Origin of the sequence: Isoptericola sp. NPDC056134, assembly GCF_042264825.1 — a bacterium.
Lineage (GTDB): Bacteria > Actinomycetota > Actinomycetes > Actinomycetales > Cellulomonadaceae > Isoptericola > Isoptericola nanjingensis.
The window spans coordinates 106,313-163,983 of the sequence record NZ_JBHJVM010000010.1; the positions used below are offsets into that span (position 1 = coordinate 106,313).

Below are 57,671 nucleotides of genomic sequence, written 5' to 3' on the forward strand. Positions count from 1 at the left end.
GGTAGTAGTGGTCTGGTGGGGGAGTGCCGGCTCCCGTCTAGTTGTCGAGCTTAGTTGAGGGGGTATGCGCACGTTTTGTGTATTCTGGACGGGACGGGTGTCCCGACAGGCCCGACCAGCGCGGGGGTCAGTGACTGGTCAGAGGGTCACTGGATGACGGAGGCGGCCTCCTCGAGCGCCCCCTCCCAGCTCTTCTCCGGGTCGTCACCGTTGAGGTCCACACGGTTCAGAGCGTTCTGCACCGACTGGTGGATCCCGAAGTAGTTCTTGCCCTTGAACGGCGCGCTCGTGATCGCCTCGGCGCGGGCCGAGAAGACCTGACCGACCGGGGCGTCGTTGAAGAACGGGTTCGTGAACGACTGCACCTGCTCGGAGGACTGTGCGTCCACCTGCGAGGGGAACGTTCCCGCGTTCTCGAACGCGGTCGTCTGCTGCGCGGGGTCGGTCAGCCACGCCGCGAGCTCCTTGGCCGCCGCGGCGTTGTCGCCGGACGCCGGGACGGTGAGGAACGAGCCGCCCCAGTTGCCGCCGCCGCCGGGGAAGACGTCGGCGACGTCCCAGCCCTCGACGCCGCCGGAGCGCTCCTCGATCGGACCGGTCATCCAGGCCGGGCAGAGCATGGTGGCGAAGGCGTCCTTCTGGAAGCCTGCGTCCCAGTCGGGCTGCCACTGCTCCAGGCCGGCCGAGAGCTTGTCGTCGATCGAGGCGGTGAGCACCTGGTCGTACAGGTCCTTGACCGCGGTGTTGGTCTTGAGGTCCTTCGGCTCGCCCGTGGAGGGGTCCTCGTAGGCGTCCTCGAGCTGGTTGACCATGCCCTGGTAGGTGGGGACGGCCCCGTCGAACCAGGCGGCGTCCGACTTGGCGACGAACTGCTTGCCGACCTCGAAGTACTTGTCCCACGTCGCGTCGGCGCCGCCGAGCAGCTCGGCGACCTTCTCGCGGTCGGTCGGCAGGCCGGCCTTCTCGAAGAGGTCGGCGCGGTAGCAGATGGCCTCCGGGCCGATGTCGGTGCCGTAGCCGATGACCTTGCCGTCGGTCGTGGTGGCCTGCTGCACCTTCCAGTCCAGCCAGCGGCCGTCGAGCGCCGGGTCGGCCAGGTCCTCGAAGAGGTCGGGGTACTGCATGAGCTCGGGCAGCCAGTCGACCTCGATGGCCTCGATGTCGGCCAGGCCCTCGCCGCCGGCAGCGAGCTTCGTGGTGAGGTTGTTGCGTGCGTCCTCGGACTTCGCGGCCTTGACCTGCTTGACCGTGACGTTCGGGTGCGCCTCGGTGTAGCTGGCGAGGAGCTCGTCGCTGTAGCCGAAGTCGTTGAAGGTGGCGACCGTCAGCGTGATCTTCTCGTTGCTGTCGGCGGAGCCCTCGTCTGAGGGGTCGGAGCCGCCACCGCACGCGGTGAGGGCGAGGGCGAGGGTCGCGACGCCGGCGGACGCCGCGACGACGCGGCGGGTCCGGCGGGTGGGTCGAGTGCTGTTGAGCACGGTGACTCCCTTGTCTGGGTCGGGCCTACGAGTTGGAGGGTTGGTAGCGCTCCCACCTCCATGGTGGTAGCGCTCCCACAGCCAGGTCATGATGCTCGCCGTCGGTGGTGACGAAAGTCAAGCCCGTCGAGGGCGTCGATGCCGTTCTGTGACGGAAGCGGCCACGTCAGCGCAGGTCAGAAGCCTGCGCCGCGAGCGCGTGTCCGGATCGTTACCGGTCTTCACCCGGTGCGGCCTGCGCCGCGAGCCACTCCTGGCCGGCCGCGCCCTCGGCCTCGAGGGTCGAGCGGACCGCCCGGGCGGCGGCCTCGGCCACCGCGGCGCCGAACAGGGGCACCGTCGCGCGGACCTCGCCGTCGTACACCTGGCGCGTGCCGCCGTCCGTCGTCGGCTCGAGGCGGACCGTGCCGGTCACCCGCACGGGTGCCCCGGCGATCTCGACGGCGATGGTCCCGGTGCGCAGCCCTCCGGAGGGCGCCTCCCACACCTCCGCCTGGCGCACCTCCAGGTGGTCGCCGACGAACGGTCGCACCTGCGCGGGGATGAGGTCCGTGGGCAGGGTGCGTCGCACCGCGATGGTGAAGCCTTCGGCCGGGCTGCCGGTCACGTCCGTCTGCTCGACGCGGCCGCCCGGGCCGCGCAGGGCCCGCCAGCGGATGAACGCCTCGTCGGCGAGCATCGCGACGACGGCGTCCGCGTCCGCCGCGTAGGTCAGCTCCACGGTCAGGTGCACGAGGTCACCCTACCGAGGCGGGAGCGGAGCGGTAGCGCCCGTAGGCTGGTGGGCGTGTCCGCCATGAGTGACCTCATCGCCCAGAACGCCGACCTCTCCGAGGGAGACGCCGAGTGGCTGCACCTCCTCGTGGGCGACTGGCAGCTCGTGTCCGACCTCGCCTTCGCCGACCTGGTGCTGTGGCTCCCTACGTCCGACGGCGGCTTCGTCGCCCTCGCCCAGTGCCGCCCGTCCACCGGGGCGACGGTGCACTACGACGACATCGTGGGGTCGTTCGCCCCCGACGGGCAGCGCCCGCAGCTCGCGGCCGCCATGACGGAGGTGCGCGCGCAACGCTCTCGCGAGCCGCGCTGGTTCGGCGCCTACGCCGTCCGCGAGGAGGCGGTCCCGGTGGTGCACGAAGGGCGGCCGATCGCCGTCGTCGCCCGGCAGACCAACCTCGGGTCCGGGCGCACGCCCAGCCGGCTCGAGCTCAACTACGTGGAGTCGGCCGACGACATCCTCGCGATGATCGCGCGCGGCGAGTACCCGGCGACCAACGCCGCCACCGGCCCCCGCCGCGGCGCACCGCGCGTCGGCGACGGGCTGATCCGGCTCAACTCCGAGGGCGAGGTGCTCTACGCCAGCCCGAACGCGCTCTCGTGCTTCCACCGGCTCGGGGTCATCGGGCCGCTCGTCGGGCAGTCGCTGGTCGAGGTGACCGCCGACATCGTCCAGTACCAGGACACGGTGGACGAGTCGCTGCCGCTGGTCGTCATGGGCCGCGCGCCGTGGCGCACCGACATCGAGGCCAAGGGTGTCGCCCTGTCGCTGCGCGCCCTGCCGCTCACGGACCACGGGCAGCGCATCGGCGCTGTCCTGCTGTGCCGCGACGTGTCCGAGCTGCGCCGTCGTGAGCGCGAGCTCATGACCAAGGACGCGACCATCCGCGAGATCCACCACCGCGTGAAGAACAACCTCGCCACCGTGGCCGCGCTGCTGCGGCTGCAGGCCCGCCGGATGGACGTGCCCGAGGCCCGGGCAGCGCTGGAGGAGGCGATGCGCCGGGTCGCGACCATCTCGATGGTGCACGAGTCGCTCTCGCAGACCCTCGACGAGCACGTGGAGCTCGACGACATGCTGAGCCGCGCGCTGCGGCTGGCCGCCGACGTGGCGTCGACGCGCACGCAGGTGCGCACCCAGCAGACCGGGTCGTTCGGCATGGTCCCGGCGCAGGACGCCACGCCCCTCGCGCTGGTGCTCACCGAGCTGGTGACGAACGCTGTCGAGCACGGCTTCCCCGGGCGTGAGTCCGGCAACGTCGAGATCGACGTGCAGCGGGACGGGGCCTCGATGCGGGTGGTCGTCGCCGACGACGGCGTGGGGATGCCGGAGGGCATCGCGACGATGGGGCGCGCGTCGCGCAGCGGGCTGGGGTCCCAGATCGTGCAGACGCTCGTGACGAACGAGCTGGGCGGCACCATCGACTGGGAGGCGCGCGACGGCGGCGGCACACAGGTGGTGCTGGAGCTGGAGCTGCGCGACGGTCAGTCGGCAGCGCGCTCCGGGTACTGACGGGCGTCGCGCCCGGACACCGATACCGACACGGCCACACACGGGCACAGACGAAGGGACGGACCGCGTCGCGGTCCGCCCCTTGCTCGTCGTGCGGGGGTGCGTCAGCCGGCGCGGCGGGCGCGCGCGGTGCGGCGCTTGAGCGCGCGGCGCTCGTCCTCGCTCATGCCGCCCCAGACGCCGGCGTCCTGGCCGGACTCGATGGCCCACTTCAGGCACGTGTCGACGACGTCGCAGCGACGGCACACGGCCTTGGCCTCCTCGATCTGCAGGAGGGCGGGGCCGGTGTTGCCGATGGGGAAGAAGAGCTCAGGGTCCTCGTCGAGGCAGGCGGCCTTGTGGCGCCAGTCCATGTCATCTCCTCGGTGCAGGGGGACCTGGTCCGTCAGAGGGGCGCGCGTGCGGGCGCGCCAAACCGGGTCCGATGGGTGGGGGTTGATCTGCCGTCCAGCGTCACACCTCGTGAAGCGCCGCACAAGGGGTTACGTGAAAGTTTCTCCCGCATGAAGCGTGAGTGCTTCATCACACTGTCGTGAAACTGCAGGTCGCACGTATTCTGACGTGTCATGCGCGCTCCTGTCACCCCCTCGTCCGATGCCGACGGTGCTCCGGAGGGGCCCCGCCCGCCGGGCCTGAGGGTCGTCGCCGCGGGGGTCGGGATCGAGGCCGTCCTGCTCGTCGGGGCTGCCGTGATGATCGGGATCGAGGTCGTCCGCGGCGCCTCCAACAGCGTAGCCGTGAGCGTCTTCCTCGTGCTCTTCTTCCTCGGCCTCGCGTGGCTGCTCGTCGGGTCCTGCCGTGCCTTGTGGGCGGGGCGTCGCGGGGGCCGGGCGCCGATCGTCGTGTGGCAGATCATGCAGGGCCTCGTCGGTGTCAGCCTGCTGACCGCCGGGGCGGCCTGGGCGGTGCTCGCGGGCCTGGGCCTGCTGCTCGTCGCCGCGGCGGTGCTCGTCGCGGTGATGACGCGCCGGGTCGTCGAGGCGACGTCCGGCTGAGTCTGCGGCTGCCGGGTCCACGTCGTCCGGCCGGGCCACCTGCACGACCTGCACCCGCCCCGCCTGCACGAGCGCCCCGCGCCCCGCGCGCGCCGGTCCGGGGTCGACGGCGTCCGCGAGCGGTACGCCCAGCAGCTCGTCCGCCCCTCGCTCGCCCGGGTGCAGCACCACGCCCGTGCGGCGCGCGCGGAGCTCGGCGAGGGCGCCCCGGTGCGCCAGCGCCGTCGCCGTGGAGCTCGCCGCCGCCACGAGCACGAGGCCGGTCCCGTCGGTCAGCGCGGAGATCCGTTCCGCCTCCAGCGGGTGCTGCTGGGCGAGGACGTCGAGGTCGTCCACCACGAGCACGCCGGGACCCTGGCCCGTGACGGCGGGGAGGGCCGCGGGCCCGTCGCCCGGTGGTCCCGCCGTGCCGTCCGGTGGCCCGTCCGGCAGCCCGGCGAGCAGCCCGGCCAGGGCTGCCGGCGACGGTGCCACGGCCGGGACGTCGCCGGCGTCCTGACGCAGCGCGGCATCCCGCGAGACCACGCCGGCCAGTCGTCCTGCCGCCGCCAGCCGCCGGACGACGAGCCGCAGGACGGTGGTGCGGCCGCTGGCACGCGGTCCGGTGACGAGGGCGCCCCGGCCGACGTCGAGCGCGACCGGGCCGGCCGCGTCGCCCCCGACCCCGACGGGGACGAGCAGCGTGCCGACGTCGCGCGGGTCGGCGGCACGGTGCCGGGGACCGCGCCCCGGCGCCGTGGCCAGGTCGGTCTCCACGACCGTCGGGGGCAGCGGCCGGACCTTCACCGGCGCAGCGGCCCCCCGCCCGGCCGCGCGGCCGCCGGGACCGGCGTCGGGGACGCGCGGTTCGCCCGGCAGCAGGACCTGGCACAGGACCTGCTCGCGCGCGAGCCACGCGCCGCGACCTGCGGGCCCGCCACGACCGGCGAGCCCGGAAGGCGCGCCGAGGAGCACGTCGGCGTGTGCCTCGGGGCCGAGCAGCACCAACCGCGGCCCGGCCCGCGCGGCGAGCCCGCCGAGCGTCGCGCCGTCGGACGCGAGCGCGAACGCGACGCCGGGCGAGGCCAGCGCCCGCACGAGCGGGTCCCACGGGTCCGGTCCGGCGAGCGCGACGCGCAGCTCGTCGACGCCGTCGACCACGACGAGCGTCCGCGCCCGTGCCGGCCCCTCCGCGTCCGCCGCCAGCAGGCGCAGCAGCCGTGCCGCCCGCCGCGGCGCCGCGGGGCCGGCGAGGGTACCGAGGCCCGGGTGCCGCGCGAGGCGAGCGAACCGGGGGAGCGCGGTCGCAGGTGCCAGCACGTGCACGTGCCAGCCCGCGTCCAGCGCCGCCACCGCCGTCGTCAGGAGTGCCGTCGTCCTGCCGGAGCGTGCGCGGCCCACGACGCCGAGGTGCCCCGTGCCCGGGTCCCAGCGCACGACGGTCCGGCGCTGGCTGTCGGGATCGTCGCCCAGCGCGAGGGGGAGGCCCGCGGAGTCGTCGTCGGCCTCGGGGACGTCCCGGACCTGGACGCGCTCCGGCAGCGGGGGCAGCCACGGCGCGGCGCCGGGGCGGAGGCCTCGCGCGGCGGCAGCGTCGACGAGCGAGTCGACGAGCGAGTTCACGGGGCACGAGGCCGCGTCGGCTCCCGCGGAGCGCTGGCACGGTTCGGGCACCGACGGCGCCGCCATCGGCGGCGAACCCCAGGCCGGAGCGCGGCGCACCTGGTCCTCGGCCGTCGTGGGGAGCCCCGAGGCATGAGCGCACTGGAGCGCCACCGGTGGCTCGGACCCGCGGCGCAGGACGGCGCGCCCCGGCGTCCCCGGCACGATCCGGGCGGCCGCGGGCGTCTCGACCACGTCGAGCGAGTCCGCGGCGTCCACGACCCGGAGCGCGAGCCGCGCCGAGACGTTGGCCCGCACGTCGGCGCTCACTGCCCCCGCGGGACGCTGCGTCGCGAGCACCAGGTGCACGCCCAAAGAGCGCCCCTGCGCGGCCACGCGCAGCAGACCGGGCAGGAAGTCCGGCAGGTCGTCGGCGAGGGCCCGGAACTCGTCCACCACGACGACCAGCCGCGGCGGCTCGTCGGGCACCCCCGGCGGCAGGGCGGTGAGGTCCGCCGCCCCGTGCCGGGCGAGGACGTGCTCGCGCCGGCGCAGCTCCGCGCGGAGGCCGGACAGGGCGCGGCCCGCCAGCCCGGGGTCGAGGTCGGTCACCTGGCCGACGACGTGCGGCAGCCGGCCGCACGCGCCGAACGACGCGCCGCCCTTGAAGTCGACGAGCGCGAGCTCGAGGTCACGCGGGGACCGCCGCGCCGCGAGCCCCAGCACGAGCGACTGCAGCAGCTCGGACTTCCCCGCCCCCGTGGTGCCGGCCACCAGCAGGTGGGGCCCGTCCGCCACCAGGTCGAAGGTCACGGGCCGACCGCGGGCGTCCCGGCCGAGCGGCACCGCCCAGCCGGTGGTGGTGTCCCAGGCGGCGCCGGGGTCGGGTGCGTCGTCGAGCAGGTCGACCAGCGGGACGGCGGCGGGGAGCCGCGGGTCGGTCGGGTCGCCGTCGTCGCCGGGCCCGCCCGCCTCGTCGTGGCCGGTCGCCCGGTCCAGCGTGGTCAGCGACCGTCGCAGCCCCGCCAGGCCCGCGACGAGTCGCGCGACCCGCTCCGCCCAGGCCGTGTCGACGCCCACGAGCGGCCCGGTGGTGGCGGAGCCGTCCGGCGCCGCCCGCCGGACCCGGCCCGCGCGCACCCGCCACGTCGTGCGGCACCACGACGGCACGGGCGCGCCGTCGGGCAGGCACAGCAGCACGGCTCCGCCGCGCGCGAGCACGTCGTCGGGCCGAGCGGTGGCCGCGGCACGGTCTGTCGCGGCGGGCGTGTCGACGACGAGCAGCGGCGGGCCGGCGGTCGGCAGCCAGCGGCACCACGACCAGGCGTCGCGCGCGCCGACGACCTCCACGGACGCGCCGGCCGCGGCGAGCTCGGCGACCACCGACCGTGCGGCCGCGAGCACGTCCGCACGCGGTCCGACCACGGCGATCGCGCCGTCGGGCACCAGCTCGGCGACCGCACCCACCACCACCGCACCACCTCCCTGACCGGTTGCCCCGGGGGGCGCGGCCCGGGGCGACACTTCGGCGTGGTGACCGCCGGCGCGGGCCCGCGCCGCGGCCCGCGCGCACGCGGCGCCCCACGCTCCGTCGGACGCCTGGTGGGCCGCGACCAACCGGGCGAGCAGCGGGCCGGGTGCCTCGCCCACGACGCGGGGCGGGGCGTCCCCGGGCTCCGTCCCGTGGCCGGTCGCCGGGGCTCCGGCGGTGGGCGACGGGCCGGACCCGCCGCGCCGCCGCCGTCGTGCGGCGAGGAGCTGGGGTACCAGGGTCGCGACACCGAGCAGGGAGAACAGCGCGTACGCCGGCTGCCGCAGCACCGCGGCGAGGACCAGCGACCCCACGACGGGCAGCGCGGCGGTGGCGAGCATCCCCGCGCCGGGCCCGGACGGCGCCGCCGCGTCGGCGGCCTCCCCACGGCCGGGGGCGGCATCGAGCCAGGCCGCCACGGTCCCCGAGCGGTGCAGCGTCCACGAGCGCACGCCGCGCGGGCCCGTCACCTCGAGCACGCTGCCGGCGCGCCAGCGGCGCGGCAGGCGACTCACCACCCACGCACGCCGTCGAGCGGTGCCCGTCCCGCGGACGAGCCGCGCCGTCGGGCGTGGCGCCCGGGTGCTCGAGGACGCCCGGGTGCCTGTGCCGCGGCGCGAGAGCCGCACGGTGACACGGTCTGGCCGCCGCGGGTCCACGCGTACCACGAGGCCGCCCCGTGATGGCGGGCCCGTGTCGTGGTGCAGCGCCGTCGACCCGCCGGGCGCGAGGGCGACGGTCACCCCGGCGGCGGGGCCGTCGGCGCGGGCGGCGAGCCACGGCCCGTCGAGGACGGCCGGCGCCGGGCGGAAGGTGCCCGAGGCTGCGTGCGCGTTCCCGGCCCCGTCGTCGTGCACGGCGACGGCGGCCCCGGGCAGGAGCGGGCGGTGCCCGACGACGTCGTCGTCGGACACGAGGACGCCGTCGGCGCGCAGCGGGACGTGCCGCAGCTCGGGTCGGCGCAGGAGGTCGGCGAGCCCCGCCCGGCACGCGCCGAACGGCAGCCCCGCCGGCAGGAGCACGTCCTCCCCCGGACGCACGGTGACCCGGACGTCGCCCGTCCGCCCCCGGGCGGGGCCGGGCGCGGGGACGACGAGGGCGGGCACCGAGGAGGTCGACATGACCCCCAGGGTGCCCGCCCGGGACGGCCGTCGAGGACGGCCTGTGGACAACTCCCGCTACTCGCTCGCCAGCGCCTCCACGGGGGAGGTCTTCACAGCGGTGCGGGCGGGGGCGACGGACGCCACCAGCCCGGCCACGGCGGCGACGAGCAGCATCACGAGGACGTCGCGCCACGGGACCACGATGACCGGGGTGCCGGCCCAGCCGAGCGCCGCGGCGGCGCCGGCCCAGCCGTAGACGAGCCCGAGCAGCACGCCCAGGACGGCGCCCACCAGCGCGATGAGCAGGCCCTCCACCGCGAGCATCCCGCGCAGCTGGCCTTTCGACAGCCCGATCGCCCGCAGGGTGGCGGACTCCCGGCGCCGCTCGATGACCGACAGCGACAGCGTGTTCGCCACGCCGATCAGGGCGATCACGACCGCCGCCGCCAGCAGACCGATGACGATCCCCAGCGCGGTGTCGATCACCTGCTGGAAGCCGGCGCGCTCCACCGCCGCGCCCATGACGTCGGCGGGGGCCTCGGTGTCGGCGACCGCGTCCTGGATCGACGGCACCACGGAGGTGGCGTCGGACGGGTCGTCGAGCCCCACCCACAGGCTGGTCACCGGGGCGTCGGGGTCGAGGGAGGACAGGTCGTCCGGCACCACGATCATCCCGGTGTCCGCGAGGTCGGTGACCGCGGCCGTCACGTCGAGGGTGCCGTCCGGGCCGGTCAGGGTGAGTGCCTGGCCGTCGGTGATGTCCCAGTTCTCGGAGACCTCCTCCGGCACGACGACGGTGCCCGGCGCGAGCGGCTCGACCATCTCGGTGCTGCGCAGCACCGACGCCGCGGCGTCCGGGGACACGCCCCGGACGGTGACGGCGAGGCCCTCGTCCACGCCGTCGCCGGTGACCGTGGCGGCCGTGGCACGCGCCTCGACGACGCGGGAGACACCCGAGACGTCGCTGACGGTGCCGGCGAGCGCGGACGGGACGGGCGCCACGACGGCGTCCCCGGCGGCGACGCTCGTCGGGTCGCTCGACAGGTCGGTCGAGACGGTGACGTCCACCGGGTAGCGGGAGTCCAGCTCGGAGTCCATGGTCACCCGGGCGCTCGCGGCACCGGTCGACATCATGCCGACGAGCGTGACGCCGATGAGCAGCGCGGTGGACGTGGCGGCGGTGCGGCGCGGGTTGCGCAGGGTGTTCGCCGCCGCGAGGCGCGCCGTCGGGCCGGACATCCCCACCAGGCGCCCGGCGAGCGCCACCACGCGGGGCAGCCAGAACACCGAGCCGACCAGGACGCCGACGAACGACAGGGCCCCGCCCGCGACGGCGAGCAGGAGGCCCGTCGTGGGCTCCTGGCCGACGGTGCTCAGCGCGACGCCGCCGCCCAGCAGGGCGAAGCCGATCACGGAGACGAGGATCGAGAGCACCAGCCGGACGCGACCGGCACCACGGGCCGCGGACGGCGCGTCGGCGGGGCGCAGGGCCTCGAGCGGCGCGACGCGCGTCGCGGCCCGGGCGGGGGAGAGCGCCGCGACCAGCGTCACGAGGGTGCCCACCGCCAGCGGGATGAGGACGACGGCGGGGGTGATCGTGACCGTCGCCGGCAGCGGGACCCCCAGGTCCATGCCGCGCCCGATCGTGAGCGCGGCCTGCCCCAGCCCGACGCCGGCCACCAGGCCGACCGCGGAGGACAGCAGGCCCAGCACGGCCGCCTCGAACAGCACCGACCGGCGCAGCTGGCCCTTGTCCGCCCCGACGCAGCGCAGCAGGGCGAGCGTGCGGGTGCGCTGGGCGACCAGCACCTGGAAGGTGTTCGCGATGACGAGCGCGGCGACGAGCAGCGCGACGGCAGCGAAGACCAGCACGAACAGCGTGAACATGACGTTCTCGCCGCCGGTCATCTCGCTGGCGACGGCCTCGGCGTGCTCCTCGGGCGTCACGACCTTGAGGTCGGCGGTGTCGGCGCCCGACGCCGCGGCCCCGTTGGTGAGCGCGCCGGTGATCGCCGTGCGGGCCTGCTCGACGCCGGCGGGGTCGTCGAGGGTGACGAGCATGGTCGTGGGGGCGACCGGCTCCTCGCCGGGGGCCGCCAGGTCGTCCTCCCAGCCGGCGACGTCCGCCGCCGGGGCGACGGCCGCGCCGCCCTGCATCGAGTACGCGCCGTACGGGTCGGTGAGCGTGCCCGACACGGTGAGCTGCTCGCGGACCTCGGTCCAGGCGTCCTCCTCGGAGCTCTGGTCGCCCTCGAGGACGTTGCGCACGAGGGTGATCGTGTCGCCCGGGGCGGCGTCGAGGCGCTCCGCGACGTCGGTCGGCAGCGCGATCTCGCCCGACGCCTCGGGGAGGGAGCCGTCGGCGACCTCGAGCGGCAGCACGCTCGTGTCCGTGGGTTCGGCCAGCACGCCCTGGTAGATGGTGCGGCCGCCGGCCTCGAGCTGCTGGTACGTCATGAGCTGCGGGTCGGCCGTGGCCACGCCGTCGGTGCCGCGCACCGCGTCGAGGGCGGCGTCGTCGGCGGGGACGCCGCGGACCACGAGGTCGGCGCCCGTGAACTGTGCGGCGATCGAGTCGTAGGTGGTGCGGGTGATGACGTTGCCCGCGAGGAGGGTGATCGCGACGAACGCGGTGCCGATGACGATCGCCAGGCCGGCGGCGGCGAGCCGGCCGGCGCTGCGCCGCATCTGCGACAGGGTGAGGCGGATCATCGCGAGGCCACCGTCCGCAGCGCGTCGAGGCCGGCGAGGGCGGACTCCGGCGTCGGGTCGGTGATGTCGCCGGCGATCTTGCCGTCGGCGATGAGGACGACGCGGTCCGCGTAGGCGGCGGCCGCCGGGTCGTGGGTGACCATGATGATCGTGCGGCCGAGCTCGCGCACCGAGCGGCGCAGGAAGCTCAGCACCTCCGCGCCGGAGCGGGAGTCGAGGTTGCCGGTGGGCTCGTCCGCGAACACGACGTCGGGCTGGGCGATGAGGGCGCGCGCGATGGCGACGCGCTGCTGCTGGCCGCCGGACAGCTCGCTCGGGCGGTGCGTGAGGCGCTTGCTCAGGCCGAGGGTGTCGACGAGGGTGCCGAGCCACTGCTGGTCGACCGTGCCGCCCGCCAGCTCGACCGGCAGGGTGATGTTCTGCTCCGCCGTGAACATCGGCAGCAGGTTGAACTGCTGGAACACGAAGCCCACGCGGGTGCGGCGCAGCGCGGTGAGCGCCTTGTCGTTCAGGCCGGTCACCTCGGTGGAGCCGATGAAGGACTGTCCGCTCGTGGCCGAGTCCAGGCCGGCGAGGAGGTGCATGAGGGTCGACTTGCCGGAGCCCGACGGGCCCATGATCGCGGTGAAGCGGCCGGCCGTGAAGTCGACGTCGACGCCGTCCAGCGCGCGCACCTGCGCCTCGCCGCGGCCGTACGTCTTGGTCAGGGCGCGGGCCCGCACGGCCGGGGTGACGGTCGGTCGGGCGGCGGTGCCCTCGTCGGGGATCGGGACGTACACGGTCGTGTCCACGGAAGCTCTCCGGTGTCTCGGGATGGTGGCCCGGGAGCTCCGCAGAGCCTCGGACCAGGACATCACCGACGCTACGGAGCGCCCGCGCCGCCGACATCGGTCCGAGGGTGGGTCCTGGCGTGCTCCCAGGTCATCCCCCGGTATGACACCGACCCTGACCCGCACCCTGAACCGCCCCTGACCTGCACCCTCGCCGAGTTGTCGGATCCGCGCCGGGATACGCACCGACCTGGCTCCGACAGGTCGGGGTCAGGAGCCGGGGCGGACCAGGCCGGTCTCGTAGGCGGTCACGACGGCCTGGACGCGGTCGCGGGCGTCGAGCTTGGCGAGGATGCGCCCGACGTGGGTCTTCACGGTGGCCTCGGCGACGAACAGGTCGGCCGCGATCTCGGTGTTGGACCGGCCGCGGGCCATGAGCACCAGCACCTCGCGCTCCCGGTCGGTGAGGCCGGCGAGCGCGTCGCGCTGGGGTGCCGCCTGGTCCGCGGGCAGCGCGGTGACCAGGTGCTCCAGCAGGCGGCGGGTGGACGACGGCGCGATGACGGCGTCCCCGGCGTGCACGGTGCGGATGGCGGCGAGCATCTCCTCGGGCGGCGCGTCCTTGAGCAGGAACCCCGAGGCCCCGGACCGGATGGCCTCGAGGACGTACTCGTCCAGGTCGAACGTGGTGAGCACGATGACGCGCGGCGCGTCGGGCGCGGCGGTGAGGCGCGCGGTGGCGGTGAGCCCGTCCAGGTGCGGCATGCGCACGTCCATGAGCACGACGTCGACGCGGTGGTCGGCGAGCAGCCGCAGCGCCTGCGCGCCGTCCCCGGCCTCGAGCGCCACCTCCAGGTCCGGCTGGGAGTCGATCACCATGCGGAAGCCCGCGCGCACGAGCTGCTGGTCGTCGATGAGCGCGACGCGCACGACGCCGCTCCCGGCGGGTCCGGGGGCGGGCGGCGCGACGTCGTCGGCGGGCGGGGTCATGCGTCCTCCTGGGCGGTGGTCGCCGACGGGGTCGTCGGCGCGGGCGGGGCGGTCACGGGCGCTCCGGGCAGCGGCAGCTCGAGGTGCACGCGGAACCCGCCGGCTCGGCGGGGACCGGTCTCGAGCGTGCCGCCGTACAGGTTGGCCCGCTCGCGCATCCCGCGCAGCCCGAACCCGGGGTCGTCCGCGGCGGCGGCGGCGCCCCGGCCGTCGTCGAGCACCTCGAGCTCGACGGTCGACGGCGTCCAGCGCACCGCGACGGTCACGGCCGGGTCGGGGCCGGCGTGCTTGCGCACGTTGGTCAGCGACTCCTGGCACACGCGGTACAGCGTGAGGCCCATGCCGGCGGGCAGGGTGCGGGGCTCGCCGACGCGCACCAGCGACACGCGCTGGCCCCCGTCCCGCGCCTGCGCGACGAGGTCCTCGATCTCCTCGACGCCGGGCTGCGGCGCGGGGCGCGCCTGGCGGGGCTCGTCGGCGACGCCGGTCGCCGGTCGCGGGGCGCCGCCCGGCCCGGCGGCGAGCGCGGGCGGCGACGTCGAGCGGGGCGCCGCCTCGACGCGAACCGCGTCCTCGTCGTCCTGCGAGCGCAGCACGCCGAGCAGGCGCCGCATGTCGGTGAGCGCGGTGCGCCCGGTCTCGCTGATGGTGCCCAGCGCGCGCACGGCGGCCTCGGGGTCGGACGCCGCGGCGTACCGGCCGCCGTCGGCCTGCGCGACGACGATGGACAGGGAGTGCGCCACGATGTCGTGCATCTCGCGGGCGATGCGGGCGCGCTCGGCGGCGGCGCTGATCCGGGCCTGCTGGTCGCGCTCGATCTCGAGGCGGTGCGCGCGGTCGCGCAGGGCGTCCATGGTGACGCGGCGGGACCGTCGCACGAGGGCGAAGGCCCAGACGGCGAGGCCGGCGACCAGGCAGAAGATCCCGACCGGGAGCATCTCGGCGACGCCGGAGGCGCTGAGCCCGCCCAGCGTGAAGACGGAGACCGCGAGGGGCAGGACGACGACGCTTCCCACGGCCGTGGAGCAGATCGCCGTGACGTGCGCCCAGGTCGGGCCGTAGACGGTCACCGAGAAGAGCGAGACGAGCACGAGCAGGTCCCCCGGCATGATCATGGGGTAGCCCGCGAGCATGTGGGAGAGCGCGATCGCGAAGACCGCCACGGCGGAGGGCACGGGCCGGGTGCGACGCCACGGGAGCGGCGCCAGGAGGGCCACGGTCCACACGGTGGACTCCGTGCGGGACAGGTTCGGGTCGGACGCGTACAGGTCGGTGGCCGAGGTCAGCATGAGCGCGGCGAGCAGCACGGTCGTCGTCAGGTCGACGCCGAAGCGGTGCGCCTCGAACCAGCGCCCCATCCTCTCGATCCAGCTCATGTCCGCCAGGGTAGGTGGGAGGGGGGAGCCGGTGCGTCCGCCCGGGGGCGGACGGCCGGAGCGAGGCATCGTCCCGCAGGGGGACAGGACCGACCGCACGACGACGACCCCGGCGGCTGCCGTCGTCGCGGACGGTGACCTGCCGGCGCGTCATCTCCATGTCACACCGGACTGGCGCCGACGCGGCGTGGGGAGGGGTCCAGGACCAGCGACGTTGCCGCTAGCATGAGGGAATGACCCACGTACTGCTGGCCGAGGACGACCCGGCTATTGCCGAGCCTTTGGCGCGGGCTCTCACGCGTGAGGGTTACGACGTCATCGTGCAAGGAACTGGTCAAGGAGCCGTCGACAACGCTGGGAGCGCGGACATCGTCGTCCTCGACCTGGGCCTTCCTGACATGGACGGCCTGGACGTGGCACGGGAGATCCGCGGCTCCGGGCTGACCGTGCCGGTGCTGGTGCTCACGGCGCGCGCGGACGAGGTGGACCTGGTCGTCGGGCTCGACGCGGGCGCCGACGACTACGTGACGAAGCCGTTCCGCCTCGCGGAGCTGCTCGCCCGCGTCCGGGCGCTGCTGCGCCGCACGCACGGCGAGACGGGGGAGGACGAGGAGCTGCGCGCGCAGGACGTGCGCGTCGACGTCTCCGCGCACCGTGCGTTCCAGGGCGACCGCGAGCTGCACCTGACCACCAAGGAGTTCGACCTGCTCAAGGTGCTGGTCGCGAACGCCGGGTCGGTCGTGGTGCGCGACACCCTCATGCGCGACGTCTGGGGCTCCGACCCGGTCGGCTCCACCAAGACGCTCGACATGCACGTGTCGTGGCTGCGCCGCAAGCTCGGCGACGACGCCAACGCCCCGCGCTACGTCTCCACCGTGCGAGGGCTCGGGTTCCGCTTCGAGCTCGGCGCGAGCTGACGCCGACGGGACAGGGCTGACCTCGTGCGTCGCCGCGTCCTGCTGGCGACCATCTCCGCGGTCGCCGTCGCCGTGCTCCTGCTCGGCGTCCCGCTCGGCATCTTCGGTGCCCGGTACGTCCTGGCCACCGAGGAGCAGCGCGTCACCAACCGGGTGGACACGCTCGCGCGCAGCGTGGACAACAGCCTCGACCGGGACGACGTCGTCGAGGAGTCGACGGTGCAGCGTGCGGCCGAGGGCAGCGAGGGCGACCTGCCGGCGTACGTCGTCGTCACGCTGCCGGACGGCACCCAGCTGACGGCGGGCGAGCCGGTCTCCCCGCCGACGATCGACAAGGCGAAGCTCACCGACAAGAACGTCGGCGTGTCGATGACGGTGTCGGCCATCGGCGCCTACGTGAAGTCCGCGCAGACGGTGGTGCTGGTCATCATCGCGGGCATCGTCGCGATCGCGGCAGGCATCGCCGTGGCGGTGTGGCAGGCGAACCGGCTGTCCGCGCCCCTGGTCTACCTCGCGGCGTCCGCGGAGCAGCTGGGGTCGGGCCAGGTGCGCCCGCGCCTCGAGCCGTCGGGCGTCGAGGAGATCGACCTCGTCGCGGCGGAGCTGGCGCGGTCCGCCGACCGGCTCGCCGGACGCCTCGCGGCGGAACGGCAGTTCACCCAGGACGCGTCGCACCAGCTGCGCACGCCGCTGACGGCGCTGACGATGCGGCTCGAGGAGATCACGCTCGCCTCCGACGACCCCGAGGTCGTCGAGGAGGCCCGCATCTCGCTCGAGCAGGTGGAGCGGCTGGTGACCGTCGTGGACGACCTGCTCGCGGCGTCGCGGCGGTCGCAGGGCGGCACGACGGAGGCCGTGGTGCTGGCGGACGTCGTGCACCAGCAGGAGGAGGAGTGGGCGCCGACGTTCGAGCGGGCCGGTCGCCGGCTCGTCATCGAGGTCCCCGACGGCATGCAGGTGCTCGCGACGCCGGGAGCCCTGGCGCAGATCATCGCGACCCTGCTGGAGAACTCGCTCAAGTACGGCGACGGGACGACGACGGTGCGGTCTCGCCCGTCGGGCACGACCGGCGCGGTCGCGATCGAGGTCGCCGACGAGGGGGAGGGCGTGGCCGACGACGTCGCGACCCGCATCTTCGAGCGCGGCACGACGACGGGCGGCAGCACGGGCCTCGGCCTCGCCCTGGCGCGCGACCTGGCCGCCGCCGACGGCGGGCGGCTCGACCTGGTGCAGCGCCGGCCCCCGGTCTTCGCGCTCTTCCTCGCGGGCGTGCCGCGCACGCTCGACCCGCACCTGGTGCTGCCGCCGGGCACGACGATCTCGTCGCGCGGCCGCCGGCGGGGCTGGCTGCACCACCAGGGCGGCTGACCCCCCGGCGGGGCCGGTATCCTCGATGCCCGTGACCGGACCCACTGCCTCCGCCCCTGTCGTCGCCGTCGTCGGAGGAGGTCAGCTCGCCCGCATGATGGCCCCCGCAGCCGCCGAGCTGGGCGTGGGCCTGCGGGTGCTGGTCGAGGACCCGGCGTCGTCGGCCGCGCAGGTCGTCACCGACGCTCCGGTCGGCGTGGCGAGCGACGACGCCGCGATCCGTGCGCTCATCACCCCCGACGACGGTCGCGCCCCGGCCGCGGTGCTCACGTTCGAGCACGAGCACGTGCCCAACGCGCTGCTGCAGGACCTCATCGACCACGGCACGCCCGTGCGCCCCGGCCCGGACGCGCTGGTGCAGGCGCAGGACAAGATCGTCATGCGGCGTCGCCTCACCGAGCTGGGCCTGCCGTGCCCGCGCTGGGCCGCGCTGCCGACCGACCCGGCCGCCGCGCGCGACGCGCTCGCCGCGTTCCTCGCCGAGGAGGCCGGGCACGAGGCCGTGGTGAAGACGTCCCGCGGCGGCTACGACGGCAAGGGCGTGCGCGTCGTGTCGTCGCCGGACGACGTCGCGGACTGGCTGCAGGCCGCGGCCGACGGTGCCCCGCCCCTGCTGGTGGAGCGGAAGGTGCCGTTCGTGCGCGAGCTCGCGGCGCTGGTCGCCCGGCGTCCGTCCGGCGAGGTGCGGACCTGGCCCGTCGTCGAGTCGATCCAGCGCGACGGCGTCTGCGCGGAGGTCGTCGCGCCCGCGCCCGACCTCGACCCGGCCGTGGACGCCGAGGCGCGCCGGATCGCCGTCGCGGTGGCGGAGGGGCTCGGCGTCACGGGCGTGCTCGCCGTCGAGCTGTTCGAGACCCGGGAGGCCGACGGCACCGCCACGGTGTGGGTCAACGAGCTCGCGATGCGCCCCCACAACTCCGGCCACTGGACCATCGACGGCGCGGTGACGAGCCAGTTCGAGCAGCACCTGCGCGCGGTGCTCGACCTGCCGCTCGGCGACACCGCCGCCCGCGCGCCCTGGACGGTGATGGCCAACGTGCTCGGGTCGAGCCTCGACGCCCTCACCGACGCGCTGCCCGACGTGCTCGCACAGTTCCCCGAGGCCCGCGTCAACCTGTACGGCAAGGGCATCCGCCCGGGCCGCAAGCTCGGGCACGTCAACGTCAGCGGCACCGACCTCGACGAGGTCCGCCGTCGCGCCCTCGACGCCGCCGCGCTGCTGCGCGGCGAGACCGTCACCGCCGCCGTCCCGAGCACCCCCACCACCAAGGAGCACGCATGAGCACGCCCGCCGTCGGCATCGTCATGGGGTCGGACTCGGACTGGCCGGTCATGGAGGCCGCCGCCGACGCGCTGGCCGAGCTGGGCGTCGAGGTCGAGGTCGACGTCGTCTCGGCGCACCGCATGCCGACCGAGATGATCGACTACGGCCGCACGGCGTCCGAGCGGGGGCTGCGCGCGATCGTCGCGGGCGCCGGCGGCGCCGCGCACCTGCCGGGCATGCTCGCCTCGGTGACGCCGCTCCCGGTGATCGGGGTGCCCGTGCCGCTGCGGTATCTCGACGGCATGGACTCGCTGCTGTCGATCGTCCAGATGCCCGCCGGCGTGCCGGTCGCGACCGTCTCGATCGGCGGCGCGCGCAACGCGGGCCTGCTCGCCGCGCGCATCCTCGCCGCAGGGACCGACGCCGGGTCGCTCGCGCTGCGCGAGCGGATGGTCGCGTTCCAGGCCGAGCTCGCCGACGTCGCCCGGGCCAAGGGGGACTCGCTGCGGGCCGCCCGCGAGGGCGCGCGCCGCACGGGCTTCTCGGCCTGACGGCGCGGGTCGGCCGGGGAGCGGTCCTCAGCCCTCCACGCGCTCGCCCACCGTGTGCACGACGGTGACGGTCGGGTCCCACGGCACGAGGTCGTCGACGGCGGACTGCAGCTCTGCGACGTCGGGCACGTCGCCCGGCCCGCGGACCTCGACCACCAGGTCGGTCCCCTGCCAGGAGACGTCCTCGACGTCGGCGTCCGGGGTGTCCGCGAGCCAGGCCTCGGCAGCGGCACGGACCTGCCCGGCCCAGACCTCGGCCAGCACCGACTGGGCGGTGTTGGCGATCATCGGCACCGCCACCACGAGCACCGCGACGGCGCCCACCAGGACGGCGCGGCGCGGGCGACGCCGGCCGCCGGCGTCCTGCCGCACCTGTGCGGCGTCCGCGGCGTAGCCGGCGCCGGAGAACACGACCGTGGACGCCACGACGAGCGCGACCACGTTGGACCCGAAGAGCAGGAGCGCGCCCGCGGCGAGGGCCGGCTCGCCGGCGCCGAGGCACACCCCGACCACGCCGAGCGGCGGCACCAGCGAGATGGCGATCGCGATGCCGGGCAGCACGTCGCCGAGGTCGCGACGCGCGAGGGCGATGGCCCCCGCGAAACCGGTGGCGAACGCCGCGACGAGGTCGCCCACGCCGGGAGACGTGCGCCCCGTGACCTGCGAGTTGGTGACGACGTCCGACGTCTGCGGCAGCACGAGCGCCACCAGCCAGCCGAGGGCGACGACGAGCACCACGCCCCCGACGACGTACAGCGCGGAACGGCCTACGAGCCCGCCCCGCCCGGTGACGATCCCGAGCCCGACGCCGAGGATCGGCGTGGACAGCGGCGCGATGATCATCGCCCCGATGACGGTGGCGGTGGAGTCGGTGACGACGCCGGAGATCGCGATGATCCCGGACAGCACGAGCATCGCCCAGAACGCGGACCGTTTGGCCCGCACGTCCCCCGACGACAGGTCGAGGCGGTCGGACAGCTCGCCCAGGTCGCGGCGCTGCGCGGGGGGCACCACGACGCCGAGGAACCGCGCGCGGGACGTCTCCCGCGCGGCGGACGTCGCCGGAGCGGTGTCAGGGGTCGGGGTCGCGGACATGGCGCCTCCGGGCTGGCTCGTGCCCGGCGCGCGGCCGGGCAGCCCGGGCACGGTGCACCGCGGCGAGGAAAGTATGCCCCGCGCCGCGGCCTCCGGGAGGGCGCGCGAGAACGACCTCGGCGAACTCGGGGACTACCTCGGCGAGCTCGGGACTACCGCGGGATCAGCCGGGCATGCCCCCGACGGTGCTGCCGGCCTCCAGCTCGCCGTCGCGGACGTCGGCCCAGAACTGGTCGACCTTGTCCTCGTCGAGCAGCACGGTCGAGCCGACGCCGGTGCCCGGGTCGTACCCCGGGTTGGCGATCGGCGGGGTGCCGGTGACGCCCTCGGGGCCGGTGGCGGCCTTGAAGGCCAGGCCGAGGCGGCCGAGGTCGACGATGCCCGTCTTCTCGTCCACGGTGAGGGCGTCGGTGCCGGCGTTGACGAGCTGCACCTGGTTGACCGGGTTGAGCAGCACGCTGGGCTTGACGACCTTCGCGGCGACGGCGGCGATGACCTGCTGCTGCCGCTCGGCCCGGCCGATGTCGCCCTTCGGGTCGGAGTAGCGCATGCGCGAGAACGCGAGCGCGGTCTCGCCGTCGGCCATGTGGCAGCCGGCCTCCCACGTCAGCTCGCTCTTCGGGTCGTCGACGTCGTGGTCGTAGCAGAGCTCGACGCCGCCGACGGCGTCGACGATCTCCTCGACGCTGCCGAACCCGACCTCGACGTAGTGGTCGATCGTCAGGCCCGTGAGCCCCTCGACCGTCTCGACGAGCAGCGGGGCGCCGCCGAAGGAGTACGCCGCGTTGATCTTGTTCGGGTCGTGGCCCGGGATCTCCGTGTACGTGTCGCGGGGGATCGAGATGAGGGAGGCCGGCCCGCTCCGCGGCTTCTGCAGCACCATGATCGTGTCGGTGCGGGCACCCTCGGTGCCGTCGTCGGCGACGCTGCCCGTGCCGCGCGCGTCGGAGCCGGCGAGCAGGTACGTGGTGCCGGGCGTGCCCTTGGCGTCGGACAGGGCGTCGACGTGCTGGATCTTGCCGTTCGCCCAGACGACCAGGCCGATCGGCCACGCCAGGAGCAGCACCAGGAGCAGCACGAGGACGAGGCCCGCGACGCGGCCCTTGCGCACGCGGAACCCGCCGCCCCCGGCGGTCGCCGCCGCGGCGCCCCCGCCGCTGCCGGGCGGGGGAGTGCGCCGCGCCTGGCCCTGGGCAGACGCGGGCATCACGCGCGTGCCCGAGCCCTCCCGGGCCTGCGGAGCGCGCGACTGGGGCGCACGGGAGGCCGGGGCCGACGCCGAGGAGCCGCGCGGCGCGTACGACCGGGGCTTCTGCTGGGCGCTGCCACGACGCTCGGGCGGTGTCGTCGGGATCTCGCGCGACGACTGGCGCCGCACGCGCGGCTCGACCGGGGCGGCGTCGTCGCGCCGGCCCACGCGGCCGCCCGTCGGCGGTGCGGACGGGCGGTTCCCGCCGCCCACGGGGATGGCGTCGCCGGAGCCGCTGGGCCGGTCGGACCGGCCGCCGGACGGCGTGAAGCTCGGCGGGATGCGCTGGTCGTCGTTGCTCATGGTTCCCCCGCGCTCATCCGCACACCGACGTCACGTCGGCGCCCGTGAACGCCTCCTCGCCGGCGTCGCGGGTCCGCTTCGGCTCGGGGTCCTTCTCGCCCTTGCCGGAGCCGTCCTCGGCGTCCCCCGTCGTACCCGGGTCGTCGTCCGCCACCGGGGTGGCGTCGACGTCGTCGGTGCCCTCGGCGGCCTGCGTGCCCGTGCCGCCGTCGTCCTTCGCGCCGTCCTTCGTCGCGCCGTCCTTCGTCGCGCCGTCCTTGTCGCCGTCCTTGGCGTCGTCGGACTCGGTCTCGATCGCGTCGCTCAGCGGGCGGTCGTGCTTGAGGTTGTCCCAGACCTCGTCCGCCTCGTCGGTGAGCAGGACGTTCGCCGCGTTGTTCGGGTCGTACATGTACGGCGCGGTCATGAACGCGATGGTGTCAGGGCGGACGTTGCGCGCGCTGTACGCGAGCCCGGCGAGTCCCTGGATGGACGCGAAGTTGCTGCTCATCGTCATGGAACCGGTCACGGCGCCGAGGAACTTCAGCGACTTGGTCGGGTCGGCGAGCGTGCCGGCGCTCATCACCTGACGGGCGACGGCGGCCAGCAGCTCCTGCTGGCGGCCGATGCGGCCGAGGTCCGACCCGTCGCCCAGCCCCTCGCCCGTGCGCGCCCGGGCGTACTTGAGCGCGGTGTCGCCGTCGAGCTCCTGCATGCCGGCGGAGAGCACGAGGTGATCGGCCTTCGGGGCGTCGATGTCGTTCGGGATGCACAGCTCGACGCCGCCGAGCGCGTCGACCATCTTCTCGAAGCCGGCGAAGTCGACGACGACGAAGCCGTCCATCTGCACGTCGGTGATGGTCTCGATGGTCTTCTGCGCGCACAGCGCGCCCGACTCCACGTCGCCGCCCGTCAGGACGCCCTGGGCGAAGGCCCCGTTGAACTTCGAGCGGGACACGGGCGAGGTCTGCCCGCCGGAGGAGGTCGGGCACGACGGGATGTCGATCGTCGTGTCCCGGGGGATCGACAGCATCTCCACGCGGGACCGGTCGGACGAGATGTGCATGATCATCGTCGTGTCGGAGCGGGCGCCCTGGGTGCCGTCGCCCACGATGTCGGCGTTGTCGCCGCCGCGGCTGTCGGAGCCCATGAGCACGATGTTCAGCGGCATGTCCGCGTTGGGGTCCTCCGGCATGACCTTCTCGGGCCGGTCCGCCCCGAGCAGCTTGTCGGAGTCGACGGCGGTGATGTTGCCGGTGAGCTTCACCGCCGCGGTCGCGCCGCCGACGGCGACGAACGCCAGGACCGCGGTCAGCCCCATCCCCAGGGTGCGCGCGACCGTGTGCCGGCGCAGGGCGCGGGCGTGCGAGGGCCCCGTGGTCGTGCCGGGGCGCGAGGCGACGTGGCGTGGGGTGGTGCGGGTCACGGGAAGCGAGCATAGAGGGTCGGTGTCACGCCGCTGCGGTGCCCGAGGACCGGGACGGTAGAGGAAATGTGTGGGTCGAACGTCGGCGCTGGTCCGCAGCCCGTCGTCGAACGGGATCCTGGGGGAGACTGGTGGTCGTGACGGACACGACGCCGCACGCGCGCCCGGCTCCCGCGGCGACCGGCACCCCTGATCCCCGCACGCGCACCGCGCGGCCCCCCGCCGGACGGCGCTACCGGCGTGCCGTCGCCGCGCTCACGCTGGTCGTCGCGGCGTGGACGGTGGTGTGGGCCGCAGTCACGCCCCTGTTCCGGTCGCCCGACGAGCAGAACCACGTCAACAGCGTGCTGCGGATCGCGTACGGCGGCGGCTGGCCGCCGCCCGGCGACGCCTACTTCTCCCCGGCGATCGCGGAAGCGGTCGACGAGGCCGGGTACCCCGCCGACCTGCCCGGCAGGTGGCAGCACCGCGAGGACGCCCGCCAGTTCGTCGACGTCGTGCCCGTGCCGCGCGAGGACCGCACCCGCCTCGACGCCGGCAACGCGCTGGGCGACGCGTCGTCGGGCACCGAGGTGGACCAGATGACGCAGCACCCGCCGCTCTACTACGCCCTGGGTGCGGGCGTGCTGCACGCGACGGGGCTCACCGACGCCCGCTGGGACCAGGTCACGCTGGCGCTGCGGTTCCTGGACGCGCTGCTGCTCGCGCTCGTCGTACCCCTCGCCGCCGAGTCGGCACGCCGGGCCACGGGGTCGCCGTCCGCGGGCCTGGTCGCCGGGGCGTTCCCCCTCCTCCTGCCGCAGCTCGGGCACGTCATGGGGGCCGTGAACAACGACGCCCTCGTCGTCCTGGCGTGCGCCGCCGCGACGTACCTCGCCGTACGGGTGGTCACGGGGGACCTGCGGTGGCGCGTGGCCGTGGCGATCGGCGTCGTGCTCGGCCTCGGCCTGCTCACCAAGGTCATGCTGGCGTTCGCGGTGCCCATGGTGGTCGCGGCGTACGCGCTCGCGCGCGGGCGCCGCTGGCCCGGCCGGCTCGGCCTCCTCGCCGTCGCCGGGGGCGTGACGCTCGCCGTCGGCGGGTGGTGGTGGGTGCGCAACGTGATCACCCTCGGCGCCGTGCAGCCCGTCGGCCGGCCCCGCGAGCTGACCATCCTCGCGACCGTGCCCGACGCCGACGTGCCGTCGATCATCGCGGGCCGGCTCGCGCAGTCGTTCTTCGGGAACCTGTCGTGGCTCGAGGTGCACCTCGCGGGGGCATGGATCGTCTGGGGGACGGTGGCGCTCATGGCCGCGTCGCTCGTGGCGCTCGTCCTGCCCGGCGCGCGCCGGACCGCCGTCGTCGTGCTGCTCACCCCCGCCGCGCTCGCGGCGGGCGTCGCGTACAACGCCTGGGACTTCCACGCCGAGACCGGCCGCCTGGTCGCGATCCAGGGGCGGTACGTCTTCGGCGGCGTGGTCGCGCTCGCGACGGCGGTGGCGATCGCGGCCTGGCAGCTCGCGCGGCGCTCGGACCGGCGCCTCGCCCGCGGCGTGCCGGTCGTCGTGACGCTCGCGCTCGCCGCCGCCGTCGGCGGCCTGCTGTGGGCGTTCGACGCGTTCTACCGGGGGCCCGGCGAGACCTTCGGCGACGCCGTGGACCGGTGGCTGGCCTGGAGCCCGCTGCCCGAGCCCGCGCTCGTCGCCCTGCTGGCCGTCGCGGGCGCCGTGCTGCTCGGGGGCCTGGTCGTCGGGCTCCTGTGGCCCCGTAGACTCGCGGCGTCGTAGATCGACCCGGCCCCCGGCACGCTGCCGCCGGCGGCTCCCGGCGCCCCGAAGGATGCGCGATGAAGCTGTTCGTCCAGATCCCGTGCCTCGACGAGGCCGGGACGCTCCCGCTCGTGCTCGCCACGATCCCGCGCGAGGTCGAGGGGTTCGACAGCGTCGAGGTCCTCGTGATCGACGACGGGTCGACGGACGGCACGGCGGAGGTCGCCCGCCGGCTCGGCGTGCGGCACGTCGTGCGGCACACCAGCACGCGAGGGCTGGCGCGGTCGTTCCGCGACGGCGTCGACTACGCCCTCGCCCACGGGGCCGACGTCGTGGTCAACACGGACGGCGACAACCAGTACCCGTCGGAGCGCATCGGCGACCTGGTCGCGCCGATCGTCGCGGGCGAGGCGGACATCGTCGTCGCGGACCGCCAGACGGCGACGATCGAGCACTTCTCCCCGTTCAAGAAGCGGATGCAGCGGTTCGGCAGCCGCGTCGTCAGCGCGGCCGCCGGGACGTCGCTGCCCGACGCCGCGAGCGGCTTCCGCGCGTACTCGCGGGGCGCGCTGCTCCGGCTGAACGTCGTGACCCAGTTCAGCTACACCATGGAGACGATCGTCCAGGCGGGGAACAAGCGCCTGCGGATCGCGAGCCTGCCGATCACCACCAACGCGAAGACGCGCGAGTCGCGGCTGTTCGCCAACATCTGGCAGCACATGGCCCGGTCGGGGAAGGCGATCGTGCGGTCGTGGATCATGTTCCGCCCGCACCTGGTGTTCCTCACGCTCTTCGCGGTGTTCTTCGTCGCGGCGGCCGTGCCCGCCGTCCGGTTCCTCGTCTTCCTCGCCCAGGGGGACGCCGGCGGCCACGTGCAGTCGCTCGTCTTCGCCGGCGCGATGCTCGTCGGCGCGCTGCTGTGCCTCGCGCTGCTCGTCGTCGCCGACCTGCTGCGCACCAACCGCACCCTGATGGAGGAGACCCTCGAGCGGGTCAAGGAGCTCCAGTACGGCCCGCGGCCCGACGACGGCGCCCGCGGCGGCGCCGCGACCCCGGCGCGGGACGACGAGGACGCGCACGCGTGATCGTCGCGTTCGGCACGTACGACGCCGCCCGGCACCCGCGCGTCGGCGTGCTCGTCGACGGGCTGCGCGCCCACGGGTACACGGTGCGCGAGCTCGACCGACCGCTCGGCCTGAGCACCGCCGAGCGGGTGCGGATGCTGCGCCAGCCGTGGCGCCTGCCCGGCCTGCTGGTGCGGCTGCTGCGCTGCTGGGTGCTGCTCACGGGCGACGTCGTGGCGCACCGCCGCGCGCACGGGCGCCCGGACGCGGTGCTGGTCGGCTATCTCGGCCACTTCGACGTCGTGCTCGCCCGCCTGCTGTTCGGCCGCACCCCGGTGCTGCTGGACCACCTCGTCTTCGCGGGCGACACCGCCACCGACCGCGGCGCGCGCGGGGCGCGGGTCACGCTGCTGCGCGGCCTGGACCGCGTCGCCACGTCGTGCGCCGACGTCGTGCTGCTGGACACCACCGAGCACCTGCGGATGCTCGGCGAGCTCGCCGGATCCCGCGCCGCCCGCGGGCTCGTCGTGCCCGTCGGGGCGCCGCAGGAGTGGTTCGACGCCGCCCCTGCCGACGCTGCCGCGCCCGTGGACGCCCGGCCCCTGCGCGTCGTCTTCTTCGGTCTCTTCACGCCGCTGCAGGGCACCGACGTGCTCGCCGAGGCGCTGGCCGCCGCGCTGCCGCGGGCGGCCGAGGACGCCGCCCGCGGCGGGCGTGGCCTGGAGGTCACGCTCGTCGGCTCCGGCCAGGACCTCCCGTCCGTGCGCGACCGGCTGCGCGGCACCCCCGGGATCACCTGGCGCGACTGGGTGGAGCCCGCCGACCTGCCGGCCGTCGCCGCCGCCCACGACGTCTGCCTCGGGATCTTCTCCGCCACCCCCAAGGGGCTGCGCGTCGTGCCGAACAAGGTGTTCCAGGGCCTCGCCGCCGGCTGCGTGGTCGTCACCTCCGACACGGAGCCGCAGCGGCGGCTGCTGGGCGACCACCTCGAGCTGGTCCCGCCCGCCGACCCGGCGGCGCTCGCGGACCGGTTGCTCGCCCTGCGCGACCCGGTCGCCCTCGCCGCCGCCAGGGCCCGCGCGGCGGCCGGGCGGGACCTCGCCCGGCCCGCCGCCGTCGTCCGCCCGCTGGTCCGGCTGCTCGCGTCGCGCGGGGTCCGGCCATGACGGGCGATGCGACGGGCGATGCGACGGGCGATGCGACGGGCGATGCGACGGGCGATGCGACGGGCGATGCGACGGGCGGCGCGACGGGCGAGACCGGGGCGCCGTCCGGGCGGCTCGCCCGGGTGCTCGCGGTGCTGCGGTCGCCGTGGGTGCGCTGGGGCTTCCTCGTCCTCGCGCTCGGGCTCGCGGTGTACGCCGTCGTCGCCGCGGGGGACGACCTCGCCCGCGCGGCCGCCGAGCTCTCCTGGCAGCGGCTCGCCGTCGCGCTCGTGCTGTCGGTCGCCTTCGTACTGTGCACCTTCGTGTCGTGGCGCGTCGTCCTCGCCGACCTCGGCGCCCCGACCGGGCTGCGGGTCGCGTTGCGGGTGTTCGGCCTGAGCCAGCTGGGCAAGTACGTGCCGGGCGGGGTGTGGAACGTCGTCGCGGCGGCGGAGCTCGGCGTCGACCACGGGATCGCGCGCCGCACGTCCGTGACGACGACGGCGGTCGCGACGCTCGTCGGCGTCGTGTCCGGCGCGGTCGTCGGCCTGGTCGCGCTGCCCTTCGTCGCGACCGGGGCGCTGGGGGCCGCCGGGCCGGTGCTGTGGGCGCTGCCCGCCGTCGCCGTCGTCCTGCTGCCGCCCGTGCTCAACCGCCTGGTCGCGTGGGCGCTGCGGGTCGCGCGCCGCCCCCCGCTCGACCGCCCGCTCGGCTGGCGCGGGCTCGGCGCCGCCACGCTGTGGTCGGTGGCCGGGTGGCTGCTCGCGGGGGCGCAGGTGTGGGTGCTCGCCGTCGGCCTCGGGATGCCGCCCGACGCGCAGGGCGTCGCGCTCGCCGTCGGCGGCTACGCGCTGGCGTGGGTGGTCGGGTTCCTCGTCGTCGTCGTGCCCGCCGGCGCCGGCGCGCGCGAGCTCGTGCTGCTCGCGGTGCTGTCCGGAGCGCTGCCGCACGCCGCGGTGCTGCTGCTGGTGCTGGTCAGCCGCGTGCTGGTGACGCTCGCCGACCTCGCCCTCGCCGGCCTCGGCGCGCTCGCGCGTCCGCGGTAGGCGCCCCGAGGAGGCGCCGCTCGCGCGGCGGGGCGTGGTGCCGCCACGGCCGCCGTGCTGGCAGGCTGGCCCCGGCCGACCATGACCGGCTGCAAGCCGCTGGTGCCGCTGACCGAGCCGTCGAGGACGAAGGAATGCCCGTGCCGAACCCCGCCGCGTCCCTGCCACCGCTCACGCTGTACGGCAGCCTGCGGTGGGACGTCGTCGAACCGTTGCTGCCGGGGGCCGCCGGCCGCGTGCTCGAGGTGGGTTGCGGCCAGGGCGCGGTCGGCGTCCGGCTCGCCGCCCGCGCCGCGGCGTACACGGGCGTCGAGCTCGACGCCGACAGCGCGCGCACCGCCGAGCAGCGCCTCGTCGAGGCGGGGGTGCCGGGCACGGTCGTGCAGGGACCGCTCGACTCCCTGCCCGCCGCCGAGCGCTTCGACCTCGTGTGCGCGTTCGAGGTGATCGAGCACATCGAGGAGGACGCCGCGGCGCTCCGCGAGTGGGCCGCGCGGCTCCGACCGGGCGGCACCCTGCTGCTGTCCACCCCTGCCTGGCAGCGCCGGTACGGCCCGATGGACGAGGCCGTCGGGCACTTCCGCCGCTACGACCCCGCCGCACTCGTGGCCCTGCTGCGCGACGCCGGCCTGACCGACGTCGGCCTGCGCCTGTACGGCGTCCCGCTCGGGTACGCGCTGGAGGCGGCGCGCAACCAGCTCGCGCGCCGTCGGCCCGGACTGCGCGAGGAGGGCAGCACGGCGGACCGCACCGCCCGCAGCGGGCGGCTGTTCCAGCCGTCGACGGCCGCGCAGGGCTCGCTCGTGGCCGCCGCGACCTGGCCGTTCCGCGTCGCGCAGCGCGCGTTCCCGCGCACCGGCACCGGGCTGGTCGCCTGGGGCCGCGCCGCCTCCTGAGCCACGAGGAAGCGCCCGCACGAGGTGCTCGTCAGGCGGTGACGCGTTCGGTCTCGCGCAGGCGGTCGAGCCGGGCCGGGTCGGCCGCGAGCTCGGCCGCGGTGGCGGCGGAGGCGAGGACCACGGAGCCGTCGGCGGCCCAGACGGCGAGCAGCTCGCGCAGCAGACCCCCCAGCGGGCGGGCGCCGTCGACGAGCACCCGGGCACCCGGGACGCCGGTGCCCGGCACCAGGTCCGCGAACGCGACCGTGCCGTCGGGGGCGTCCAGCGCGACGGCGGCCGGGTCGGTCTCGGGGGCCCACCCGATGACGTCGCCGTAGGTCATCACGGCGCCCGCGGCGTCGACGGCGCCGGGCGGAAGGTCGCCGTCGAACGACCGGGCGAGCGCGGGCAGCGCGACCGCCACGAGGTCGGCGGCACCGGGCCCGGCGAGCACGCTGGCCCAGGCGTCGGGACGCGCGGTGACGACGACGTCGCCTCCCGTCGCGGGGGTGTCGCCGGCGGGCTCCACGGTGGCGCCGCAGCGCCAGGCGGCCAGCGCCCAGAGCACGCCGCGCCAGTGCGGGGGCAGGTCGAGCGTCACGACCGTGCCCGGCGCGGCGTCGAACTCCTCCACGAGCAGGTTCACGGTCTTGCTCACCCAGTTCTGGAGGACGGCGCCCGAGAGCTCGACGCGTTCGCCGCCGTCGCCGTACCACGTGAGGCGGGGACGCCCCGGGTCCGACAGGACGAGATCCATCATCTGGGAGATCGTCGTGGGGGTGCGGCCGGCGGTGGGGAGCGGGTTCACGCAGGTCAGCCTACGAGTGCCCGGACCAGCACAGGCCGGCACTCGTGTGAATGGGCAGTGGAGATCGCAATCACTAGCACATTTCGACTTGACGCCTCCGAAAGACACGCGTGTAATTCCAGGTATGCAGTTTCCCTAGAGAACGGCATGGAGGGGCACGCCATGTGGAATTTGCTCGATGGGGACCGGGGGGTCTTCCCGTCAGACGTCGGCCGTGAGCCCGAGCGCGTGGCGCCGGTGCTCCCGCTGTTCGGCGACGCTACGACCGACGACGAGACGCTCCTGGGGTGGCAGGAACGGGCGCTGTGCGCCCAGACGGACCCGGAGGCCTTCTTCCCGGAGAAGGGCGGGTCCACGCGTGAGGCCAAGAAGGTCTGCACGTCCTGCGAGGTCCGGGCCGAGTGCCTGGACTACGCGCTCGCGAACGACGAGCGCTTCGGGATCTGGGGCGGGCTCTCCGAGCGGGAGCGGCGCAAGCTGAAGCGCCGCGCCGTCTGACCCGACGCCCGACCGGATGTCCGGCCCGACACGCTCGGGACGGATATCCCACGACCGGATCGGGGCCCGTCGCATCATGGCGGGCAGGATGACTGCTCCGCACCCGATCCCAGCCCGCCCCGGCGGGGAGGTCGCCCCCACGGGCGCGACCGTCGCCGTCGCGCCCGCCGGCGACCGCACCCTCGACGGCACCGGAGCCGTCCCTCTGGTCGTCACCGTGACGGCCGTGGTCGTGACCCGCGGCCGCACCCGATTCCTCGACGCCACCCTCGACGCGCTCGCGCTCCAGGAGCGTGCAGCGGACGAGGTCGTGGTGGTCGACGTCGGCGCGTCGGAGTCCGCCGCGCATCCCGATCTGCGCCTCGGCGGCGCCCGCTTCGTCGCGGCGTCCGGGGTCCGCAGCCTCGGCGAGGCGGTCGACCGCGCCCAGGAGGTCGTCGGCGTCCCCGAGACCGGCTGGCTGTGGATCCTGCACGACGACTCCGCCCCGGAGCCCGACGCCCTGTCCCGCCTGCTGCGCGCCGTCGAGCACTCGAGCGCCGTGGCCGTCGCGGGCTGCAAGCAGCGCCGCTGGCCGGTGGCCGCCGACGGCACGCCCGCGCCCGACGCGAGCATGCTGATCGAGGTCGGCAGCACCGTGTCGCCGCTCGGCCGCCGCATGACCGGCATCGACGACACCGAGATCGACCAGGGGCAGCACGACGCCCGCGAGGACGTGCTCGCCGTCGGGCTGGCAGGCGCCCTCGTGCGGGCGCACGTCTGGGCCGAGCTGGGCGGCACCGACCCGGAGCTCGGCCCGTTCGGCGACGGCCTCGACCTGTGCCGGCGGGCCCGGCTCGCCGGCCACCGCGTGGTCGTGGTGCCCGACGCCGTCGTGAAGCACGCGCAGGCCTCGCTGCTCGGCCTCCGCGGACGCGGGGCCCTGGCGCCCGACCTCGAGGCGTCCCGCTACGCCCGCCGCCGCAGCCAGCTCTACCTGCGCCTCGTCGACACACCGCTGCCGCTGCTGCCGTTCGTCTGGCTCGCCACCCTCCTGTGGGCGCCGTTCGCGGCCATGTACCGGCTGGCGCTCAAGCGGCCCGCGCACGCCCGGGACGAGCTCGTGGCGGCCGTGGTCACGACGCTGCGCCTGGTGCCGCTCTACCGTGCCCGACGCCGCGCGGCGCGCACCCGCCGCCTTCCGCGCCGCGTGCTGACGCCGCTGCTCGGCACGTGGCGGCAGGTGGCCGGCGAACGCCGCGACGCGCGCCTGGCCCGCGCGGAGGCGCAGCGCGCCCGGTGGGCGCCGAGCGAGCTGGAGCGGGCCGACCTGCGGCGCCTCGGGCGCACGCGCCGCACGGTGCTGGCGGTCGTGGCGGTCGCGGTGGTGGCGCTCGACGTCGCCCTCTTCGGCCCGTGGCAGGGCGTGCTGGCCGACGGCGGCCGGGTCGTGGGCGGCGGGCTGCTGCCGGCGCCCGGCACCGTGGGCGACGTCTGGGAGGCGGCGACGTCGGGCTGGGTGCGCGACGGCCTCGGGGTGCGTGCGCCCGCCGACCCGCTGCTCGTACCGCTCACCGCGTTCGCCGTGCTCGCGGGCGGCGGGCTGCAGACGGCGGTGAACGCGCTGGTCCTCCTCGCGCTGCCGCTGGCCTCCCTCGGCGGCTGGTTCGCGGCCGGCGCGCTGACGCGGTCGGTCGTGGTGCGCGCGGTGGCGGCGCTCGCCTGGGCGGCGGCGCCCGGCTTCCTCGCGTCGCTGGGCTCGGGCCGGCTCGGGGCGGTCGTCGTGCACCTGACGTTGCCGTGGCTGCTCGTCGCCGTGCTGCGCACCGTGGGGGTGCAGGCGCGGGACGTCGCGCTCGCGCCCGGACGGCGTCGCGGGTCCCTGGGTGCCGCCGGTGCCGCCGGGCTGCTGCTCGCGGTCGCGGTGTGCGCCGCCCCGGTGCTGCTCCCCGTGGCCGTGGTGCTGATCGGGGTCGGCGCGCTGCTGGTGCGCCGCGCGTGGCGGTCGCTGCTGCTGGTGCTGCTGCCGGCCGTCGTCGTGCCGCTGCCGTTCTGGGGCGAGGTGCTCGGCACCTGGTCGGACGGCGGGTGGCGCCTGCTCCTGGCCGAGCCCGGCGCCCCGCTGGTCGCGTCCGGCACGCCGACGGCGGTGGAGCTGCTGCTCGGCCTGCCCGGGGACACCGCGTGGTTCGAGCCCTGGCTCGGGACCGACGGCACGCTCGGGCGGGTCGCCGTCGTGGGTCCGGCCCTGCTGGGCGGCGCCGTCCTGGTGCTGGCGGCCGTCGCGCTGGTGCGGCCGCGGGCCGTGCGCGGGGTGCGCCTGGCGTGGCTCGCCGGGGCGGCGGGCCTGACGACGGCCGTGCTCGCCGTCGCGACGGCGGTGGCGAGCGGGTCGGCGGGCGACGGCACGGCCGCGAGCGTGACCGGCTGGCCCGGCGTCGGGCTGTCGGTCCTGCTGCTCTCGCTGGGCGCCGCCGCGATCTGCGCGCTGCCGTCGACGGGACGGGTGCCCACGGCGGAGCCCGTCGCCCGGGACGCGCGGGGGACACGGAGGGCCGCGTCCGCGGGAGTCGTCGCGGTCGCCGTCGTGGCCCTCGCGCTGCCGGCGGCGCAGCTCGCGTCGTGGGCGCTCGGCTCCACCGGCGGCCGGGTGGGCGACCTGAGTGCGGCCGAGACCGCCGTGGTGCCCGCCGTCGGCACCCAGATGCAGGCGCCCCCACGGTCGGCCCGGGTACTGCAGCTCGACCGGGTGCAGCCGGGGGGCGGCGCCGACGCGTCGGGCGCGGCGGTGGTCGACTACGCGCTGCTGCACGCGGACGGCACCCGGCTCGAGGACTCCTCCACGGTGGTGCGCGCCCGCGCCGCCGGCCTGGTGGGCGGCGCCGAGCGCACCGACACCGCGCTGCTGGACCAGGTCGTGGCGGAGGTCGCGACCGGACGCTCCACCGACGTCGTCGACCGGCTCGCGGCGCTCGGCATCGGGGCCGTGCAGGTCCCCGCCGGCGGCGACGCGGAGCTCGCCACCACGCTCGACCTCGTCCCGGGCCTCGCCCGCGTGACCGAGGAGGGCACGCTCGTCTGGCGCGTCACGACCGACGGCCCCGCGCCGGGCTGGGCGACCGTGCTCGAGGGCGACGGCGGCGACGCCGCGCCCACGCCGTTCTTCGCGCCGAAGGACGCGGTGCGCACGGCGCCGTCCGACGGGACGAGCGCCGGCGGCCGGCTCGCCCAGGGCGGCGAGGACCGCACGCTGCGGATCGCGGAGACGGCGGACTCCGGCTGGCACGCGACGCTCGACGGGCGGCGGCTCCCGGCCGAGGACGCCGGGGGGACGCAGGCGTTCGCGGTCGGCGCCGAGGCGGGCCGCGTGCGGGTGTGGTTCGAGGCGCCGCACCGGACCGCCTGGCTCGCCGCCGCGGGGCTGGTCCTCCTGGTGCACGCGTTGCTGGCGCTGCCCGTCGGACGGCGGCGGGGACGATGACGGCGCCCCGGAAGGGCGCCGGGAAGGCGGGCGAAGACGTGCGGACGACCCGGGTGCCGCGCGGCGTGCGCGCCACGGCGGCGGCGGTCACCGGGGTGGTGGCCGTCGGTGCGCTGGCGGCCGTGGCCGTGCTGGGCGACCAGTGGGCGCAGTCGTGGACGGGTGCGGAGCAGCAGGCCGTGGCCGCGGGGACGCGCACCGTCGGGGTGCAGCCGGCGGACGCCACGCTCGTCTGCCCGACGCCGGTCGCGCTGCCGGACGGTGCCGACGTCGGCGACCAGCAGTTCGACGCGACGCCGGTGCCGACGACCAGCGGCCTCGGGGCGTTCGTCCTGGGCAGTGCGGAGGACGGCGCGCGCACCACGGCCCTCGGGGGCAAGGACTCGGAGGAGCTCGCCACGGGCGAGGCCGCGGCCGCCTGGCAGGGTGGCGTGGACGCCACCCGCGTGCTGCGGGCGACGCCGGTGGTCGACGAGCCGTTCCGCGCGGCCGGGACGATGGGGTCGGTCACGACGCAGGGAGACCTGCGCGGGCTCGGGGCGGGCGCGTGCACCGCGCCGTCGACGTCGCAGTGGCTGGTGGGCGGCAGCACGGAGGTGGGCTCGACCGCCACGCTCACGGTGCAGAACCCGTCGGAGCAGCCCGCCACGGTGGCCCTCGACGTGTACGGGCCGGGCGGCCCCGTCGCCCTCGGCGGCCAGGGGACGTTCACCGTCGCGCCCCACGAGCAGGTCACGACCCGGCTGGAGTCCGTGGCGCCGGAGCAGGGCCGTCTCGCGGTCAACGTGCGCGCGGCCGGGGCCCGGGTCAACGCGAGCCTGCAGACCCAGGCCATCGACGGCCTGCTGCCCGCCGGGGTGGACCTGCTGACGGCCGGCGCGTCGCCGCGGGAGTCGCTCGCGGTCGGGGCGGTGCGGAGCCGGGGCGAGGCGGTGGACGACCCGCACGCCCCACGGCTGCGGCTCCTGGCGCCCGGCGAGAAGGACGGGACGGCGCGGGTCACCGTGTACGGGCCGTCGGGGCCGGTCGTGCTGCGCGGCGCCGACGAGGTCGAGCTGGAGGCCGGCGCCGTGACGGACGTGCCCCTCGGAGGGCTGCCCGACGGCTGGTACACGATGGTCGTCGACGCGGACGTGCCCGTCGTGGGCGCCGCACGGACGGACCAGCCGGGACGACAGCCGGACGACTCCGTGGTGGACGGCACCCCGTACGACGTGGCGTGGTCGGCGGCCCAGCCGGTCCGCTCGTCGGACGGCGCCGGAGCCGCGGGCCAGCTGGCCGTGCCGGGTGGCGTGCGGACGGGCCTCACGCTCGCCGCCGTGTCGCCCGACCGCGGCCCCGACGCCGAGCCCGAGGGCACGGCGGGCGTCACGGTGCGGGTCTACGACGCGTCGGGCGCCGAGATCGGCAGCGAGGACGTCGAGCTCACCGCAGGGGTGACGACGCCCGTCGCGCTCGAGGACGTCGTCGCGGAGGGCGCCGTGCCCGCCGGGGTGAGCGTCGACCGCGCCGACGGGGGCGGCGCCGACCTGGCGGTCACGTGGGCCGCCGTGCTGCGCGCCGACGACGGCACGGACGACTCCGGGGCCCTGCTGGCCGCCGTCGCCCCGACCGCCGCCGTCACGACCCCCGGCGCCGTCGAGGTGCGCACCGTCGACGCCGGCTGACAGGTCGAGGTCAGGAGTCGTAGCCGGGGTCGATCTCCTCGGGCGTGCGGGCCAGCAGGTGCGCCACCTGCTCGACGACGACGTCGCGCACCAGGTCGGCGCGGTCGGCGTCGTCGGCGGCGCGGAAGTCCACCGGGCGGCGGTACACCACGACGCGCGCCGGCCGGCCGGACTCGGCAGGGAAGCAGCGGCCCAGCGGGACGCCGTCGGACTCCCACGGTGCGGGCTCCGACGGCGGCACGTCCTCGACGGCGAACTCCGTGCCCGCGAGCTGCGGGCCCCAGCGGCGCTGCAGCAGCTCGACGACGTCGAGCACCAGGTCGTCGAACTGCTCCGCGCGGGTGCGGTACGCCGGCATCCCCGGCGGCAGGAGCGGTCCGCGCACCCCGCGGCCGCGGCGGTCGCGGCGACGGACCGGGGGGACGGCGGCGGGGTCGGGAGCGGGGCCGGGTGCCGGAGCGGGTTCGGGGCGGTGCTCGGGGCGGGGGGCGTGCTGCACCCGTCGAGCCTACGGCCGATCGCGACGTCGGCCCCGAGCCGGTCCCGAAGCCGGTCCCGAGGTCGGTCCCGACGCCCCGTCCCGTCGTCGCTGACGGGGTCACGGTGCGGTCACGACCCGCACCGACCGGCGAGCCCCACGCACGCGCCCCCGGCCGCGGCGTATTCTCCCCGCGTGAGATCGGTGAGGCAGTGCTCGCGCACGGCATGCACGCATGCCGCCGTCGCGACGCTCACGTACGTGTACGCGGACTCCACGGCCGTGCTGGGTCCGCTCGCGCAGCACGCCGAGCCGCACAGCTACGACCTGTGCGCCCAGCATGCCGAAGGGCTGACGGCGCCCCGCGGGTGGGAGGTCGTGCGCCTCACCCCCGCGTTCGAGGAGCCGGCCCCGTCGCCCGACGACCTGTCCGCGCTGGCGGAGGCCGTCCGCGAGGCGGGGCGAGTGCGCCAGGAGCCGGCGGGCGAGCCGTCGTCGGTCACCGAGACCGCCCGTCGCGGCCACCTGCGCGTGCTGCGCGAGGCCGACTGACGCGTCGCGGTCGTCGCTTCGGCCCGGTCAGGGGACCCAGGCGCACACCGCGTGCCCGGCACCCGACAGCCTGAGCTCCCCGGCGTCGTGCGGCACGAACACGGAGCCGCCCCGGTGCAGGGTCGCGGGGGCGGGGCAGCCCTCGGCGGCGAGCTTGAGGTCGCCGGAGAGGCACAGCACGATCCGGGGTCCCTCGGCAGGCAGCTCGACGTCCTCGGCCGGGTCGACGTCGGCCACCGTGAGCGCGAACTCCCGCACCGGGGCGCGGTAGGTGGTCACCTGGCCCCGCCCGCCCGCGGAGCGCGTGCGCGGCGGTTGCGGCGGGCGCGGCACGAACGACGCGCACTCGACGAGGGCGGCCTCGTCGACCAGCTTCGAGGTGAGGCCCGCCCGCAGCACGTTGTCCGACGACGCCATGATCTCGACCCCGAGCCCGGACAGGTACGCGTGCACCTCGCCCGCCGGGAGGAAGAGACCCTGGCCCGGGTCGAGCGTCACGCGGTTGAGCAGCAACGACGCGAGGGCGGCGGGGTCGCCCGGGTGCTGCTGGGCGAGCTGCAGCACGGTCGCGTCGGCGCGGGACGACGGCGAGCCCCCGGCCAGGCGCGCGGTGACGGACGCGACGGTGGTCGCGACGTCGGCGGGCGCGCCCGGGTCGCGACGCGCGGCGACGAGGCGGGAGAACGCGGCCTTGACGCCGCCGGGGGAGCGGTCGTCCCGCAGGACGGCGCGGACGGCGTCCACGAGGTCGCCGTCGAGCCCGTCGAGCAGGTCGAGGACGGCGCGCGGCGCCCGGAACCCGGCGAGCCCCTCGAACTCGGTCAGCGCGACGACCATCTCGGGCTTGTGCTGGTCGTCGTGGAACGAGCGGCCCGGGTCGCCCGGGGGCAGGCCCTGGCGGTTCTCCCGGTTGAACCCCGCGCGGGCGGCGTGCGGCTTCGGGTGCACCTGCAACGACAGCGCCCGCTCGGCCGCGAGGACCTTGAGCAGGTAGGGCAGCCGGGGCCCGTAGTCGTCCGCGACCCGGCGGCCCAGCATCGCATCCGGGGCCGAGCGCACGAGCTCCAGCAGGGAGCCGTCGCCGTTCACCCGCGACGGCGCGCTGGGATGGGCGCCCAGCCAGAGCTCGGCGGCCGGCGTGCCGTCGGGCTCGGTGCCCAGCAGCCCCTGGATCTGCGTGCGCGAGCCCCAGTCGGCGTGCTGGACCGTGTTCTCCAGCGGGTAGAGCTCAGGCACGGGACCACCCTTCCACACGTGCGCCCGCGCGGCGCCGCCCGCGCCGGAAGTCCGCCCGCAGAACCACCCGCCCCGGGGCGCGGCAGGCACGTACGCTGTGGGTCGTGACGATCGACCTGGCCGACATCATCAAGGCGTACGACGTGCGCGGCACCGTGCCCGACCAGCTCTCGCCGGACGTGGCCCGCGCGATCGGCGTCGCCTTCGCCCGCGTGGTGGCGGCACCGGAGGGCGCGACCCGGGTCGTCGTCGGCCACGACATGCGCGAGTCCGGGCCGGAGCTCGTCGACGCGTTCACCGCGGGCGTCACCGCGGCCGGCGTCGACGTCGTGCGGATCGGCCGGTGCTCCACGGACGGGCTCTACCACGCGTCGGGCGCGCTGGACGCCCCGGGGGCGATGTTCACGGCGTCCCACAACCCCGCCGTCTACAACGGCATCAAGCTGTGCCGTGCGGGAGCCCGGCCCGTCGGGCAGGACACCGGCCTGGCCGACGTCCGCGAGCTCGCGCAGCGCCTGCTCGACGACCCGTCGACCGACCCCTCCGACGACGACGCGGTGACGCCCGGCACGGTCTCCGACGTCGACACCCTGGCCGACTACGCGGCGTTCCTGCGCGGCCTCGTCGACGTGTCGGGGATCCGGCCGCTCAAGGTCGTGGTGGACGCCGGCAACGGCATGGCCGGGTACACCGTGCCCGCGGTGCTGGGCACCGCCGCCGGTCTGCCGGCGCTGCCGCTCGACGTCGTCCCGCTGTACTTCGAGCTGGACGGCAGCTTCCCGAACCACGAGGCCAACCCGCTGGACCCGAAGAACCTCGAGGACCTGCGGGCCGCCGTCGTCGAGCACGACGCCGACCTCGGCCTCGCGTTCGACGGGGACGCCGACCGCTGCTTCGTGGTCGACGAGCACGGCGACCCGGTCTCGCCGTCCGCGGTGACGGCGCTGGTGGGGCTGCGCGAGGTGGCCAAGGAGCTCGAGGCGGGCCGCACGCCCACGGTGATCCACAACCTCATCACCTCCCGCGCCGTGCCCGACCTGCTGCAGGCCGCGGGCGCGACGACGGTGCGCACCCGCGTGGGCCACTCGTTCATCAAGGCGCAGATGGCGCAGCACGACGCCGTGTTCGGGGGCGAGCACAGCGCGCACTACTACTTCCGCGACTTCTTCTTCGCGGACACCGGGATGCTCGCGGCGCTGCACGTGCTGGCCGCGCTCGGCGGGCAGCCGCACCCCCTGTCGGCGCTGGCGGAGATGTACTCGCCGTACGTGGCGTCGGGGGAGATCAACTCGACCGTGACGGACGCGGCCGCGGCGACCGAGCGCGTGCGCGACGCCTACGCGAGCGCCTACCCGCAGGCGGACGTCGACAGGCTCGACGGCCTCACCGTGGCGCACTGGGACGGCCACCCGCAGTGGTGGTTCAACCTGCGCGCGTCGAACACGGAGCCGCTGCTGCGGCTCAACGTCGAGGCCGCCGACGAGGACATCATGGTGAAGGTGCGCGACGACGTCCTGTCGCTCGTGCGGACGGAGGACGCATGACCAGCTCGATCGACCCGTGGGTGCGCTCGATCCTGCGCTGCCCGGTGACGGGCGCGGAGCTCGTCGACGCCGTCGGGCCGGACGGCGAGCCCGAGCTGCGCTCGACCGACCCCGAGCGGCCCCTGGCGTACCCGGTGCGCGACGGCGTCCCCGTGCTGCTGGAGAGCGACGCCCGCCCGCTGTGACCCGGGCCCTGACCTAGGACACCGCGGTGATCTTCGTGATCCACGCCGCGGGCATCGACCCGGCGGTCGTGCGCTTGCCTACCGTCGACCGGATCGTGTCCGCCTTGCCGGTGACCGTCGCCGTCTTCCCCGTCGACGACGTCGCCGTGAGGGTGCGGGCCTGACCGCTCGACCACTTCGCCGTGACCTTGATCGATTGCACGTTCGACAGGCCGAAGAGGGCGCGGGCCTGCGACTGGGTGAGCGTGCGGGTCCACGACGCGTACGAGTTGCCCGGCGCCGCCTTGCTGTACGGGTCGGACACCGAACGCTCGTAGGCGATCTTCGACGACCAGACGTCCTCCGAGTTCGCCGTCCGCCCGCCGCTGGACGAGTAGTAGTGCGCGGCCACCGCGTTGCCGCCGTACGTCAGCACCCGGGCCCTGGTGCGGCTGGACGTGGTGGCGTCGACGCCCTTCTTCCAGACCTTGCCGTACCTGGCGTCCGTGCCCTCGCTCTCCTTCTTCCAGCCCGAGTAGTACTGGTCGCGCACGTCGTCGACGACGTTGCACCGGCACGCGGCGAGGAGCGGCTTGGTCATGACGTAGGACCGGGCGGTGATCGCCTGCGCGGCCAGGGCGGACAGCCCCCCGTTCAGGCCCCACGACGACGGCATCTCCGCGATGCCGTACAGGTACTCGGTGTTGAGCAGCACGTCGTTCGTGATGTTCGGGACGCCGCCGTGGGCCGTCGTCGTGAGGCGGCCGTGCTTGTACGAGCCGTGCGCCCCGGACACCGTCGCGACCGCCGTCTTCCCGGTGGGCTTGTAGTACCGGGTGCCCGACCAGGTGATGCGCAGCAGCTGGTCGTAGTACCTCTTGTCGTTCACCGTGATCCGGGACCGTCCGCCGGCCGTGACCGTGACCGCGAAGGTCTCCGTGCCGGAGCCGGAGGCCAGGGTCTTGCCGTCCTCGTCGGCGAGGCGCCAGTCGCCCCCGCGCACCGTGACCGTGGTCGTCGTCCTCGAGTCGCCGTAGCCGGACCGCCCGAGCGGGTCCTTGCCGTAGACCTGGACCAGGATGTTGTTGCCGGTCGTGTCCTTCCAGGCGACCTTCCCGCCGGAGTAGTAGTGCTGGAGGATGCTCCAGCTGGCCGATCCCTGCCGCGCCATCTGATAGGCGCCGTACTGCGGCATCCCCACGCCGTGGCCGAAGCCCGAGCCGGTCAGCGTGAAGGACGACGGGACCGCGGCCTCGGCGGACGTCGCGGCCACCACGGTGCCGCTCACCGCCAGCAGGCCGGCGACGGCCGCGACCACGGCGCGCCGGAGCCGGCGCCGTGGTCCGGGCCTCCCCGGTCGTCGGGCCACGGTCGGCAGTGTCGAGAGCTCGTGCGTCATGGTCATGCACCCCCTCTTGCACTGTGCCTCAGGGGCGGCGCGCGAGCATCCGGAGGAGAAGGATCCCCGTTCGAGGTGCTGGCCGACCGATCCGTCCCTATCGTCGTGCGGGTCAGGTGCCCGGCGCGACGATGCGCGGCCTTGATCGCCCCAGAGATCGCCGGAAGATCGACCAGAGCTGGACGAGCGGAGACGAGCATGACGACGACACGCAGGGCTCGACGGGCGGCCCGGACCGCCGTCACGACGTCGACCGTCGTGGCGCTGGCCCTCGCGGGGGTCGTGCTCCCCACGGTCTCCCTCCCCGTCCCGAAGGCGCACGCCGTCGCCCCGGACGTGGAGCACGTCCCGGTGCGCGGCATCGACGCCGGCGCCCGGCACGAGAAGGGGGCGCTCGCCGACGCCGTCGGGCACGAGCACGACGCCGCGGCCGAGGCCGCCGGGAACACCGCCGCGGTGGAGGGTGCCGAGACGCTCAGCGACGTCCCGACGCCCGAGCCGGACGACGGGGCGCTCGCCGCGCTGAGCGAGCGCACCACGACGCAGGACTTCCTGGTCGCCGGGGTGACGTGGGACGGGACGTCCACCGCGACGGTGACCGAGGTGGCGGTCCGCGTGCGCGAGTCCGGGACGTGGAGCGAGTGGCAGTCGCTCGGCATCGACGACATCGGGCTGCCCGGGAGCCGGGCCGGGACCGAGCCGCTCGTGACGGCGGGGGCCGACGGCGTCCAGGTCCGTGTGCGCACCGAGAGCGGGGTGCCGCCCACCGGCCTGAAGGTCGACGTCGTGGACCCGGGGACCTCGCGGGCCGACGCGTACGTGGGCGACGACCAGGCCCCCGCGGCGTCCGCCGACGCCGGCACCGGGACCGAGATCCGCCCGAAGATCGTCAGCCGCTCCGGGTGGGGGGCGGACGAGTCCCTGTCCGGGAGGTGGCCGGAGATCTCCGGCAAGCTCAAGGCCATCTACATCCATCACACGGCGGGCACCAACAGCTACAAGGAGAGCCAGTCCGCGGCGCTGGTGCGCGGCGTCTACGCCTATCACACGAAGTCACGGGGCTGGCCCGACATCGGCTACCAGTTCCTCGTGGACAAGTACGGCAACATCTTCGAGGGGCGCAAGAAGTCGCGGTGGGACAACCCGGTCGGCGCGCAGGCCGGCGGGTACAACACCGGCACCATCGGGATCTCGGCGATGGGGAACTTCGACACGGCGCGGCCGTCGAGCGCGCTCGTCACGGCGCTCGCCAGGGTCGTCGCCTGGAAGAGCTACACGTACGGGATCAACCCGCGCGGGACCGTGGTCCTCCCGACCGGCGGGAGCACGGGATCGGGGACGCGCGCCAAGCCCGGCACCGACGTCCGGGTGCCGACGGTGCTCATGCACCGCACCACCAACCTGACGGCCTGTCCGGGGCAGTACCTGGCGGCCAAGATGGGCACGATCCGCGCGGGCGCCGACTCGCGGCGCGACGCCGCGATCAAGAAGTACGGCTCGATCGTCCCGAAGGTCAAGGCGCCCACGCGCGTCGACCCGACGTCGAACCAGGCGCCGGTGCAGTGGAACGGCAGCTCCACCTACCGGTGGAAGCCCGTCTCGGGTGCGTCGAGCTACCAGGTGCTGCAGCGCTACGCGAGGTGGAACGAGGGCATGCCGTACACGTACTACTGGCGGGAGGTGAAGCTGACGTCCGGGACCTCGATCACGCTCAGCCAGAGCACCGGTGAGTCCCGCGAGCTCGCCGTGCGGGCCGTCGACTCCGACCATCGCCGCGGACCGCTCACCACCCTGGCGCGGACCAACAGGGCGGTCAGTCCCTCCAGCTGGAAGAAGTCGTCCGGGTGGAAGAAGGTCACCGGCTCGTCCTACTTCGGCGACTACGCGTACCGCACGACGACGAAGGGCGCCTACGTCCAGCTCCCCGGCGCGAAGCAGGTGCGACGCGTCGTGATCCGCGGGGCGACCAGCCCCTCCGACGGTCGCCTGCAGGTGCGGGTCGGCGGGAAGGCGATCGAGACGCTGGACTTCGGCAGGGCCTCCGACGGCGACCGGATCTTCACGGTGTGGGTGCCGAGGACGAGCGGCACGGTCACGCTCAAGACGCTGGACTCCGGCAAGCAGGTACGGATCAGCAAGATCGTCCTCGCGAGGTGGTAGCGCACGGGGCATGAGAGGCCGGTCGGCCGGGACGACCGGCGGCGGACGCTAGGGTCGGGCGCGTGCACCTGGCGCAACAGCTGATCCTGACGCTCCCACCCGACCGCCGAGCCCTGGCCGTGGAGGAGGGGCCCGCCGTCGTCGCCGACGGCGCGGTCCGCGTGCCTGCGGGCACGAGCCAGGGGCTCGCCACCTACTTCTCCGCGTTCCCCGCCTCCTACTGGGTGCGCTGGGCCGGCGCCGGGACCGTACGGCTGGAGGTCGCCGCGGCCGGCGCCGGCACGCTGCGACTCGTCCGCTCGGACGCGCGCGGTGCCGCGTCGGTCGTGGGCTCCGCGCCGGTCGACGACGGCACGGTGACGCTCGACGCCGACGTCGCGGGCATGGCCGACGGCGGCTGGCTGTGGGTCGAGGTGGACGCGGGCGACGCGGACGTCCTGGTCACCGACGCGCGCTGGCTCGTGGACGTCGCGCCGCGGCGGACGGGCGACGTGTGCCTGTCGATCACCACGATGGACAAGCCGGAGTACTGCGTCGCGACGCTGCGCCGGATCGCGTCGTCGGAGGCGCTCCGGGGCGCGGTCGGGACGGTGTTCGTGATCGACCAGGGCACGCGACGCCTGGTCGACCATCCCGACTACCCGGAGGTCGCCGCTGCCCTCGGTGACCAGCTCACGGTCGTCGAGCAGGGCAACCTCGGCGGTTCCGGGGGCTTCTCGCGCGGCATGCTCGAGACGCTGGAGCGCGACGGCGCGGACGCCGTGCTCATCCTCGACGACGACGTCGAGGTGGAGCCGGAGGCGCTGCTCCGCGCGATCCGGTTCCACCGCGCCGCGCGCGAGCCCGTCGTCGTGGGCGGGCACATGCTCGACCTGAACCGCCCCACGGTGCTCAACTCCTTCAGCGAGGTGGTGCACGAGGGGACCTTCAACTGGGGTCCGCCCGAGGCCGACCAGCAGTGGCACGACCTGGCCGCCGCGCCGCTGCGGGACACCCCCTGGCTGCACGCGCGCGGCGAGAGCGACTTCAACGGCTGGTGGATGTGCCTCATCCCCACCGCCGTGCTGCGCGACGTCGGGCTGTCCCTGCCGCTGTTCCTCAAGTGGGACGACGCCGAGTTCGGGCTGCGCGCGCGGGACGCCGGCCACGCCACCGTGTCCTTCCCGGGCGCGGCGCTGTGGCACGTGGCGTGGACGGAGAAGGACGACACCGTCGAGTGGCAGGCGTACGTGCACGTGCGCAACCGGATCGTCGCGGCGCTGCTGCACGCCCGCCGCCCGCGCGGCGGCCTGCTCCTGGCGAACCTGCTCGCCACCGACCTCAAGCTGCTGCTGGGGATGCGGTACTACCCGGTGGACCTGCACGTGCGAGCGCTGCGCGACCTGCTCACCGGGCCGGGCGACCTGCACGCGGGGCTCGGCGACGTCGTCCCCGCGTCGCGCGCCGTGGGCGCGGCCTACCCCGAGACGACCACGTACCGGCCCGGGGACGCGGTGTTCGACGCCGCGGTCGCGCGGCGCTGGACGGCGCCGGCCCGGCCGAAGCCCACCTCGGCGGTGGCCCTCGTGCGGCTCACGCTGCGCGGCCTGGCACGCAACCTGCGCCCGGCGCCCGGCGGGATGCCGCGCGGCGCTCTGACCCGTGACCAGGCCACGTGGTGGGAGGTGCCCGAGCACGACTCCGTGCTGGTGCTGGCCGGCGACGGCGCCTCCGGGACCTGGCTGCGCCACGAGCGGCGTCGCGTGTGGCGCCTCGCCGGCGCGACCGTGGTGGCCCACCTGCGCCTCGCGGCGCGGTGGGGCACGGTGTCCCGGCGCTGGCGCGCCGCGGCACCGGCGCTGGCGGCGCCGGAGACGTGGCGCGCGACCTTCGCCCGTTCCGCGGGCGCTCCGCACGACGCGCCGGGCGGGGTCCGGCGCCCCTCCCAGCACCACTAGGATGTGCGGGATGTCCTCTCCCACCGTCGTCGCGGTCGTCGTGTCGTACAACAGGGCCGCGCTGCTCGGCGCGGCCCTCGACGCGCTGGCCGCCCAGAGCCGGCCGATCGACCGCACGGTCGTGGTCGACAACGCGTCGACCGACGACGCCCTGCAGGTCGCGCGGTCCCACCCGAGCGCCCCCGAGGTCGTGGCGCTCCACCGCAACACCGGCGGCGCGGGCGGCTTCGCCGTCGGCCTCGCGACCGCCGTCGCCGACAGTGCCGCCGGACCTGCCGCCGACCTCGTGTGGCTCATGGACGACGACACGGTCCCCACCGAGACGGCGCTCGAGGCCCTGCTCGGCGCCCGCGACGCCTACGCCGGCGACGTCACCGCGATGGCGAGCCGCGTCGTGTGGACCGACGGGAGCGACCACCCGATGAACACGCCCCGCAGCCGCCCGGGGGCGTCGCCCGCCGAGCTGTCCCGGGCGCGTGCCGCCGGCGCGATGCCGGTGCGGTCGATGTCGTTCGTCTCGATGCTGGTCGACGCGCGCGCCGTGCGGGAGCACGGCCTGCCCGTCAGCGACTTCTTCATCTGGAACGACGACTTCGAGTACTCCACCCGCCTGCTGCGCCGCGGCACCGGGCTGTACGTCCCGGGCAGCGTCGTCGAGCACCGCACCGCCCGGCTGGTCGGCACCGACCACGACCCCGGCCCGCGCTTCTACTACGAGGTGCGCAACAAGATCTGGACGTTCACGCGGTCGTCCGCGCTCGCGCCCTCCGAGCGCCTGCTCTACGGCGGCTCCACGCTGCGCCGCTGGGCGCGCACCGTCGCGCGCTCGTCCGACCGCGGCACCCTGCTCAAGGCCGGCGGCCGCGGGCTGTGGCACGGCGTCGTGCGCCGGCCGCGGGCCGACAGCGAGGTGCTCGCCGGCGTCGGGCCCGCCGCCGCCAGCGTCGCGCGCGTCGAGCGGGGGCACGAGGACGCGCCCGTGCGACCGGCCGACTGCCCGGCGGCGGCGTCCGCCGCGCCGGTCGTCGCCCGCGGCCCCCTCGACGACCACCGGTTCTCGGTGCTGCTGCCCGTGTACGCGGGCGACGACGCCGCGCACCTGGAGCGCAGCTTCCTGTCCGTCACGCGCGACCAGACGCTGCGGCCGGACGAGGTCGTCGTCGTGCGCGACGGGCCCGTCGGCGAGGAGATCGCGGCCGTGCTCGGGCGCCTGCACGAGCTCACCGCCGTGCCCGTCACGCTGGTGCCGCTGGAGAAGAACGTCGGCCTCGCCTGCGCGCTGGAGGCCGGGCTGGAGGCGTGCAAGCACGAGATCGTGGCGCGCGCCGACGCGGACGACATCTCCCGGCCCGAGCGGTTCGCCGCGCAGGTGCCCCTCGTGGCAGCCGGGTGCGACATCGTCGGCTCCGCGATCCAGGAGTTCGACGACGACGAGCACGCGCCCGGCATGGTGCGCGTACCGCCCACGGGCGACGACATCGCGACCACCGCGCGGTTCCGCGACCCGTTCAACCACCCGTCGGTCGTGTACCGGCGCTCGGCGGTCGCCGCCGCGGGCGGGTACGAGCACCTGGACCTCATGGAGGACTACCTGCTCTTCGCCCGCATGATCGCGGGCGGCGCGGACGCGCAGAACGTCGTCGAGCCGCTGGTGCTGTACCGCGTCGGCGCCGGGGCCTACGCGCGCCGCGGCGGCCGCCGTCTGCTGGCGTCCGAGCTCGCGCTGCAGCGCACGCTGCACGCCGAGGGCTTCCTCACCGGGCCGCAGATGGTGCGCAACGTCGTGGTGCGCGCCGGCTACCGCGTGGTGCCGGAGCCGGTGCGCAAGGCCGGGTACCGCGCGTACACCCGCCTGCGCGGCGGCTACGAGCCCCACCGACCGACCCCCTGACCAGGAGGAGAGCATGACCGACCTCGTCGTCGTCGGTACCGGGCTGTTCGGCCTGACCGTCGCGGAGCGGATGGCCGAGCAGGGGCGCAAGGTGCTCATGATCGACCGTCGTGACCACCTCGGCGGCAACGCGTACAGCGAGACGGACCCGGACACGGGGATCGAGGTGCACCGGTACGGCGCGCACCTGTTCCACACGTCGAACGAGCGGGTGTGGGAGTACGTCAACCGGTTCACGGCGTTCACGGGCTACGTGCACCGGGTGTACACGACGCACCGGGGCGAGGTGTTCCCGATGCCGATCAACCTGGGCACGATCAACCAGTTCTTCCGGTCGGCGCACGGGCCGGACGCGGCGCGGGCGCTGGTGCGCGAGCAGGCGGCGGAGCTGGGGGACAAGCGGCCGGGGAACCTGGACGAGCAGGGCGTGTCGCTGATCGGGCGGCCGCTGTACGAGGCGTTCATCCAGGGGTACACGGCCAAGCAGTGGCAGACGGACCCGCGGGAGCTGCCGGCGTCGATCATCTCGCGGCTGCCGGTGCGGTACACGTACGACAACCGGTACTTCAACGACACGTACGAGGGTCTGCCCACGGGCGGGTACACGGCGTGGCTGGAGCGGATGGCGGACCACCCGAACATCGAGGTGCGGCTGTCGACCGACTTCTTCGACGCCTCGCAGCCGGTGAGCAAGGGCGCCGTCGTGGGGCAGGTGCCGGTCGTGTACACGGGCCCGGTGGACCGGTACTTCGACGACGCCGAGGGGTCGCTGTCGTGGCGCACCCTGGACTTCGAGCGCGAGGTGCTGCCCGTCGGGGACTTCCAGGGCACGCCGGTGATGAACTACGCCGACACCGAGGTGCCGTACACGCGCATCCTCGAGTTCCGGCACTTCCACCCCGAGCGCGAGTACACGAGCGACAGGACCGTCATCGTGCGCGAGTACTCGCGCTTCGCCGAGCGCGGCGACGAGCCGTACTACCCGGTGAACACGCCCGCGGACCGCGAGCGGCTCAAGCGCTACCGCGAGCTGATGGCCGACGAGCCGGAGGTGCACTTCGGCGGCCGGCTGGGCACGTACCAGTACCTCGACATGCACATGGCCATCGGCTCCGCCCTGTCCATGGTGGACAACAAGCTCACCCCCTGACGCCTGTTCGGCAGTGGGGCACGGCGGGTCGGTCAGACGCGGAGGCCGACGTCGCGCAGCTCGCGCTCGAGGTAGGGCGTCATGGTGCGCGTGTACGTGGCCGTGAGGTGGTGCGTGTCGCGGTACACGTTGACGCCGCCGATGACGGCGGGGCAGGTGTCGTCGCGGCAGTAGAGCGGAGTGAGGTCGACGTACGAGGCGCCGGGCACCTCCTCGGTGGCCTCCTCGAACACCTGCGGGTCGGGGAACGCCTGGTCCTCGGGCAGGTCGCAGCGGGTGGGGTCGGCGGCCAGGCCGCCGTCGAGGCACTGCGACGGCTCCTCGTCGTGCTGCGGGTTGTCCGAGAGGGCGACGACGGGGACACCCCGCTCGGCGACGGGACGCCACGCGGCGGCGAGGTCGGACGCCTGCCGGTCCGGCGTGCCCGAGAGGAACTTGAGGGACCCCGTGGTCACGACCGCGTCCGTCGACCCGGCGTGCCGCTCCAGCCACGTCTCGAGCTTGTCCCGCCACTCCTCGCAGGTGCGGACGCGCTCGCCGTCGGCGTCGACCGGTCCGGTCGTCCAGGCGCACGAGTTCTTCAGGTGAGCGGTGACGCTGACGCGCCCCTCGGCGGCGAGCTGACGGAACGCGGGCAGCAGCGCACGGGCGTGCGAGTCGCCGACCAGGACGACGTGCGGCACGTCGGGATCGTCGACGGGGCCGAACGTGCAGTCCGCCAGCGCGGTCCCGTCGACGTCGACGAAGCAGTCCCGGGGTCCGGCGACGTCGTCCGCGACGGCGACGGGCGCGGGGACGACGACGTCGTCGAGGGCGGGGTTGTCGCAGGGGTGCTCGGGGTCCATCTCCTCGGCGCCGAAGCACGACGGCGGGTCGGCGACGACCCGGGCGGCGATCGCCGCCTGCTCCTGCGCGCGGTGCTGCGCCACGGCGACGCCGCCCCCCGCGACGAGGGCGAGCGCGGCGGTCGCGGCCGCGGTGACGCCGAGGGCGCGGCGCGGGCGCTGCAGCCCCCAGCGCTCCGTGAAGCGCGCCGGGTCCTCCACCCAGCGCTTGGTCGCCGCGGCCAGCAGCACGACGCCGGCCAGCAGCGTCATCCGCTCGAGCAGGCCCGCCTCGCGCCCCAGCACGAACGGGGCGAGGACGATCGCGGGCCAGTGCCACAGGTACAGCGCGTAGGAGATCTCGCCGGTCTGCTGCACGGGACGCCAGGCGAACAGCGGCGTGGGGGAGAGGCGCCCCGCCGGCGCACCGGCGGCAATGACGGCGACCGTGCCGAGCACGGGCACGAGCGCCGCCGTGCCGGGGAAGGGCGTCGAGTCGGTGTACGCGAGGGCGCAGCCGGCGAGGACGGCCAGGCCGGCCCAGCTCAGCGCGGTGCGCACGCCGTCCGTCGTCGGCCGCAAGCCCGGGCGGGCGAGCCACAGCGCCAGCAGCGCGCCGGCGCCGAACTGCCAGGCGCGGGTCGTGGTGGCGAAGTAGGCGGGGGCGGGGTTCGCCGTCGTCAACCACAGCGAGTACGCGAACGAGGCGGCGGTGGCGGCGCCGAGGAGGAGCGTCGTCGTGCGGCGCAGGGTCCCGGCCTGCCGGGCGGCGACGGCGGTCCCGAGCAGGACGAGCAGCGGCCACACGAGGTAGAACTGCTCCTCGGTCGACAGCGACCAGTAGTGCTGGACCGGCGACGGGTCGCCGTCGGCAGCCAGGTAGTCGACCGCGTCGCCGGCCAGCACCCAGTTCTCGACGTAGAGCGTGGCGCCGAGCGTCTCGCGGAACCACTGCTGCCACAGGGACTGCGGCGCGAACAGCAGCGTCGCGACGACGGTCGCGGCGAGGACGACGTAGGCGGCTGGCAGCAGGCGGCGCGCCCGGCGCGCCCAGAACCGCGCCAGCCGGACCCGGCCCGTGGACTCCGCCTCCCGGAGCAGATGGCCCGTGATGAGGAAGCCGGAGATGACGAAGAAGACGTCGACGCCCACGTAGCCGCCCGGCAGCCGGCCCGGCCAGAAGTGGTAGAGCACGACCAGGGCCACGGCCAGCGCGCGCAGCGCCTGGATCTCCGGGCGGAAGGTCCGCGGCGGGCGGCGGGCGCCGCCGTCCGGGGCGGCGGGCGTGCCGGACGTGCGGTCGCGGACGAGCGTCGTCATGCGGAGGGATCACCGTGGAGATCGGGAGCGGAGGGCCGGTCAGGCTAACCATGAACCCGCTGCCCAGGGCAAACCGGCACTCGCACGTGACCGCCGGCTCACGGCCCGACGCGCCCGCCCGGTCCGGCGGGTCAGGAAGCGGAGGCCCGCACCTCGCGCAGGGACGGTCCTGCGACGGGGGAGGCCGCGGCGAGCGCCGCGAGCTCGTGCGCCGCACGGAGGCGATGACGCAGCTCCGGCGTCGCGCGGTCGGTCCACCAGGCGTCGGGCACCGCGTGCGGGACGACGGCCACGCCGCGCGGCACGAGCAGCCGCGAGAGCGTGAGGGCGGCGGCGGAGGGCAGCGTGACCACGCGCTGGCCGGGACGCAGGCCGCGCAGCCGGATCTCCACCGGCGCTCCGGGTGCATCCACCTCGATCCCCGGCGCCTGCTCGAGGAGTGCCGAGATCCGCGGGTCGTGGCGACGGTGCGGCACGTACCGGACGGGTCCGTCGGCGGCGACGCCGCGCACCCAGGCCACGTACCGGTCGGGGTGCAGCAACCCGTCCGCCGCCAGCGCCGACCCGAGCACCACCGTCGGCTCCGCCGGCGCGTCGGCCGCGGGCCGGCCCCGCAGCCACCCGAAGGCGTGCTCGAGCACGTCGATGCCCAGCAGGCGCAGCCAGGCGCGCAGGTCCGGGTCGAGGGGGAGGGCGGTGCACAGGCTCAGCCCGCCGTCCTCGGCCACGTGACGCATCCGGAGCGCCGCCAGCGCGCCGAGCCCGAAGCGCAGCGACCCGGGCGGGGCGCCGATCCGCACCAGCGAGCTGCCCGACGTCAGGCGGTGGGCGAGGTCGAGGATGCCGAGCCCGTCGTCCACGACGATGATCCGCTGCGGCGGCCGCAGCGCCCGGACGAGCGCGGACTGGAACGTGCCGGCGAACGGGTCCCCGACCACCACGACGTCGTGCGGCAGGCGCCGCGGCGCGGGTGCCAGGTCGACGTCCAGGCCGGGGGGCAGGCCGAGGGCGCGCACGGCGTCCACGTCGCCGGTGAGGGCGGGGACGTCGGCGCGCGCCAGCACCCGGGTACGTGCGCCTGCGTGCCCGGCGGCGTGGGCCTCGACGGCGGACAGCAGCTGGAGCGGGGACTCGACGAACGCGGTCACGTCTCCACTGTCACCGGGGCGGGCGACGTGCAGGGGACGTCGGCGTGGCCGGGGGATGAACGCTCGGTGGTCGTGCGGGGACCGCCCCGTGGCCGTCCGACGTTTCCTGAGGTTCGATGGACGCATGTCCGGACGGAGCGTGCGAGACCGGTTCGTGGCCGCGCTGCGCCGGGGCGGACGTTCGGGGACGGACCGAGCCGGGCACGACGAGGACACCGCCGCGCTGCGCGCGGAGCTGGACGCGCGCCGTGCCGAGGTGCGCCGGCTGCGCAGGCGGGTCCGCGAGCTGGAGGCGGGCCTGCTCGACGACCTGCCCGACCAGGTCGGTGCCGTCGCGCGCGCGGTGCGCGCCGAGCACCTGACCCTGCTCGGCGCCCGCCCGCTGCACGACCTCGCGCAGGCCGTGCTCGAGGCCGAGGCGCGGGACCTGCCCGGCGTGCTGCTGGAGTGCGGCACGGCCCGCGGGGGGTCGGCCATCGTGATGGCGGAGGCCAAGGCGCCGGGGCGCCGGCTCTTCGTCCACGACGTCTTCGGCCTCATCCCGCCGCCCACGCAGGAGGACGGCGAGGACGTCCACGCCCGGTACGCCACGATCGTCGAGGGCCGCGCGAAGGGTCGTGGCGGGGAGACCTACTACGGCTACCGCGACGACCTGTACAGCGAGGTGCGGGACTCGTTCGCCCGGCACGGCCTGCCCGTCGACAGCTCGGGCGTGACGCTGGTCCGGGGGCTGTTCGAGGACACCCTGACCGGCGACGAGCCGGTCGCCGTCGCGCACCTGGACGGCGACTGGTACGCGTCGACACGCACCTGCCTGGAGCGCGTGGTGCCCCGCCTCGTCCTCTCGGGCAGGCTCGTCGTCGACGACTACTTCGCCTGGTCGGGGTGCCGCAAGGCGGTCGACGAGTTCCTCGCCCGCGAGGGCACGAGGTACGGGCTGGTGCGCGAGATGCACGCGCGCCTCCACCTGGTGCGCACCGTGTGAGTCAGCGCCGTGCGGTGTCGAAGGTCTTCTCGAGGCCGGACCGGACGCCCTGGCGCAGGCGGTCGTGCACGCGGTTCTCCACGAGGTGGTGCAGCACCGCGGCGAGGGCCAGGGAGAGCGCGGTCGCGATCCCCAGCACCACCCAGCGGGACGCGTCGTCGTGGAGCACGTCGATCACGGCGAACCCGAACTGGCCGTGCACCAGGTACAGCGGGTAGGTGAGCGCGCCGAGCGTCGAGAGCACCCGCCAGTCGACGTGCCGCAGCGGCCCTGCGCTGAGCGCCCAGATGAGCCCCACCATCGCGATCACCGCGGCGGCGCAGACGACCGCCGAGACGGGCGCGCCCACCAGCTCGGAGGCCCGGCCGGCGTAGTGGTACGCCTGGCGCACGCACAGCACGCTCGTCAGGGCGATGGCGAGCCACACCGCGAGGTCGCCGCCGTCGCGGTAGACGAGGAAGAGCAGCATGCCCACGGCGAAGTAGGGCGCGTAGGAGGGGATCAGCACCGTGCTCAGCAGGTCGGCGTCGTTCGCCCTGGCGAGCTGCGCGACGAGCGGCCACAGGACCGCGAGGGCGATCACCCGGCGCCGGGTGATCCCCACGAGGATGAACGCCCCCACGATCAGGTAGAAGAGCATCTCGAACCAGAGGGTCCAGAACGGGCCCTGCACGTCGGTGGCGTCCCAGGCGTTCTGGATCATCGTGAGGTTGAGCAGCGAGTCCACCGCCGAGGCGTCCCGCCCGTCGTGCCACACGAGGTGCAGCATCACCGTCAGCACGACGGCGGCCCAGTAGGCGGGGAACAGGCGTGCGACGCGCGACGCGGCGAAGGTGGTGACCGGTCGGCCGTACGCCGTCATCAGGATGACGAACCCGCTGATCATGAAGAACAGCTGGACGCCGAGGAACCCGTACCGGGTGACCTGGTTGAGCCCGGGGAAGACGTCGGCCGGCGCGGCACCCCAGTGCGGCATGCCGATCCCCGTGTAGTGGTAGCCGAGCACGAGGAGCGCGGCCAGGAACCGCAGCCCGTCCAGCCCGCGGAGGCGTGGTCGGGGCCCCACCCGGGCGGGGGCGGAGCTCCCGACGGACGGCGCGGACGTGGTCGTCGGGGAGATCATGGGCGGCGACGATACCCGGTCGGGTGTCCGGGGCGATCATCGCGGACGGGCTCGGACGAGAGCCCGTCCGCGAGCCGGTGGCGCGCGGTTACCGAGCGGCAGGGGACGCGGGCCTGGCCGCGCGCTCGTGCCACAGGTCCTGGCGCGCGACGTAGGCCTCGTCCCACGGCTTGACGGGGTCGGCCCAGTGCACGAGCCGCGCCGGGGCGTCCGGCAGGTCGCGCGTCGGCACGTGGTCCCAGGCCGCGTCGAGCTCGGTGCGGTGCGGGCCGACGTACAGGTGCAGGGCCTCGCGTGCGTCGATCCGGAACTCCCGCATGGCGGCGAGCGACTCCGCCGCGTACCCGTCCGCCCGCAGGCGCGCCAGGTCGAGCACCATGACCCCCGTGTCGAACGCGTTGAAGTCGAACACGTGCCGGGCGTGGATGCGGCGGTAGAAGTCGTAGGCCGTCGCCGGTGCGTCGTCCAGGCGGCGGGCCGCCCGGTACAGCAGGCCGAAGCCGCTCGGGTCGGCGTGCGAGGTGTGCCTGGCCGCGACGGCCGTGGAGCCCAGGTCGGCGGCGGCGAGCTCCGCGACGTCGCCCAGCACGACGGCGTCGACGGGCAGCACCACGGCGCGGTCCACGCCGGGCAGCAGGTGCGGCAGCAGCACGTGGTGCGCCCGCTGCGACGTCGTCAGCCCGAGCGTCTCGAGGTCGAGGGTCGAGGTCGGTACCCGGTGCACGGAGGTGCGCGCGGAGAGCTCGGGCAGGCTGAGCCGGCCGACGCCCGGTCCCACGAGCCAGACGCGCAGCGGCACGGACGCCGACGCGTCGAGCGCTCGCACGGCCTCGCCCACGTGGGGGAGCTGGCTGTGCCGGGGCAGGAGGACCACGTCGACGGCGCCGTCCACGGCAGGGGCCGTGACCGCGGTGGGGGCGGCCACCTCCGCCGGACCGACGGGGAGCGCCGGCAGCGGCGTCGTCGCGACGTGCCGTGCGCGGGCGGCCTCCACCTCGGGGGCGACGGTCTCGCGCCACAGCGCGTACACGGCCTCGGGGTCGCGGCCCTCGAAGACGGCCGTGAGGACCGGTTCGAGCCGCGCGATCATGCCGGTGCGGATGGCCTCGAAGCCGTCGTGGTCGAGCGGGTGCAGCCCGCTGAAGCGCACGTCGGCGAAGTTCGCGGGCTGGAAGTCGACGTCCAGCCCCAGCGACGTCGTGGGCAGGTAGCAGTGCAGCCGCTTCGTCACGACGTGGGTGAACGACGTGCGGTACCACTCGAGCAGCCGCACCGCCTCGCGCATGTTCTCCACGAAGGTGCGGTCCTTCACCTCGCGGTAGCTCTGCTTGACGTTGTCCTGCCCGTCCGGCACGGGCTCGCGCACGGCGTCCACGTAGACGGTGGCGGGCGCGGGACGCTGCTCGAGCTCGGGGAAGACCGTGCTGACGGTGGTCGTGAGGCAGCCGGAGAAGAACGCGGGGACGTCGAGCGACAGCAGCAGGTCGACCGTGGTCCAGTCGCGGCAGCCCACCGGGCCGTGGGCGCGCAGGTAGTCGAGCACCTCCGGGGTCAGCAGACCGCGCTTGTTGCAGTGGAACGAGACGAAGAGCGGCCGGAGGTTCTCGTGCATCGGGAAGTCCCAGACGCCGGTGCCCGCCAGGTCGTGGGAGTGCCAGCCGAACTCGAGCAGCCAGGTGCCCTCCGGGAACGACTGGAACGACGACCCGTCGCGGTCCACGCGGTAGAGCTCGACGTCGGTGGCCTCGCCGTCGAGGCGCAGCCCGGGTCGCACCCGCTCCTGCATCTCCTGGGCGAAGCCGACCAGGTCGGCGTCGCCGTGGAAGCGCAGGTTCTGCCGGCGCACGACGTGCCCGAGGGACGACAGCGTCTGCACGTGGTCGCCGATGTTCTGCGACGACTTCCCCTTGCCCGGCTGCACGTAGTCCATGACCGCGAAGGGCACGCGGGCGCCGGGCGCCGGGGCGGTGGTGTGGCGCTCTGCCCCGCGCCAGCGCTCGAGCCACTCGACCTCGGCGGCGCCCCCGGGCCACTGCTTCTCGTTCCCGCGGTACGCCGCGACGAACCGGTCGTGCACGGCGTGCCGCAGGGTGTCGTCGCCGTGCGCGAAGACGTAGCGCAGCGCGGTGTGCCAGGTCCGGGCGGCGGGTGCCGGCGACGCGCCGTCGAGCCAGGACCGCACGAGCGCGAGGCCGCGCTGCGGGTCCACGCGGAAGAGCGACTCGACGTAGGGCACGGGCGCGACAGCCAGGGCGTCGTCGCCCGCGCGGTCGAAGAGGTCCAGCGCTCGCTCGTGCAGGTGGCGGCGGTGCGCCACGAGGCCGCCCGCGACGAGCGCGTCGGCGCCGGGAGCCGGCGTGGCCAGGGCCTCGTCGACACGCGACTGCGCGCCCTTCTGGTCCTTGGCGTGCAGGAGGCCGCGGACCTCGTGCACCACGGGGTGCGTCCGGGCGAGGACCTCCGGACCGGAGGGTTCCGGACGTCCGAGCGCGGCGCGCAGCGCGCGGCGGGCGCCGCGCAGCAGGGTGGCAGGGTGCAGCGGGCGAGAGGGCATCAGAGCTTCCGGTTCGGTGTCGACGGGGCCGGCCGATATTACATCGGACGACTCGGAATTGCGGGGGCCTCGGCTCGCCCGTCCATTCCTCGGGCGACCCCCGTGTCCGGGAGGGTGCCGCGTGCGGGACCGGGCGAACCTCAGACCCTACGATGGGCCGGTGCCCCACAGCCACGGACCGACGACGACCCGCCTGCCCGACGGGGCGTACGCCGCCGCGACCTGGTCGATCCCCGCCGACTTCGGCGGGATGACGTCGGCCCTGCTCCGGCGCTCCCGGGCGTTCGTGGACCAGGGCGGGGTGCCGGTGCGGGTGCTCACCTTCGACCCGGCCCTCGACGTCGACAAGGCCCGTGCCGCCCTCGAGGAGCGTGGCCAGCTCGTGCCGGGAGTCACGCTGCACAACCTGTGGGCCGACGTCCGCGCGATGCCGGACGAGAAGGTCGGGGCGCGCGCCGGCGCCGCTCCGCGGGACCTCCCGCGCGGGGCTCCGGGGGAGCGGGTGCGCCTGGAGAAGGACGGGGAGTCCACGCGGCACCTGCACTTCCGGCCGGACGGTTCCCTCGCCGCCGCGGACGAGAGCACCCCGGCCGGTCGCGAGGTGCGGTTCTACACCAGCGACGGGCGCCCGGGACGCCGGTGGTCCACCGTGTGGGCCCTGTACCGGCACTGGGTCGGCACCGTGCTGTCCGAGCGCCCGACCTACCTCGTGGTCGACTCGAAGGCGCTGACCAAGTTCTTCGCCAACCTGCAGATCAAGGGGATCTACACGCTGCACCTGGTGCACGGGGCGCACCTGGCCGCCGCGGCCGAGGACGCGCACGGGCCGCTCGCGGGGACGCGCGCCCCGATGATCGAGCACGTGGGCGACTACGACGCCGTGGTGCTCCTCACGGAGGGCCAGCGGCGCGACGTCCACGACCGGGTCGGCGTGCGGGACAACACGTACGTGGTGCCGAACAGCACCGACCTGCCCGACGGCGCGATGCCCGCGCACGCCGACCGCTACCGCGGGGTGATGCTCGCCAGCCTCAGCCGCCGGAAGCGGGTCGGCCACGCGATCGCCGGGCTGCGCCGGGCGAAGGTCCGCAGCGGCCTGCCGCTCACCCTCGACGTCTACGGCGACGGGCCGGAGCGGGCTCGCCTCGAGCCCCGTGCGGCAAAGGTCCCTGGCGTGACGCTGCACGGGTACGTCCCGGGCGCGGCGGACCGGCTGGCCGACGCCTCGTTCCTGCTGCTGACCAGCAGGGCGGAAGGGCTGCCGCTGGTGTTCGCGGAGGCGATGGCGCGCGGGTGCGTGCCGATCGCGTTCGACGTCCGCTACGGCCCCGCCGACATCATCACCGACGGCGTCGACGGCTTCCTCGTGCCGGACGGCGACGTCGACGCGCTCGCGGCGGCGATCGTGCGCTTCGTGTCGCTCGACGACGACGCCGTGCGCCGCATGCGCGAGGCCGCGGTCGCGACCGCCCAGCGGTACTCCGACGGGGCGGTCGTCGGACGGTGGGCGGAGGTCTTCGCGGACGTCGCCCGTCGTCGACCGGTGTCTCCGCGGGCCGCCGCCCGGCCGGCCGGCGCGGAGCCCTGGCGATCCTCGCTGTCCCGGGCCGCGCGGAGGGTGGCCGGTATGCTGCGACGCGCCGGTCGCTGACCGGACCAGACCGTCATCCACCCTGAGATCCACCCTGAGGAGGGGCCTTGACCGCCACACCCCGCGGCGCCACGTGGCGCCGCCGGATCCGGTCCCTGGGGGGCAAGGCGATCCGTCGGCTGGGGCTGCTGCCCGGCGGCATGCCGGACGGGCTGGGCGAGGACCAGGAGCTCCTCGGCACCTCGTGGCCGTACGAGGTGCTCGTGTACTTCGCCGACACCCCCGACGCGCTCTACCAGATCGAGCAGTGGTACGACACGTTCCGC

The 57,671-nt window shown here is 75.4% G+C and carries 42 protein-coding genes (1 of these 42 cut by a window edge); 23 read left to right on the forward strand and 19 right to left on the reverse strand.

From position 1 onward, the window contains the following. Window positions 1–146 precede the first annotated feature (146 nt). Together ACFCZN_RS11925 and ACFCZN_RS11930 are read right to left on the reverse strand one after the other, a co-directional pair. A complete protein-coding gene (locus ACFCZN_RS11925; RefSeq protein WP_429764579.1) occupies window positions 147–1,478 on the reverse strand; it encodes an ABC transporter substrate-binding protein in 1,332 nt (443 codons plus the stop codon). Between the two features lie 211 nt (window positions 1,479–1,689). Further along, complete coding sequence (locus tag ACFCZN_RS11930; protein WP_429764580.1) at window positions 1,690–2,211, reverse strand: DUF2505 domain-containing protein; 522 nt, start codon at window positions 2,209–2,211, stop codon at window positions 1,690–1,692. 63 nt (window positions 2,212–2,274) lie between these two features. On the opposite strand from ACFCZN_RS11930, the gene ACFCZN_RS11935 reads away from it, so the two are divergent. Next, a complete protein-coding gene (locus ACFCZN_RS11935) occupies window positions 2,275–3,765 on the forward strand; it encodes a sensor histidine kinase (protein WP_429764652.1) in 1,491 nt (496 codons plus the stop codon). A gap of 104 nt (window positions 3,766–3,869) precedes the next feature. Here the strand turns inward: ACFCZN_RS11935 and ACFCZN_RS11940 are convergent, their stop codons facing one another. The 6 genes from ACFCZN_RS11940 to ACFCZN_RS11965 all read right to left on the reverse strand — a co-directional run bounded on the left by ACFCZN_RS11940 (window position 3,870) and on the right by ACFCZN_RS11965 (window position 14,823). Further along, window positions 3,870–4,118 carry a WhiB family transcriptional regulator gene (locus ACFCZN_RS11940; protein WP_166849954.1) on the reverse strand — a complete coding sequence of 83 codons (249 nt, stop codon included), beginning with the start codon at window positions 4,116–4,118 and terminating at the stop codon, window positions 3,870–3,872. Window positions 4,119–4,247: 129 nt separating this feature from the next. Next, a complete protein-coding gene (locus tag ACFCZN_RS11945) occupies window positions 4,248–8,993 on the reverse strand; it encodes an FtsK/SpoIIIE domain-containing protein (protein WP_430556930.1) in 4,746 nt (1,581 codons plus the stop codon). A gap of 57 nt (window positions 8,994–9,050) precedes the next feature. Then, window positions 9,051–11,687, reverse strand: coding sequence for an ABC transporter permease (locus ACFCZN_RS11950; protein ID WP_430556931.1), 2,637 nt, complete (start codon window positions 11,685–11,687; stop codon window positions 9,051–9,053). Next, window positions 11,684–12,478, reverse strand: a complete 795-nt coding sequence (locus ACFCZN_RS11955) for an ABC transporter ATP-binding protein (protein WP_429764583.1) — start codon at window positions 12,476–12,478, stop codon at window positions 11,684–11,686. Before ACFCZN_RS11955 ends, ACFCZN_RS11950 begins: the two co-directional genes overlap by 4 nt. A 249-nt stretch (window positions 12,479–12,727) precedes the next feature. Continuing rightward, the gene (locus ACFCZN_RS11960) at window positions 12,728–13,447 is read right to left on the reverse strand and encodes a response regulator (protein WP_430556932.1); all 720 of its coding nucleotides are present in this window, start codon (window positions 13,445–13,447) and stop codon (window positions 12,728–12,730) included. Further along, entirely contained in the window at window positions 13,444–14,823 is a 1,380-nt protein-coding gene (locus ACFCZN_RS11965) for a sensor histidine kinase (RefSeq protein ID WP_430556933.1), read from the reverse strand. Before ACFCZN_RS11965 ends, ACFCZN_RS11960 begins: the two co-directional genes overlap by 4 nt. Window positions 14,824–15,056: 233 nt before the next feature. Here ACFCZN_RS11965 and ACFCZN_RS11970 point away from each other — a divergent pair, with 233 nt between their 5' ends. The 4 genes from ACFCZN_RS11970 to purE are packed head-to-tail and all read left to right on the forward strand — an operon-like array spanning window position 15,057 to window position 18,923. Further along, on the forward strand, window positions 15,057–15,740 hold the full coding sequence (locus ACFCZN_RS11970; RefSeq protein WP_430546746.1) for a response regulator transcription factor: 684 nt from the start codon (window positions 15,057–15,059) through the stop codon (window positions 15,738–15,740). Window positions 15,741–15,764: 24 nt separating this feature from the next. Next, window positions 15,765–17,108, forward strand: coding sequence for an ATP-binding protein (locus ACFCZN_RS11975; RefSeq protein ID WP_430556934.1), 1,344 nt, complete (start codon window positions 15,765–15,767; stop codon window positions 17,106–17,108). A 25-nt stretch (window positions 17,109–17,133) separates the two neighbouring features. After that, window positions 17,134–18,390 (forward strand): 5-(carboxyamino)imidazole ribonucleotide synthase, encoded by a 1,257-nt coding sequence (locus ACFCZN_RS11980; protein WP_429764587.1) that lies wholly within the window; start codon window positions 17,134–17,136, stop codon window positions 18,388–18,390. Next, complete coding sequence (gene purE, locus ACFCZN_RS11985; RefSeq protein ID WP_430556935.1) at window positions 18,387–18,923, forward strand: 5-(carboxyamino)imidazole ribonucleotide mutase; 537 nt, start codon at window positions 18,387–18,389, stop codon at window positions 18,921–18,923. The genes ACFCZN_RS11980 and purE overlap by 4 nt, the downstream gene beginning before the upstream one ends. Window positions 18,924–18,950: 27 nt before the next feature. Here the strand turns inward: purE and ACFCZN_RS11990 are convergent, their stop codons facing one another. The 3 genes from ACFCZN_RS11990 to ACFCZN_RS12000 form a co-directional block, all read right to left on the reverse strand. Further along, window positions 18,951–20,018 (reverse strand): TIGR00341 family protein, encoded by a 1,068-nt coding sequence (locus ACFCZN_RS11990; protein ID WP_429764589.1) that lies wholly within the window; start codon window positions 20,016–20,018, stop codon window positions 18,951–18,953. Between the two features lie 163 nt (window positions 20,019–20,181). Beyond that, window positions 20,182–21,570 (reverse strand): LCP family protein, encoded by a 1,389-nt coding sequence (locus ACFCZN_RS11995; protein WP_429764590.1) that lies wholly within the window; start codon window positions 21,568–21,570, stop codon window positions 20,182–20,184. 13 nt (window positions 21,571–21,583) lie between these two features. Then, window positions 21,584–22,975, reverse strand: a complete 1,392-nt coding sequence (locus ACFCZN_RS12000) for an LCP family protein (RefSeq protein WP_430556936.1) — start codon at window positions 22,973–22,975, stop codon at window positions 21,584–21,586. A 137-nt stretch (window positions 22,976–23,112) separates the two neighbouring features. On the opposite strand from ACFCZN_RS12000, the gene ACFCZN_RS12005 reads away from it, so the two are divergent. The 5 genes from ACFCZN_RS12005 (at window position 23,113) to ACFCZN_RS12025 (ending at window position 28,874) form a co-directional block, all read left to right on the forward strand. Next, window positions 23,113–24,741 (forward strand): DUF2142 domain-containing protein, encoded by a 1,629-nt coding sequence (locus ACFCZN_RS12005; protein ID WP_430556937.1) that lies wholly within the window; start codon window positions 23,113–23,115, stop codon window positions 24,739–24,741. Between the two features lie 59 nt (window positions 24,742–24,800). Continuing rightward, a complete protein-coding gene (locus ACFCZN_RS12010; protein WP_430556938.1) occupies window positions 24,801–25,808 on the forward strand; it encodes a glycosyltransferase family 2 protein in 1,008 nt (335 codons plus the stop codon). Further along, a complete protein-coding gene (locus tag ACFCZN_RS12015; protein WP_430556939.1) occupies window positions 25,805–26,953 on the forward strand; it encodes a glycosyltransferase in 1,149 nt (382 codons plus the stop codon). The genes ACFCZN_RS12010 and ACFCZN_RS12015 overlap by 4 nt, the downstream gene beginning before the upstream one ends. Beyond that, window positions 26,950–27,978 carry a lysylphosphatidylglycerol synthase domain-containing protein gene (locus ACFCZN_RS12020; protein WP_430556940.1) on the forward strand — a complete coding sequence of 343 codons (1,029 nt, stop codon included), beginning with the start codon at window positions 26,950–26,952 and terminating at the stop codon, window positions 27,976–27,978. The genes ACFCZN_RS12015 and ACFCZN_RS12020 overlap by 4 nt, the downstream gene beginning before the upstream one ends. 140 nt (window positions 27,979–28,118) lie before the next feature. Continuing rightward, the gene (locus tag ACFCZN_RS12025; RefSeq protein ID WP_429764596.1) at window positions 28,119–28,874 is read left to right on the forward strand and encodes a class I SAM-dependent methyltransferase; all 756 of its coding nucleotides are present in this window, start codon (window positions 28,119–28,121) and stop codon (window positions 28,872–28,874) included. A 31-nt stretch (window positions 28,875–28,905) separates the two neighbouring features. Here the strand turns inward: ACFCZN_RS12025 and ACFCZN_RS12030 are convergent, their stop codons facing one another. After that, the gene (locus ACFCZN_RS12030) at window positions 28,906–29,664 is read right to left on the reverse strand and encodes a TIGR03089 family protein (RefSeq protein ID WP_430556941.1); all 759 of its coding nucleotides are present in this window, start codon (window positions 29,662–29,664) and stop codon (window positions 28,906–28,908) included. A 162-nt stretch (window positions 29,665–29,826) separates the two neighbouring features. On the opposite strand from ACFCZN_RS12030, the gene ACFCZN_RS12035 reads away from it, so the two are divergent. The 3 genes from ACFCZN_RS12035 to ACFCZN_RS12045 all read left to right on the forward strand — a co-directional run bounded on the left by ACFCZN_RS12035 (window position 29,827) and on the right by ACFCZN_RS12045 (window position 35,289). Next, window positions 29,827–30,162, forward strand: coding sequence for a WhiB family transcriptional regulator (locus ACFCZN_RS12035; RefSeq protein WP_429733639.1), 336 nt, complete (start codon window positions 29,827–29,829; stop codon window positions 30,160–30,162). 88 nt (window positions 30,163–30,250) lie between these two features. After that, window positions 30,251–33,622 carry a glycosyltransferase gene (locus ACFCZN_RS12040; protein ID WP_430556942.1) on the forward strand — a complete coding sequence of 1,124 codons (3,372 nt, stop codon included), beginning with the start codon at window positions 30,251–30,253 and terminating at the stop codon, window positions 33,620–33,622. Then, window positions 33,619–35,289 (forward strand): DUF5719 family protein, encoded by a 1,671-nt coding sequence (locus tag ACFCZN_RS12045; protein WP_430556943.1) that lies wholly within the window; start codon window positions 33,619–33,621, stop codon window positions 35,287–35,289. The genes ACFCZN_RS12040 and ACFCZN_RS12045 overlap by 4 nt, the downstream gene beginning before the upstream one ends. A gap of 10 nt (window positions 35,290–35,299) precedes the next feature. Here the strand turns inward: ACFCZN_RS12045 and ACFCZN_RS12050 are convergent, their stop codons facing one another. Then, window positions 35,300–35,788, reverse strand: coding sequence for a metallopeptidase family protein (locus ACFCZN_RS12050; RefSeq protein ID WP_430556944.1), 489 nt, complete (start codon window positions 35,786–35,788; stop codon window positions 35,300–35,302). A gap of 174 nt (window positions 35,789–35,962) precedes the next feature. Between ACFCZN_RS12050 and ACFCZN_RS12055 the strand changes: the two genes are divergently transcribed. After that, complete coding sequence (locus ACFCZN_RS12055) at window positions 35,963–36,319, forward strand: DUF3499 domain-containing protein (protein WP_429764601.1); 357 nt, start codon at window positions 35,963–35,965, stop codon at window positions 36,317–36,319. Window positions 36,320–36,346: 27 nt separating this feature from the next. Here ACFCZN_RS12055 and manA read toward each other — a convergent pair whose 3' ends face one another. Further along, entirely contained in the window at window positions 36,347–37,555 is a 1,209-nt protein-coding gene (manA, locus tag ACFCZN_RS12060) for a mannose-6-phosphate isomerase, class I (protein WP_429764602.1), read from the reverse strand. 104 nt (window positions 37,556–37,659) lie between these two features. On the opposite strand from manA, the gene ACFCZN_RS12065 reads away from it, so the two are divergent. Further along, window positions 37,660–39,099 (forward strand): phosphomannomutase/phosphoglucomutase, encoded by a 1,440-nt coding sequence (locus tag ACFCZN_RS12065; protein ID WP_430556945.1) that lies wholly within the window; start codon window positions 37,660–37,662, stop codon window positions 39,097–39,099. Next, window positions 39,096–39,284: a Trm112 family protein gene (locus tag ACFCZN_RS12070; RefSeq protein ID WP_429764604.1), complete on the forward strand. Its 189-nt coding sequence runs from the start codon at window positions 39,096–39,098 to the stop codon at window positions 39,282–39,284. Before ACFCZN_RS12065 ends, ACFCZN_RS12070 begins: the two co-directional genes overlap by 4 nt. A gap of 13 nt (window positions 39,285–39,297) precedes the next feature. Here ACFCZN_RS12070 and ACFCZN_RS12075 read toward each other — a convergent pair whose 3' ends face one another. Continuing rightward, the gene (locus ACFCZN_RS12075) at window positions 39,298–40,668 is read right to left on the reverse strand and encodes a SpoIID/LytB domain-containing protein (protein WP_430556946.1); all 1,371 of its coding nucleotides are present in this window, start codon (window positions 40,666–40,668) and stop codon (window positions 39,298–39,300) included. A gap of 192 nt (window positions 40,669–40,860) precedes the next feature. On the opposite strand from ACFCZN_RS12075, the gene ACFCZN_RS12080 reads away from it, so the two are divergent. The 4 genes from ACFCZN_RS12080 to glf all read left to right on the forward strand — a co-directional run bounded on the left by ACFCZN_RS12080 (window position 40,861) and on the right by glf (window position 47,800). Beyond that, window positions 40,861–42,822, forward strand: a complete 1,962-nt coding sequence (locus ACFCZN_RS12080) for a peptidoglycan recognition protein family protein (RefSeq protein ID WP_429764606.1) — start codon at window positions 40,861–40,863, stop codon at window positions 42,820–42,822. A 62-nt stretch (window positions 42,823–42,884) separates the two neighbouring features. Then, entirely contained in the window at window positions 42,885–44,759 is a 1,875-nt protein-coding gene (locus ACFCZN_RS12085; RefSeq protein WP_430556947.1) for a glycosyltransferase, read from the forward strand. A 10-nt stretch (window positions 44,760–44,769) separates the two neighbouring features. After that, complete coding sequence (locus ACFCZN_RS12090; RefSeq protein ID WP_430556948.1) at window positions 44,770–46,650, forward strand: glycosyltransferase; 1,881 nt, start codon at window positions 44,770–44,772, stop codon at window positions 46,648–46,650. A gap of 13 nt (window positions 46,651–46,663) precedes the next feature. After that, window positions 46,664–47,800, forward strand: coding sequence for a UDP-galactopyranose mutase (gene glf, locus ACFCZN_RS12095; protein WP_430556949.1), 1,137 nt, complete (start codon window positions 46,664–46,666; stop codon window positions 47,798–47,800). A 32-nt stretch (window positions 47,801–47,832) separates the two neighbouring features. On the opposite strand, the gene ACFCZN_RS12100 is transcribed toward glf, so the two are convergent. Both ACFCZN_RS12100 and ACFCZN_RS12105 read right to left on the reverse strand, forming a co-directional pair. Continuing rightward, on the reverse strand, window positions 47,833–49,944 hold the full coding sequence (locus ACFCZN_RS12100) for an acyltransferase family protein (RefSeq protein WP_430556950.1): 2,112 nt from the start codon (window positions 49,942–49,944) through the stop codon (window positions 47,833–47,835). Window positions 49,945–50,075: 131 nt separating this feature from the next. Beyond that, window positions 50,076–51,092 (reverse strand): hypothetical protein, encoded by a 1,017-nt coding sequence (locus ACFCZN_RS12105; RefSeq protein ID WP_430556951.1) that lies wholly within the window; start codon window positions 51,090–51,092, stop codon window positions 50,076–50,078. Between the two features lie 124 nt (window positions 51,093–51,216). Here ACFCZN_RS12105 and ACFCZN_RS12110 point away from each other — a divergent pair, with 124 nt between their 5' ends. Then, a complete protein-coding gene (locus ACFCZN_RS12110; RefSeq protein ID WP_430556952.1) occupies window positions 51,217–52,077 on the forward strand; it encodes a TylF/MycF/NovP-related O-methyltransferase in 861 nt (286 codons plus the stop codon). 1 nt (window position 52,078) lies between these two features. Here ACFCZN_RS12110 and ACFCZN_RS12115 read toward each other — a convergent pair whose 3' ends face one another. Beyond that, window positions 52,079–53,200, reverse strand: a complete 1,122-nt coding sequence (locus ACFCZN_RS12115) for an acyltransferase family protein (protein ID WP_430556953.1) — start codon at window positions 53,198–53,200, stop codon at window positions 52,079–52,081. Between the two features lie 88 nt (window positions 53,201–53,288). Further along, complete coding sequence (locus ACFCZN_RS12120) at window positions 53,289–55,754, reverse strand: glycosyltransferase (RefSeq protein WP_430556954.1); 2,466 nt, start codon at window positions 55,752–55,754, stop codon at window positions 53,289–53,291. A 160-nt stretch (window positions 55,755–55,914) separates the two neighbouring features. On the opposite strand from ACFCZN_RS12120, the gene ACFCZN_RS12125 reads away from it, so the two are divergent. Then, on the forward strand, window positions 55,915–57,405 hold the full coding sequence (locus ACFCZN_RS12125) for a glycosyltransferase (protein WP_430556955.1): 1,491 nt from the start codon (window positions 55,915–55,917) through the stop codon (window positions 57,403–57,405). A gap of 47 nt (window positions 57,406–57,452) precedes the next feature. Then, window positions 57,453–57,671: the beginning of a CDP-glycerol glycerophosphotransferase family protein gene (locus ACFCZN_RS12130; RefSeq protein WP_429764616.1), read on the forward strand. 1,080 nt of this gene lie beyond the right edge of the window; only the first 219 of its 1,299 coding nucleotides appear in the window; the start codon lies at window positions 57,453–57,455; the stop codon falls past the right edge of the window.

Coding starts and splice junctions, on each gene's coding strand:
- ACFCZN_RS12115 (WP_430556953.1), bottom strand. CDS start 53,200: ATGATCTCCCCGACGACCACGTCCGCGCCGTCCGTCGGGAGCTCCGCC.
- ACFCZN_RS11965 (WP_430556933.1), bottom strand. CDS start 14,823: ATGAGCTGGATCGAGAGGATGGGGCGCTGGTTCGAGGCGCACCGCTTC.
- glf (WP_430556949.1), top strand. CDS start 46,664: ATGACCGACCTCGTCGTCGTCGGTACCGGGCTGTTCGGCCTGACCGTC.
- ACFCZN_RS12120 (WP_430556954.1), bottom strand. CDS start 55,754: ATGCCCTCTCGCCCGCTGCACCCTGCCACCCTGCTGCGCGGCGCCCGC.
- ACFCZN_RS11945 (WP_430556930.1), bottom strand. CDS start 8,993: ATGTCGACCTCCTCGGTGCCCGCCCTCGTCGTCCCCGCGCCCGGCCCC.
- ACFCZN_RS11935 (WP_429764652.1), top strand. CDS start 2,275: ATGAGTGACCTCATCGCCCAGAACGCCGACCTCTCCGAGGGAGACGCC.
- ACFCZN_RS12090 (WP_430556948.1), top strand. CDS start 44,770: ATGTCCTCTCCCACCGTCGTCGCGGTCGTCGTGTCGTACAACAGGGCC.
- ACFCZN_RS11980 (WP_429764587.1), top strand. CDS start 17,134: ATGCCCGTGACCGGACCCACTGCCTCCGCCCCTGTCGTCGCCGTCGTC.
- ACFCZN_RS11950 (WP_430556931.1), bottom strand. CDS start 11,687: ATGATCCGCCTCACCCTGTCGCAGATGCGGCGCAGCGCCGGCCGGCTC.
- ACFCZN_RS12075 (WP_430556946.1), bottom strand. CDS start 40,668: ATGACCATGACGCACGAGCTCTCGACACTGCCGACCGTGGCCCGACGA.
- ACFCZN_RS12110 (WP_430556952.1), top strand. CDS start 51,217: ATGTCCGGACGGAGCGTGCGAGACCGGTTCGTGGCCGCGCTGCGCCGG.
- ACFCZN_RS11960 (WP_430556932.1), bottom strand. CDS start 13,447: ATGACCCCGCCCGCCGACGACGTCGCGCCGCCCGCCCCCGGACCCGCC.
- ACFCZN_RS12035 (WP_429733639.1), top strand. CDS start 29,827: ATGTGGAATTTGCTCGATGGGGACCGGGGGGTCTTCCCGTCAGACGTC.
- ACFCZN_RS11970 (WP_430546746.1), top strand. CDS start 15,057: ATGACCCACGTACTGCTGGCCGAGGACGACCCGGCTATTGCCGAGCCT.
- purE (WP_430556935.1), top strand. CDS start 18,387: ATGAGCACGCCCGCCGTCGGCATCGTCATGGGGTCGGACTCGGACTGG.
- ACFCZN_RS12020 (WP_430556940.1), top strand. CDS start 26,950: ATGACGGGCGATGCGACGGGCGATGCGACGGGCGATGCGACGGGCGAT.
- ACFCZN_RS11995 (WP_429764590.1), bottom strand. CDS start 21,570: ATGAGCAACGACGACCAGCGCATCCCGCCGAGCTTCACGCCGTCCGGC.
- ACFCZN_RS12045 (WP_430556943.1), top strand. CDS start 33,619: ATGACGGCGCCCCGGAAGGGCGCCGGGAAGGCGGGCGAAGACGTGCGG.
- ACFCZN_RS11990 (WP_429764589.1), bottom strand. CDS start 20,018: ATGTCCGCGACCCCGACCCCTGACACCGCTCCGGCGACGTCCGCCGCG.
- ACFCZN_RS11940 (WP_166849954.1), bottom strand. CDS start 4,118: ATGGACTGGCGCCACAAGGCCGCCTGCCTCGACGAGGACCCTGAGCTC.
- ACFCZN_RS12080 (WP_429764606.1), top strand. CDS start 40,861: ATGACGACGACACGCAGGGCTCGACGGGCGGCCCGGACCGCCGTCACG.
- ACFCZN_RS12100 (WP_430556950.1), bottom strand. CDS start 49,944: ATGACGACGCTCGTCCGCGACCGCACGTCCGGCACGCCCGCCGCCCCG.
- ACFCZN_RS12010 (WP_430556938.1), top strand. CDS start 24,801: ATGAAGCTGTTCGTCCAGATCCCGTGCCTCGACGAGGCCGGGACGCTC.
- ACFCZN_RS12040 (WP_430556942.1), top strand. CDS start 30,251: ATGACTGCTCCGCACCCGATCCCAGCCCGCCCCGGCGGGGAGGTCGCC.
- ACFCZN_RS12070 (WP_429764604.1), top strand. CDS start 39,096: ATGACCAGCTCGATCGACCCGTGGGTGCGCTCGATCCTGCGCTGCCCG.